55 protein-coding genes (2 of these 55 only partly in view) are annotated in these 55,663 nt (G+C 71.3%); 23 read left to right on the top strand and 32 right to left on the bottom strand.

Annotation, left to right across the window (positions count from 1 at the left end; genetic code table 11):
* A protein-coding gene (locus ABD256_RS14845; protein WP_344417983.1) for a TetR/AcrR family transcriptional regulator crosses the window boundary here: on the bottom strand, positions 1 to 569 show its 5' portion. The gene continues 175 nt to the left of window position 1, outside the view; the window shows 569 of its 744 coding nt (coding positions 1-569); its start codon is at positions 567 to 569; its stop codon lies off the left edge, out of view.
* A gap of 152 nt (positions 570 to 721) precedes the next feature.
* On the opposite strand from ABD256_RS14845, the gene ABD256_RS14840 reads away from it, so the two are divergent.
* The 3 genes from ABD256_RS14840 (at position 722) to ABD256_RS14830 (ending at position 4,066) form a co-directional block, all read left to right on the top strand.
* Positions 722 to 1,513, top strand: coding sequence for an RNA polymerase sigma factor (locus ABD256_RS14840; RefSeq protein ID WP_344418166.1), 792 nt, complete (start codon positions 722 to 724; stop codon positions 1,511 to 1,513).
* 117 nt (positions 1,514 to 1,630) lie between these two features.
* Positions 1,631 to 2,548: an AurF N-oxygenase family protein gene (locus ABD256_RS14835; RefSeq protein ID WP_344417981.1), complete on the top strand. Its 918-nt coding sequence runs from the start codon at positions 1,631 to 1,633 to the stop codon at positions 2,546 to 2,548.
* A 6-nt stretch (positions 2,549 to 2,554) separates the two neighbouring features.
* Complete coding sequence (locus ABD256_RS14830) at positions 2,555 to 4,066, top strand: FAD-dependent oxidoreductase (protein WP_344417979.1); 1,512 nt, start codon at positions 2,555 to 2,557, stop codon at positions 4,064 to 4,066.
* 6 nt (positions 4,067 to 4,072) lie between these two features.
* On the opposite strand, the gene ABD256_RS14825 is transcribed toward ABD256_RS14830, so the two are convergent.
* Both ABD256_RS14825 and ABD256_RS14820 read right to left on the bottom strand, forming a co-directional pair.
* On the bottom strand, positions 4,073 to 4,483 hold the full coding sequence (locus ABD256_RS14825) for a hypothetical protein (protein ID WP_344417977.1): 411 nt from the start codon (positions 4,481 to 4,483) through the stop codon (positions 4,073 to 4,075).
* Between the two features lie 205 nt (positions 4,484 to 4,688).
* On the bottom strand, positions 4,689 to 5,918 hold the full coding sequence (locus ABD256_RS14820; RefSeq protein ID WP_344417975.1) for an alpha/beta hydrolase fold domain-containing protein: 1,230 nt from the start codon (positions 5,916 to 5,918) through the stop codon (positions 4,689 to 4,691).
* 137 nt (positions 5,919 to 6,055) lie between these two features.
* On the opposite strand from ABD256_RS14820, the gene ABD256_RS14815 reads away from it, so the two are divergent.
* The 4 genes from ABD256_RS14815 to hypF all read left to right on the top strand — a co-directional run bounded on the left by ABD256_RS14815 (position 6,056) and on the right by hypF (position 10,272).
* Positions 6,056 to 6,763, top strand: coding sequence for an SRPBCC domain-containing protein (locus ABD256_RS14815; protein ID WP_344417973.1), 708 nt, complete (start codon positions 6,056 to 6,058; stop codon positions 6,761 to 6,763).
* A 413-nt stretch (positions 6,764 to 7,176) separates the two neighbouring features.
* Positions 7,177 to 7,419, top strand: coding sequence for a hypothetical protein (locus ABD256_RS14810; RefSeq protein ID WP_344417971.1), 243 nt, complete (start codon positions 7,177 to 7,179; stop codon positions 7,417 to 7,419).
* A 137-nt stretch (positions 7,420 to 7,556) separates the two neighbouring features.
* Positions 7,557 to 7,967, top strand: a complete 411-nt coding sequence (locus ABD256_RS14805) for a lipase family protein (protein WP_344417969.1) — start codon at positions 7,557 to 7,559, stop codon at positions 7,965 to 7,967.
* Positions 7,968 to 8,010: 43 nt separating this feature from the next.
* A complete protein-coding gene (hypF, locus tag ABD256_RS14800) occupies positions 8,011 to 10,272 on the top strand; it encodes a carbamoyltransferase HypF (RefSeq protein ID WP_344417967.1) in 2,262 nt (753 codons plus the stop codon).
* On the opposite strand, the gene hypB is transcribed toward hypF, so the two are convergent.
* The 17 genes from hypB to ABD256_RS14715 form a co-directional block, all read right to left on the bottom strand.
* Positions 10,245 to 11,102: a hydrogenase nickel incorporation protein HypB gene (hypB, locus tag ABD256_RS14795; protein ID WP_344417965.1), complete on the bottom strand. Its 858-nt coding sequence runs from the start codon at positions 11,100 to 11,102 to the stop codon at positions 10,245 to 10,247. The two genes, hypF and hypB, sit on opposite strands and share 28 nt — an antisense overlap.
* Before the next feature lie 2 nt (positions 11,103 to 11,104).
* Positions 11,105 to 11,434, bottom strand: a complete 330-nt coding sequence (locus ABD256_RS14790) for a hydrogenase maturation nickel metallochaperone HypA/HybF (protein WP_344417963.1) — start codon at positions 11,432 to 11,434, stop codon at positions 11,105 to 11,107.
* A 3-nt stretch (positions 11,435 to 11,437) separates the two neighbouring features.
* Positions 11,438 to 12,556 (bottom strand): hydrogenase expression/formation protein HypE, encoded by a 1,119-nt coding sequence (gene hypE / locus ABD256_RS14785; RefSeq protein ID WP_344417961.1) that lies wholly within the window; start codon positions 12,554 to 12,556, stop codon positions 11,438 to 11,440.
* On the bottom strand, positions 12,553 to 13,680 hold the full coding sequence (gene hypD / locus ABD256_RS14780; RefSeq protein ID WP_344418164.1) for a hydrogenase formation protein HypD: 1,128 nt from the start codon (positions 13,678 to 13,680) through the stop codon (positions 12,553 to 12,555). The genes hypE and hypD overlap by 4 nt, the downstream gene beginning before the upstream one ends.
* A 43-nt stretch (positions 13,681 to 13,723) precedes the next feature.
* Positions 13,724 to 13,996 (bottom strand): HypC/HybG/HupF family hydrogenase formation chaperone, encoded by a 273-nt coding sequence (locus ABD256_RS14775; protein ID WP_344417959.1) that lies wholly within the window; start codon positions 13,994 to 13,996, stop codon positions 13,724 to 13,726.
* A gap of 38 nt (positions 13,997 to 14,034) precedes the next feature.
* The gene (locus tag ABD256_RS44395) at positions 14,035 to 14,142 is read right to left on the bottom strand and encodes a DUF6893 family small protein (protein WP_425546451.1); all 108 of its coding nucleotides are present in this window, start codon (positions 14,140 to 14,142) and stop codon (positions 14,035 to 14,037) included.
* Position 14,143: 1 nt separating this feature from the next.
* Positions 14,144 to 14,650 (bottom strand): hydrogenase maturation protease, encoded by a 507-nt coding sequence (locus tag ABD256_RS14770; RefSeq protein ID WP_344417957.1) that lies wholly within the window; start codon positions 14,648 to 14,650, stop codon positions 14,144 to 14,146.
* On the bottom strand, positions 14,647 to 16,038 hold the full coding sequence (locus ABD256_RS14765) for a hypothetical protein (protein WP_344417955.1): 1,392 nt from the start codon (positions 16,036 to 16,038) through the stop codon (positions 14,647 to 14,649). Before ABD256_RS14765 ends, ABD256_RS14770 begins: the two co-directional genes overlap by 4 nt.
* Entirely contained in the window at positions 16,035 to 16,673 is a 639-nt protein-coding gene (locus tag ABD256_RS14760; protein WP_344417953.1) for a DUF6084 family protein, read from the bottom strand. The genes ABD256_RS14765 and ABD256_RS14760 overlap by 4 nt, the downstream gene beginning before the upstream one ends.
* A complete protein-coding gene (locus tag ABD256_RS14755; RefSeq protein ID WP_344417951.1) occupies positions 16,666 to 17,289 on the bottom strand; it encodes a DUF5947 family protein in 624 nt (207 codons plus the stop codon). Before ABD256_RS14755 ends, ABD256_RS14760 begins: the two co-directional genes overlap by 8 nt.
* The gene (locus ABD256_RS14750; protein WP_344417949.1) at positions 17,286 to 17,858 is read right to left on the bottom strand and encodes a NifU family protein; all 573 of its coding nucleotides are present in this window, start codon (positions 17,856 to 17,858) and stop codon (positions 17,286 to 17,288) included. Before ABD256_RS14750 ends, ABD256_RS14755 begins: the two co-directional genes overlap by 4 nt.
* A 36-nt stretch (positions 17,859 to 17,894) precedes the next feature.
* On the bottom strand, positions 17,895 to 19,685 hold the full coding sequence (locus ABD256_RS14745) for a nickel-dependent hydrogenase large subunit (protein WP_344417947.1): 1,791 nt from the start codon (positions 19,683 to 19,685) through the stop codon (positions 17,895 to 17,897).
* 37 nt (positions 19,686 to 19,722) lie between these two features.
* Positions 19,723 to 20,787, bottom strand: a complete 1,065-nt coding sequence (locus ABD256_RS14740; protein WP_344417945.1) for an NADH-quinone oxidoreductase subunit B family protein — start codon at positions 20,785 to 20,787, stop codon at positions 19,723 to 19,725.
* A gap of 86 nt (positions 20,788 to 20,873) precedes the next feature.
* A complete protein-coding gene (locus tag ABD256_RS14735; protein WP_344418162.1) occupies positions 20,874 to 21,509 on the bottom strand; it encodes a D-sedoheptulose-7-phosphate isomerase in 636 nt (211 codons plus the stop codon).
* A gap of 60 nt (positions 21,510 to 21,569) precedes the next feature.
* The gene (locus tag ABD256_RS14730; protein WP_344417943.1) at positions 21,570 to 21,791 is read right to left on the bottom strand and encodes a HypC/HybG/HupF family hydrogenase formation chaperone; all 222 of its coding nucleotides are present in this window, start codon (positions 21,789 to 21,791) and stop codon (positions 21,570 to 21,572) included.
* Complete coding sequence (locus tag ABD256_RS14725; RefSeq protein ID WP_344418160.1) at positions 21,788 to 22,408, bottom strand: D-sedoheptulose-7-phosphate isomerase; 621 nt, start codon at positions 22,406 to 22,408, stop codon at positions 21,788 to 21,790. Before ABD256_RS14725 ends, ABD256_RS14730 begins: the two co-directional genes overlap by 4 nt.
* Before the next feature lie 353 nt (positions 22,409 to 22,761).
* Entirely contained in the window at positions 22,762 to 24,219 is a 1,458-nt protein-coding gene (locus ABD256_RS14715; protein ID WP_344417941.1) for an alpha/beta hydrolase, read from the bottom strand.
* A 245-nt stretch (positions 24,220 to 24,464) separates the two neighbouring features.
* On the opposite strand from ABD256_RS14715, the gene ABD256_RS14710 reads away from it, so the two are divergent.
* Positions 24,465 to 25,898 (top strand): alpha/beta hydrolase, encoded by a 1,434-nt coding sequence (locus ABD256_RS14710; protein WP_344417939.1) that lies wholly within the window; start codon positions 24,465 to 24,467, stop codon positions 25,896 to 25,898.
* Between the two features lie 63 nt (positions 25,899 to 25,961).
* Here ABD256_RS14710 and ABD256_RS14705 read toward each other — a convergent pair whose 3' ends face one another.
* From ABD256_RS14705 to ABD256_RS14695, 3 genes are all read right to left on the bottom strand, one after another.
* Entirely contained in the window at positions 25,962 to 26,843 is an 882-nt protein-coding gene (locus ABD256_RS14705) for a hypothetical protein (protein WP_344417937.1), read from the bottom strand.
* A 150-nt stretch (positions 26,844 to 26,993) separates the two neighbouring features.
* Positions 26,994 to 28,301: a cytochrome P450 gene (locus ABD256_RS14700; RefSeq protein WP_344417935.1), complete on the bottom strand. Its 1,308-nt coding sequence runs from the start codon at positions 28,299 to 28,301 to the stop codon at positions 26,994 to 26,996.
* 6 nt (positions 28,302 to 28,307) lie between these two features.
* Positions 28,308 to 29,549 carry a glycosyltransferase gene (locus ABD256_RS14695; RefSeq protein WP_344417933.1) on the bottom strand — a complete coding sequence of 414 codons (1,242 nt, stop codon included), beginning with the start codon at positions 29,547 to 29,549 and terminating at the stop codon, positions 28,308 to 28,310.
* A 414-nt stretch (positions 29,550 to 29,963) separates the two neighbouring features.
* Here ABD256_RS14695 and ABD256_RS14690 point away from each other — a divergent pair, with 414 nt between their 5' ends.
* From ABD256_RS14690 to ABD256_RS14620, 15 genes are all read left to right on the top strand, one after another.
* Positions 29,964 to 32,648: a phosphoenolpyruvate synthase gene (locus ABD256_RS14690; protein WP_344417931.1), complete on the top strand. Its 2,685-nt coding sequence runs from the start codon at positions 29,964 to 29,966 to the stop codon at positions 32,646 to 32,648.
* Positions 32,645 to 33,796, top strand: a complete 1,152-nt coding sequence (locus tag ABD256_RS14685; protein WP_344417929.1) for a hypothetical protein — start codon at positions 32,645 to 32,647, stop codon at positions 33,794 to 33,796. The genes ABD256_RS14690 and ABD256_RS14685 overlap by 4 nt, the downstream gene beginning before the upstream one ends.
* Positions 33,691 to 34,242: a hypothetical protein gene (locus ABD256_RS14680; RefSeq protein WP_344417927.1), complete on the top strand. Its 552-nt coding sequence runs from the start codon at positions 33,691 to 33,693 to the stop codon at positions 34,240 to 34,242. The genes ABD256_RS14685 and ABD256_RS14680 overlap by 106 nt, the downstream gene beginning before the upstream one ends.
* A 14-nt stretch (positions 34,243 to 34,256) precedes the next feature.
* Positions 34,257 to 34,499 (top strand): acyl carrier protein, encoded by a 243-nt coding sequence (locus ABD256_RS14675; RefSeq protein ID WP_344417925.1) that lies wholly within the window; start codon positions 34,257 to 34,259, stop codon positions 34,497 to 34,499.
* A gap of 1 nt (position 34,500) precedes the next feature.
* Positions 34,501 to 35,553: an SDR family oxidoreductase gene (locus tag ABD256_RS14670; RefSeq protein WP_344417923.1), complete on the top strand. Its 1,053-nt coding sequence runs from the start codon at positions 34,501 to 34,503 to the stop codon at positions 35,551 to 35,553.
* Positions 35,550 to 36,443 (top strand): nucleoside-diphosphate kinase, encoded by an 894-nt coding sequence (locus ABD256_RS14665; protein ID WP_344417921.1) that lies wholly within the window; start codon positions 35,550 to 35,552, stop codon positions 36,441 to 36,443. The genes ABD256_RS14670 and ABD256_RS14665 overlap by 4 nt, the downstream gene beginning before the upstream one ends.
* Positions 36,444 to 36,453: 10 nt before the next feature.
* On the top strand, positions 36,454 to 37,428 hold the full coding sequence (locus ABD256_RS14660) for a ScbA/BarX family gamma-butyrolactone biosynthesis protein (RefSeq protein ID WP_344417919.1): 975 nt from the start codon (positions 36,454 to 36,456) through the stop codon (positions 37,426 to 37,428).
* Entirely contained in the window at positions 37,425 to 39,032 is a 1,608-nt protein-coding gene (locus tag ABD256_RS14655; RefSeq protein ID WP_344417917.1) for an AMP-binding protein, read from the top strand. The genes ABD256_RS14660 and ABD256_RS14655 overlap by 4 nt, the downstream gene beginning before the upstream one ends.
* Positions 39,029 to 39,880 (top strand): hypothetical protein, encoded by an 852-nt coding sequence (locus ABD256_RS14650; RefSeq protein WP_344417914.1) that lies wholly within the window; start codon positions 39,029 to 39,031, stop codon positions 39,878 to 39,880. Before ABD256_RS14655 ends, ABD256_RS14650 begins: the two co-directional genes overlap by 4 nt.
* Before the next feature lie 18 nt (positions 39,881 to 39,898).
* Positions 39,899 to 41,116 (top strand): macrolide family glycosyltransferase, encoded by a 1,218-nt coding sequence (locus tag ABD256_RS14645; protein ID WP_344417912.1) that lies wholly within the window; start codon positions 39,899 to 39,901, stop codon positions 41,114 to 41,116.
* Positions 41,113 to 42,327: an amidohydrolase family protein gene (locus ABD256_RS14640; RefSeq protein ID WP_344417910.1), complete on the top strand. Its 1,215-nt coding sequence runs from the start codon at positions 41,113 to 41,115 to the stop codon at positions 42,325 to 42,327. The genes ABD256_RS14645 and ABD256_RS14640 overlap by 4 nt, the downstream gene beginning before the upstream one ends.
* Positions 42,324 to 43,184, top strand: coding sequence for an SAM-dependent methyltransferase (locus ABD256_RS14635; protein WP_344417908.1), 861 nt, complete (start codon positions 42,324 to 42,326; stop codon positions 43,182 to 43,184). The genes ABD256_RS14640 and ABD256_RS14635 overlap by 4 nt, the downstream gene beginning before the upstream one ends.
* A complete protein-coding gene (locus ABD256_RS14630) occupies positions 43,181 to 44,356 on the top strand; it encodes a cytochrome P450 (protein WP_344417906.1) in 1,176 nt (391 codons plus the stop codon). The genes ABD256_RS14635 and ABD256_RS14630 overlap by 4 nt, the downstream gene beginning before the upstream one ends.
* 102 nt (positions 44,357 to 44,458) lie before the next feature.
* Complete coding sequence (locus tag ABD256_RS14625) at positions 44,459 to 45,211, top strand: SDR family NAD(P)-dependent oxidoreductase (protein WP_344417904.1); 753 nt, start codon at positions 44,459 to 44,461, stop codon at positions 45,209 to 45,211.
* A gap of 31 nt (positions 45,212 to 45,242) precedes the next feature.
* A complete protein-coding gene (locus tag ABD256_RS14620; RefSeq protein WP_344417902.1) occupies positions 45,243 to 45,995 on the top strand; it encodes an SDR family NAD(P)-dependent oxidoreductase in 753 nt (250 codons plus the stop codon).
* A 79-nt stretch (positions 45,996 to 46,074) separates the two neighbouring features.
* On the opposite strand, the gene ABD256_RS14615 is transcribed toward ABD256_RS14620, so the two are convergent.
* The 9 genes in view from ABD256_RS14615 to ABD256_RS14575 are tightly spaced (at most 56 nt apart) and all read right to left on the bottom strand, a layout consistent with a single transcriptional unit that may run on beyond the window.
* Positions 46,075 to 46,773, bottom strand: coding sequence for an HNH endonuclease signature motif containing protein (locus ABD256_RS14615; RefSeq protein WP_344417900.1), 699 nt, complete (start codon positions 46,771 to 46,773; stop codon positions 46,075 to 46,077).
* A 56-nt stretch (positions 46,774 to 46,829) separates the two neighbouring features.
* Positions 46,830 to 47,663 (bottom strand): N-formylglutamate amidohydrolase, encoded by an 834-nt coding sequence (locus tag ABD256_RS14610; protein ID WP_344417898.1) that lies wholly within the window; start codon positions 47,661 to 47,663, stop codon positions 46,830 to 46,832.
* A 9-nt stretch (positions 47,664 to 47,672) separates the two neighbouring features.
* Complete coding sequence (locus ABD256_RS14605; RefSeq protein ID WP_344417896.1) at positions 47,673 to 49,709, bottom strand: iron ABC transporter permease; 2,037 nt, start codon at positions 49,707 to 49,709, stop codon at positions 47,673 to 47,675.
* Complete coding sequence (locus tag ABD256_RS14600; RefSeq protein ID WP_344417894.1) at positions 49,709 to 50,674, bottom strand: ABC transporter substrate-binding protein; 966 nt, start codon at positions 50,672 to 50,674, stop codon at positions 49,709 to 49,711. The genes ABD256_RS14605 and ABD256_RS14600 overlap by 1 nt, the downstream gene beginning before the upstream one ends.
* A gap of 17 nt (positions 50,675 to 50,691) precedes the next feature.
* Complete coding sequence (locus ABD256_RS14595) at positions 50,692 to 51,507, bottom strand: ABC transporter ATP-binding protein (protein ID WP_344417892.1); 816 nt, start codon at positions 51,505 to 51,507, stop codon at positions 50,692 to 50,694.
* Between the two features lie 44 nt (positions 51,508 to 51,551).
* Positions 51,552 to 52,967, bottom strand: coding sequence for an ABC transporter ATP-binding protein (locus ABD256_RS14590; RefSeq protein WP_344417890.1), 1,416 nt, complete (start codon positions 52,965 to 52,967; stop codon positions 51,552 to 51,554).
* Positions 52,964 to 53,776: an ABC transporter permease gene (locus ABD256_RS14585; protein ID WP_344417888.1), complete on the bottom strand. Its 813-nt coding sequence runs from the start codon at positions 53,774 to 53,776 to the stop codon at positions 52,964 to 52,966. Before ABD256_RS14585 ends, ABD256_RS14590 begins: the two co-directional genes overlap by 4 nt.
* The gene (locus tag ABD256_RS14580) at positions 53,773 to 54,702 is read right to left on the bottom strand and encodes an ABC transporter permease (RefSeq protein ID WP_344417886.1); all 930 of its coding nucleotides are present in this window, start codon (positions 54,700 to 54,702) and stop codon (positions 53,773 to 53,775) included. Before ABD256_RS14580 ends, ABD256_RS14585 begins: the two co-directional genes overlap by 4 nt.
* On the bottom strand, positions 54,699 to 55,663 hold the 3' portion of the coding sequence (locus tag ABD256_RS14575; protein WP_344417884.1) for an ABC transporter substrate-binding protein. Its footprint extends 565 nt past the window's final position; only the last 965 of its 1,530 coding nucleotides appear in the window; the start codon falls outside the window, past its right edge; the stop codon is at positions 54,699 to 54,701. Before ABD256_RS14575 ends, ABD256_RS14580 begins: the two co-directional genes overlap by 4 nt.

Raw genomic sequence — 55,663 nt, 5'->3', positions numbered from 1 at the left:
TCGATCTCCTGGGGATTTTCCAGCCAGCGCCCGGTGGTGGAGTCGACGAGCCCGACGAGGCCGAAGGCGAGCGCGTCCGCGATCCGGGAGTCCAGTTCGAAGGCGGTCAGGTAGTACTCGAGCAGCAGGGTGAGCTGCCGCGCGATGGTCGTCTTGACGTCGGTGACGGCGTCGCGGCCGTCGCGCCTGCCCGACTGGGAGTGCCGGGTCAGGTAGCGGTAGAGGTTGCCGTGCTCGGCGAGCCAGCCGGTGTGCGCGCCGACCGCCGTGGTGATCATCTGCATCGGGGTCGCGCCCGGGTCCCACAGCGGGGTGAGCTCGGCGGTGATCAGGTCCGCCGCGCGGTCGGCGATGGTGCGTTGCAGGTCGGCGGTGTCGTCGAAGTGCTTGTACACCCTCGTGCGGACCACGCCCGCTTCGTCGGCGATCTGCTCGGTGGTCACTTCGGGGCCGTACCTGGCGATCGCGCGCAGCGCGGCATCGACGAACTCGCGGCGGCGGCGGTCGCGCTGCCCCGCCCAGCGTGCCGCGCGGCCGTCCGTCCTGCGCGTGCTGCCTGAGGACGTCATCACCGGGAAGTGTATCGGGAGCCAAGTAACGGGTACACTACTGTGCTCGTTACTCTGGGTCTTGCCCTGTCACGGAAAGTGCTCTCCTTGTTCCGTTGCCGGACCGGTGGGCCGGGGTGACCGGAACCGAGTGCCCGATCCTGGAGTGCGCGATGTGGGATTCCGTCAAGGACGGTTCGTCGGAGGCGGTGCTGCTCGACGCCGTCCGCGCCGGGGACCTCGGCGCGTGGGACGTGTTGTTCCGCAAGCACGCCGAGCCGCTTCGGCGGGTGGCCGCGGGGTGGCTGAGCCAGCCTGCCGATCGCGAGGACCTGACGGCGGAGGCGTTCGTGCGCGTGCTGGACGTCGTGCGCGGCGGCGGCGGTCCGCGGGAGAGCCTCCGGCCGTACCTGGTGGTCACGATGCGGAACCTGGCGGCAACCTGGGGCCGAGGCAGGCGCCGGGTCGAGCTGTGCGGGGAGGTGCCGGAACCGGACGGGCACGCGCAGGTCGCCGGGGGAGAGGAACTCGCGCTCCGGCGGTGGAACGAGCAGCTTGCGTGGGCCGCCTACTGCGCGCTGCCGGGGCGCTGGCGGACGGTGCTGTGGCGGACCGTCGCCGAGGGCGATTCGCCGCGAGAGGTGGCGCCGTTGCTGGGCATCTCGCCGAACGGGGTCGCCGTGCTGGCTCTGCGGGCGCGCGAAGGGCTCCGTCAGGCGTACTTGCAGGCGCAGGTGCCTCCGGCCGCGACGCCCTGCTGCCTCGAGCCGCGGCGGCGGATGGGCTCGTGGGCGCGCGGGGCGGTGCCGCGGCGGCAGGCCGGGCTGATCGCCGCCCATATCGCGGCGTGCGGGCCCTGCTGGGCCGTCGCGGCGCGGCTGGCCGAAGCCAACCGCGAGCTGCCGCCCGTGCCCTGCTCGACGACCGCTCGCCGCGCTTCGCCCAGTGTGCGGGTGAGTGAGTGAAATGTGCCCTGGGTCACATCTCGCCCTTCAGGATTCGCCACCTCGGCTCTGGGTGTTACCTTAGGTAACAGTAAATCCTGGTAACAGGAACAGGTCTACGTCTCCAGGGAGCATTCCATGGCCGGCACCGACACCCGGATCCCGGTGGACGCCGAGCAGTCCGACCGCGACGTGATGGCGCGGAGGCTGCTGGATTCATCGGAGACGCTGTCGTACGACCCCGTCGAAGAAGTCGACTGGGAGACGCCGCTCGACACCGGCGATCACGGCGCCAGCCCCGAGTGGAGCACCCTCTACGGCACGTCCTACTGGGGCGACATGACCTTGGACCAGCAACGCGAGCTGACCCGCCAGGAAGCCGCTTCGGTGGCGAGCACTGGCATCTGGTTCGAGATGATCCTGCAGCAGATGGTGCTCCGCGACTTCTACGCGAAGGACCCGACCGATCCCGCCTTCCAGTGGGCGCTGACCGAGATCGCCGACGAATGCCGGCATTCCATCATGTTCGCCCGCGGCGCCGCGAAGCTGCGCGCACCCGCCTACCGCCCGCGGCGCGTGGTCGTCGAACTCGGCCGCGTGTTCAAGACGGTGGCCTTCGGCGAAGCCGCCTACGCGGCGATCCTCGTCGCCGAAGAGGTCCTCGACGTGATGCAGCGGGACTGGATGCGGGACGAGCGGGTGGCCCCGTTCGTGCGGACCATCAACAACATCCACGTCGTCGAAGAGTCGCGGCACATGAAGTTCGCCCGCGAGGAGACCAAGGAGCGGCTCGCCGGTGCGGGCTGGCTCCGCAAGCAGATCAACGCGCTGGTGGTGTCCATCGCGTCCTACGCGATCGTCACCAGCATGGTGAACCGGAGCGTCTACGCCAACGCGGGGCTCGACAAGAAGCGCGCGCTGCGCGAGGCGAAGCGCAACGAGCACCACAAGTCGATGCTGAGGTCGAGCTGCGCGGGACTGATGGAGTTCCTCGACTCGGTCGGGCTGCTCACGAAGGTTTCGGCCCGCGTGTACAAGCGCGCCAACCTGATCTGAGCACCGATGGCGTTCGCGATCACCCAAACCTGTTGCAACGACGCGTCCTGCGTCGCGGTCTGCCCGGTCAACTGCATCCACCCCACACCGGGTGAGCCGGGTTTCGACACCGCCGAAATGCTCTACGTCGATCCCGGCGCCTGCATCGACTGCGGCGCCTGCGCGGACGCGTGCCCCGTCGACGCGATCTTCCCGGTGGACGAGCTGACCGGGCAGCTCAAGGCGTACGCCGGGATCAACGCGGACTACTACCAGGACCGGGAGCCCGCGAAAGCCGAAGTGGCGCCGAACTTCCACGCGTGGGACCAGCCGGTGTTCACCCGCGTCATCCCGAGCGACTTCGCGCCGCTGGACATCGCGGTGGTGGGGACCGGCCCCGCCGGGATGTACGCGGTGAAGGACCTGTTGCTGCACACCAACGCGAACCTCACCCTCGTCGACCGCCTGCCGGTCGCCGGCGGCCTGGTCCGGTACGGCGTGGCGCCCGATCACCCGTCCACCAAGAAGATCAGCGAGACGTTCGCGCGCTTCTACAGCCATCCCCGGCTCCGCATGCGCCTCGGCGTCGAGATCGGTGAGGACCTCACCGCAGACGAGCTGGGCGCGCGGCACGACGCCGTCATCTACGCCGTCGGCGCCTCGTCGGCGCGGCGGCTCGGCATTCCCGGCGAGGACCTGGCAGGCAGCGTCGCGGCCACGACCGTGGTGGCCTGGTACAACGGCCACCCCGACGTCGCGGCGGACGCGGTCGACCTGTCCGCCGAGCGCGTCGTGGTGGTGGGCAACGGAAACGTCGCGCTGGACGTGGCCAGGATCCTGACCGCGGACCCGGACTCGCTGGCGGACACCTCGATCTCGTCGCACGCGCTGGCCGGGCTCCGTGCCGGCAAGGTCCGCGAGGTCGTCGTGCTCGGCCGCCGCGGGCCGGAATCCGCCGCCTACACCAGCCCGGAACTGCTCGCGCTGACCGCGCGGGATGGCGTCGAACTGGTGGTGGACGCGCACGACGGGACGCGGGCCGAGGACGCGGGCGGCAAGGCGGAGCTGCTCCGCGACGTACGGCACGAGGCCGTCGACTGGTCCGCGCCGCCCGCGCACGGATCACGGCGCATCGTGCTCCGGTTCCACTCCTCGCCGCTGGAAGTCCTCGGTGACGGCCAGGTTCGCGGGCTGCGGGTCAGCGGGCCCGGCGGGGAAACCGAGATCGCGGCGGGGCTCCTCGTCCGCGCGGTGGGGTACCGCGGCACACCGGTGCCCGGCCTTCCCTTCGACGAAGGGACCGGGACCATCCCGAACTCCGGCGGACGCGTCGAAGGACGGCAGGGGACCTATGTCGTCGGCTGGATCAAGCGCGGGCCTTCCGGGGGCATCGGCGCGAACCAGGCGTGCGCGGAGGAGACCGTCGGCACGCTGATCGAGGACGCCGTCGCGGGCCTGCTGCCCACGCCGAGCCGGAAGCCGTCCGGTCTCGGTTCCGTCGTGCGGCGCCTTCGCGGGCGCACCACCGCCCGGGCCTGACCGGCGTCATTTCCCGCGGTGGCCGAGGTTCAGCGCCGCCCAGGTGGTGGTCGTGTCCCGGTAGGTCTGGGTGCCCCACGCGGTCGCGATCTCCTCGACGACGAACCGGCCGTCGGCGCTCTCCGGGGTCAGTGCCGCCCCGGTCGCCGTGCCCGTCTCGGTACGCTGGACGAGCACGCGCAGGCACGGCGGGCTCGTGGCGCGGGCCAGTTCGACCGATCGCAGCGTCGCGCCGCCGCGCCGTGCGTCGGTGATCAGCTCTTCGACCAGCATCGTGGCCGCGCGCACGTCTCCCGGCGCGGCGCCGGTGAGCACGGCTTTGACCGCGGTGCGGGCCGCGGAGGACGCGAACCGGCCCGACAGGTGAGCCGACGCGGTCACGGGCGAAGTGCCGGTGGTGCTTGAAACAGGTGCCATGGCGGCCTCGCTTCGGGTCGGTGGGGGACCAGCTCCGATACCGTCTGTACCCGGATGAGTACCCGCTGAAACAGGGCCATTGGGGTTGCGGTGCCGGTTTTTTCCTCACCGTTCGCCGGGTTGGGTGTACCCGGCCTCGCGATCCCGCGGCCGTGCGGCGCAGAAGTCGTTACGCCGCATGCGAATTCGCCGTCAGCGGCTCGATTCAGGCCTCCGCCGCGCGGTCGGTCGCGGCCGTCGCCGAGATGCGGTCCCTGATGAACTGGCCGATCTGGTCCACCGCGGCCGCCGCCTCGGGCAGGAACGACCAGAAGAGGTGGAAGGTGTGGGTGGCGACGGGGTAGACCGTGGTGGCCACCTCGACCCCGCAGGCGCCGGCGTGCTCGGCGAGCAGTTGCGCTTCGTGCCGGACGGAGTCGCCGGACGCGGCGTGGATGAGCAGCGGGGGAAGGCCGGACAGGCCGGTGTGCAAGGGATCCACGAGCGGGTCGTCCTCGGGGTGGCCGTCGAGGTAGGCCTCGGCGTAGCGCCGGGCGGCTTCCGGCCGGAACAGGATCGGCGACTCCGATGGCGGCTGTTGTGCTTTCCCGGTGAGGTCGACCCACGGGCACATCAGTGCGGCGCCCGCGGGCTGCGGCAGGTCCTCCGCGCGCAGCGCGAGCAACAGCGACAGGACCAGCCCCGCCCCCGAGGAGTCCCCGGTGACGGTGATCCGGTCCGGTGCGGTACCGGTGCCGAGCAGCCACCGGTAGGCGGCGAGCACGTCGTGCAGGCCGGTGGGGTAGGGGTGCTCCGGCGCCAGCCGGTAGTCCACGACGAGCGCGGGTGTCCGTGCGGCGGCGGCGATCGCACCCGCGAGGTGCCGGTAGCCGAAGGCGGACCCGGCGACGTGACCGCCCCCGTGCACGTACAGGATCGCGGCGGGTGGCCCGTCCTGGACAGTCGCGGGCGTCAACCGGAGCGCGGGCGTCCCGCCGGCGAGTACCGGGGCCGTCACGACCCCGTCCGGCGGGGCGAACCGGCCGTGCAGCTCCTCGGTGGCGGCGCGGACGGTCTCGAGGTCGCCGGTGTGCTCGGAGGCGTTCGTCCACGGTGCCCACAGGCGGGCCATGCGGCCGTCCAGCTCGCCCCCGACGGACCGGGTGGTCGTGATCGCGTTGTCCAGGTCGGCGAGCAGCGGCCTGGCGCGGGCCAGCAGCGACTCGCCGGCGAGGGTGAGTTCCACGCGCTGGGTGGACCGGCGGAACAGATCGCACCCGATGAGCCGTTCGAGGTGCCGGATCTGGCGGCTCAACGCCGGCTGCGAAAGGAACAGGCCTTGCGCGGCGCGGCTGAAGTTGAGCTCACCGGCGACCGCGACGAACGCGCGCAGGTGCCGCAGCTCGATCGCGTCCGGCGCCTGCGCGAGGGGCACTACCGTCCCGTCGTCACTCATGCGCCCAGTCTGGCGCACCACCGGCCGGAAGGTGATGCGCGGCGCGCATCGCGGTCATGCACGACCGGCCTTTCCGTTTCGCCTCGCGGACCGCGAGGCTCGTTCCCGTCAGGTCGCGAACGAGACAGGAGCACGAAATGAGCAAGGAATTCGAAGTCGGCTTCGAGGGCGTCCTGCCCGCGACGCCCGCACAGGCGTGGACCGCGATCACCACGGCCACGGCGGCGTGGTCGTGGCCGATCGCCTACGAGCCCCGGCTCGGCGGGACCGAGAAGGGCCTGACCCACTACGGCGGCACCGTCACCGCGTGGGAGCCCGGCAGGCATTTCGCCACCCGGTGCGAAGCGCCGGACGGGTGGTTCAACAACCTCGACTACGCACTCGAAGAACGCGACGACGGCACGTTCCTCCGGTTCACCCACAACGGGGTCTTCTTCGAGAACTGGGAGAACAGCTACGACGCGTGCCGGCAGCACACCGCGCTCTACTACCACTCGCTCGGTGAATACCTGGCGCACTTCCGGGGTCGCGAAGCGGTTTACGCGAGCACCGACGCGCCCGCCGCTTCGTCACGGCCCGGCGGTTTCGCGAAGCTCAAGGCGGCGCTGGGCGTTCCCGGGAACGTGGCGGTCGGTGATGCCGTCCACCTGGCACGGGGTGTCACCGGCACCGTCGACTACTGCACGCCGAACTTCCTCGGCGTCCGGACCGAGGACGCCCTGTACCGGTTCTTCGGGCGCAACGCGTTCGGGTGGCCGATCGCCGTCGGCCGCCACCTCTTCGCGCCGGGCGCGAACGCCGCGGAGGAGCCGTGGCGGGACTGGCTGACCGAGGTGTACGCCTGACGGCGACCTCGGTGCGTTCCGGCGACGGGAGGACGACGGGTGTAGAAGAGCTGACCTGTTTCGTCGGCTGGTGCCGATGGCCGTCGCGGGCGCGCGGTGTCGCGAGGCTGATGCCCTGATGCCCTGATGGACGCCTTGGGGGCGTGTGCGGCGGATCCGCGGCCTCCGGCTCGTCGCGACGGACGGGGCCCTTCACGATCGGGTCCGGCGCGCTCGTCTCCGGGGCCACCCTGGCGCTGACGACGGCGATGACCGGTCGCGTGGCCCGCTGCGACGACCCCGACGGTGCCGGTGTCGCGATCCTGCGTGACCGAAGCGCCGGACACTCGTTTATGATGATGCTGTCCAGTACATGAGGGTGACGCGCCTTCGGGTCAGCCCGTGTGAACCACCTCGAGCCCCTTGGGGAGTCGATGTTCAAGAACGCCCGTCGCGCGCTGACCGCGGTCTTCGCCGCCACCCTTGTCCTCGCCGGTGCCCCTGCCGCCACGGCGGCCACGCGGTCCGCCCCCGACCCCTTCTACAGCTACTACGCGCCCGAGGTCGACAAGAACCTGGTCGGGTTCGCCGAGGGCGGTGTCCTCGTCGCCCCCGCGCACAACCTCAAGTACGGCAGCGGCAGCGGGGTCTGGGCGGGCATCATGCCGATGGCGTGATCGGCGTCGCCCGCTCCTACGGCATCGACTTTTCGCGGTACCTCAACGACTACGGCCTCAAACTGGTCGAGAAGCTGAAGAAGGCCTCGATCGTCAACGTGCTGGCCTAGTACCCCGGGCTGACCTGGAAGCAGGTCGTGAAGCCCGAGTACGCCGACCCGAACTCGGTGCCGGAGTTCGTCGACGCGGTGAACCGGATCAACATCGGCCAGGCGGCCACGCCGACCGCGCCCGGCTACCTCGCGCAGGGCAACGGCGGCGTGCTGGAAGGCACCTTCGCCAACCCGCCCGGCATCGGGACCGGTGACGGGGTGATGGTCGCGGGTGACGTGCGGGCGCTGGCAAGGCAGTACTGCGCCGAGGGCAACAAGTCCATCAAGTACACCCAGTACGACCTGCTCAGCCACGTCGGCGCGGCCGTGCCGTGGGTGCCCACCGCGATCGGCTGGCTCGGCGACCGGTTCGCCGGGAAGGCGGCCCCGTCCGACTGCGGGCGGATCCCGGCAGGCAACTCGCTCGCGCCGGAGAAGCCGGTGCCCGCCGCCTGATCGGCGCGTTCCGGTTTCGCCGTGACGGGCGGATACTGGGACGATGAGCGGCCACGTGCGCAAAGAGGTACGGGTCGAAGGGGTTGTGCAGGGCGTGGGGTTCCGGCCGTTCGTCCACGGTCTCGCGAACCGCTTCGGGCTCGGCGGGCGGGTCGGCAACGACGCCGCGGGCGTGTTCGTCGAAGTGGAGGGCGCGTCCGCGCGTGTCGACGACTTCCTCGTCGCGCTGAGGGAGCAGGCGCCACCGCTCGCCGGAATCGAGCGGCTGGTGGTGACCGTGGCCGCGCCGCGTGGCGTGCGCGAGTTCGTGATCGCGCGCAGCGACGGTTCCGGCAGGCCCGACACCCTCGTCCCCGCCGACAGCGCGACGTGCGCGGACTGCCTGCGGGAGCTGTTCGACCCCGCCGACCGCCGCTACCGCTACGCGTTCCTCAACTGCACGAACTGCGGCCCGCGGTTCACGATCGTCACCGGCGTGCCCTACGACAGGGCGGCCACCACGATGGCCGGGTTCGCGATGTGCGTGGACTGCGCCGCCGAGTACCGCGACCCCGCCGATCGCCGGTTCCACGCGCAGCCGGTGTGCTGCCCCCGGTGCGGTCCCCGGCTGTCGCTGCGGACCGCGGACGGCACCGCGGTTCCCGGTGACGTCGTGGCCGAGGCGGCCGAGCTGGTGGCGGCGGGCGCGGTGCTGGCGGTGAAGGGGCTCGGCGGATACCACCTCGCCGCCGATGCCACCTCGGACACCGCGACGGCGGCACTGCGGGCGCGCAAGCACCGCGAGGACAAGCCGTTCGCGGTCCTGGTGTCCACTGTGGAGCAGGCGGCCGAGCTGGTGCGCCTCGACGACGTCGGCGCGGGACTGCTCACCGGCACGCGTCGGCCCATCGTGCTGCTCGACCGGCTGCCGGGCGCCGCCGTGGCTGCCGCGGTCGCCCCCGGCGCCGACCGGCTCGGCATCCTGTTGCCCTACACGCCGTTGCACCACCTGCTCTCCCGCGCGTGCGCGAAACCGCTGGTGCTCACCAGCGGCAACGTCTCCGATGAACCGATCGCCTACCGCGACGAGGACGCGATGGCGCGCCTGAGCGGGATCGCGGACGCGTTCCTGACCCACGACCGCCCGATCCGCACGCGCACCGACGACTCGGTGGTGACGGTGTCGCTCGGCAGGCCTTCGCTCGTGCGCCGGTCGCGCGGGTACGTGCCGGAACCGGTGTCCCTCGCGAAGGGCGTGCCGGTGCCGGTGCTCGGCTGCGGCGCCGAGCTGAAGAACACGTTCTGCCTTGCCAAGGGGCGCCACGCGTTCGTCTCGCACCACATCGGCGACCTGGAGAACTACGAGACCCTGAGGTCGTTCACCGAGGGCATCGACCACTTCGGACGGTTGTTCGACATCACGCCCGCGATCGTCGCGCACGATCTGCACCCCGAGTACCTCTCGACCAAGTACGCGCTGGAGCGGACCGGGGTCGCGCTCGTCGGCGTGCAGCACCACCACGCGCACATCGCGGCCTGCCTCGCCGACAACGGCGTCGCCGGGCCGGTGCTCGGGGTCGCCTTCGACGGGCTCGGCTACGGCACCGACGGCACGATCTGGGGTGGCGAGTTCCTGGTGGCCGATCTCGCCGGGTTCCACCGCGCCGCGTACCTGGAACCCGTCCGGATGCCCGGCGGCACCGCGGCGATCCGGCAGCCGTGGCGGATGGCGGCGTCCTATGTGGACGTTGTGTTCGACGGTGACGTGCCGATGGGCCTCGGAGTTCGCGAGCGGCACGCGAAGGACTGGGATCCGGTGGTGGCCATGGCGCGGGGCGCGGTGAACGCGCCGAGGACCTCCAGCGCGGGCAGGCTGTTCGACGCCGTGTCGGCGCTGCTCGGCGTGCGGGACCTCGCGAACTACGAGGGGCAGGCCGCGATCGAGCTCCAGCGGTGCGCCGAAGTCACCGAGCGTGGTGCGTACCGCGCTCGGATCGAGGGTGCCGACCCGCTCGTGGTGCGGGGAACCGACCTGGTCCGCGAAGCGGTCGAGGACCTGCGCCGCGGGATCGCCGCCGGGGTGATCGCGGCGCGGTTCCACAATGGACTGGCCGCGGTGGTGGCCGAGGTGTGCGGGCGGCTGCGCGAGCGCACCGGGCTCGCCGAGGTGGCGTTGTCCGGTGGCGTGTTCCAGAACGACCTGCTGCTGCGGCGCACGGTCGATCTGCTTTCCCGCACCGGGTTCGACGTGCTCACGCATTCGCGGGTGCCCACCAACGACGGCGGGGTCAGCCTCGGTCAGGTCGCCGTGGCCGGTTGTTCCTGACCGGCGCCGGTTCGCGGCAGGCGCGCGGAGAGCCAGCCGTACCAGGCCGCCATACCGTCCCCTCGGGTGGCGGAGACCCGCAGGACCTCGACCGCGGGGTTGACCGAGCGGGCGTCGCGCAGGAACCGATCGACGTCGAAGTCCACGTGCGGCAGCAGGTCGATCTTGTTCAGCAGCACCAGATCCGCGGTGCGGAACATGTGCGGGTACTTCAGCGGCTTTCGATCGCCCTCGGTCACCGACATCACCACCGCGCGCTGTCCCTCACCGAGGTCGAACAGCGCGGGGCACACCAGGTTGCCGACGTTCTCGACGAACACGAGCGAGCCGGGGGCCGGGTCGAGCGCGGTCAGCGCGCGGGCGAGCATGGCGGCGTCGAGGTGGCACCCGGCGCCGGTGTTGACCTGCACCGCGCGGGCGCCCGCGGCGCGGATCCGGTCCGCGTCGTAACGGGTTTCCTGATCGCCTTCGACCACCGAGACGGTGTGCTCGGCGCCCAACTCGGCGATCGTGCGCTCCAGCAGCGTCGTCTTCCCCGAGCCGGGTGAGCTCATCACGTTCACCGCGAGCGTGTTCCGGCCGCCGAGCCAGCCGCGGTTGCGCTCGGCAAGGAGGTCGTTCTTCGCCAGCACGTCCTGTTCGAGCGCGACCGTCCGCCCGGTCTGCTCATCGCCGTGCCCGTGGCCATGCCCGTGGCCGTGCCCCTGCCTGTGCCCGTGGCCATGGCCGTGCCCGTGTTCGTGGTCGTGTTCGTGTTCGTGGGGGACCGCGCCGGGGCCGGTCACCCGCACGCCGTCACCGTCCTCCGAACAGCCGCAAGTCGCACACATGCTCACGCCACCTCCACGGACTTGATCTTCAGCTGACGGCCGCCGACGACCTCGACGTCGGCGGAACCGCACGGGCACAACGGAAACGCGTCGGGGAGTTCGGACACCCGCGCGCAGTCGCGGCAGCGGATCACCCCCGGCGGCTCGACGATGTCCAGGTCCGCACCGGCCAGCGCGGTCCCGGCGCAGACGAGTTCGAAGCAGAACCGGACCGAGTCCGGTACCACGCCGGAGAGCCTGCCGATCTCCAGGCGGACCTCGAGCACGGTCGCGCCACCGGTCGCCTCGGCGATCGTGTCGACGACGCTCTGGGTGATCGACAGTTCGTGCACGGCTCAGCAGATCCGGGGCAGCGGGTCGCCGACGAGCAGGTCGACGATCCGGGTGCCGCCGAACGTGGTGTTCAGCAGGACCAGTCCCGGCGGGTCCTCGGTGATCCTGCCGATCACCGCGGCCTGCTCGCCGAGGGGATGCCGGTGCAGCGCGGCCAGCGCGGCCGCCACCTCGGCCGGGTCGACGATCACCACGATCCGGCCCTCGCACGCGACGTAGAGCGGGTCGATGCCGAGCAGTTCGGACGCGCCGCGCACCTCCGTCTTCACCGGGACCGCCTTCTCGTCGACCACGACGGCGACGTCGGCGGCCTTGGCGACCTCGTTGAGGATCGTGGCCACCCCGCCCCTGGTCGCGTCCCGCATCGCCCGCACACCCGGCGCCGCGGCGCGCAGGTCCGCGACCATGCCGTGCACCGCGGCCGTGTCCGATTCCAGCTCGGCGTCGATGTCGAGTTCGCCGCGCGCCAGCATGATCGTCACACCGTGCTCGCCGATCGGCCCGGACACCAGCACCGCGTCGCCGGGACGCGCGGTGGCGACGCCGAGCGCGGGCGCGTCGGCGTCGATGACACCGATCCCGGCCGTGTTGATGTAGCAGCCGTCCGCCTTGCCGCGCTGGACGACCTTGGTGTCCCCGGTGACGATCTCGACCCCGGCGGTCTCGGCCGCGGCGCGCATCGACGCCACCACGCGTTCGAGGTCGGCGACCGGGAAGCCCTCCTCCAGGATGAACCCCGCGGTCAGGTACAGCGGGGTCGCGCCGGAGACCGCGAGATCGTTGACCGTGCCGTTGACCGCCAGGTCGCCGATGTCGCCGCCGGGGAAGAACAGCGGCGACACCACGAACGAGTCCGTGGTCAGCGCGAGCCTGGTGCTGCCGACGCACAGCGTCGCGGCGTCTTCGAGCGGTTCGAGGCGCGGGTTGCGGAACGCGTCCAGGAAGATCGCTTCGACCAGGCTCTGCGTGGCCTTGCCGCCGGCGCCGTGCGAAAGCGTGATCCGCTCGTCGGTGACCTTCGCCCGCCGCCGCCTCGCCTTGTCGATCCGGTCGAGCACCTGCTGCTCGCGCTCACCCGGCGTCGGATCGGGCCGTCGCGCGCGGTGTCCGAGTGCGCTCATGCCGTGCTCGCTTCCCGCACCCGGTTCCGGGAGAACCGGCCGAAGTTGTAGTACGCCGCGCAGGCGCCTTCCGGCGAGACCATGCAGGTGCCGATCGGCGTCTCCGGGGTGCACGCCGTGCCGAACACCTTGCACTCCCACGGTTTCAGCACGCCCTTGAGCACCTCACCGCACTGGCACGCCTTGGGGTCGGCCACCCGGACGCCGGGCACGGAGTAGATCTTCTCGGCGTCGAACGCCTCGTACTTCGCCTTCATCCGCATCGCCGAATGGGAAATGAACCCGAGCCCGCGCCATTCGAAGTACGGCCGCAGCTCCATCACCTCGGTGATGGTGCGCAGCGCGACGAGGTTGCCGTCCCACGGCACCACCCGCGAGTACTGGTTCTCCACCGCGCAGCGCCCTTCGTGGAGCTGCAGCATCAGCAGGTAGATCGACTGCAGGATGTCCAGCGGCTCGAACCCGGCCACCACGACGGGTTTGCGGTAGTCGCGCGCGATGAACTCGTACGGGTCGCAGCCGATCACGGTCGAGACGTGCCCCGGCCCGATGAACCCGTCGAGGCGGAGGTCGGGGGAGTCGAGGATGGCCTTGATGGCGGGCAGGATCGTCACGTGGTTGCAGAAGACGGAGAAGTTCGTCAGGCCCTCCTGCGCCGCGCGCAGGACGGTCATCGCGGTCGACGGGGTCGTGGTTTCGAACCCGATCGCCATGAACACCACGTTCAGCCCGGGGTTCTGCTTGGCGATCTTGAGCGAGTCCAGCGGGGAGTACACCATGCGGATGTTCGTGCCCTCGGCGTTGGAGTCGAAGAAGTTCCCGCCGCTGCCCGGCACCCGCATCATGTCGCCGAAGGAGGTCATCAGCACGTCCGGGCGCCGCGCGATGTGGATCGCGTCGTCGACCCTGCCCATCGGGATCACGCACACCGGGCAGCCGGGGCCGTGCACCAGCGTGATGTTCTCCGGCAGGTAGTCCTCGAGGCCGTGCTTGTAGATGGTGTGCGTGTGCCCGCCGCACACCTCCATGAACTTGTACTGCCTGCCGGGCTCGCACAGGCCGGTGATCTTCGCCGACAGCGCGCGCGCCTTCTCGGCATCTCGGAATTCGTCGACGAACCGCATGGGATCGCTCACTCCTGTCCTGTTGGCCGCCACGGGGGCGGGGTCACTCGATCCGCGAGTCGAGCAGTGCCGCCATCTCGTCCTCGTACGCCTTGCCGATGCTCTCCAGGAAGTCGAGTGCCGCCTTGGCCTCCGCTTCGTCTATTTTGGACAGGGCGAAGCCGACGTGGATCAGGATCCAGTCGCCTGGCACGACCGGGTCGTCTTCCAGCAGGCCGATGTTGATGTTGCGCTTCACCCCGCTCACGTCCACTTTGGCCAGATCGGGGCGGTCCTCGAGCACTTCGATGACCTCACCGGGAATTCCGAGACACATCCGCGCACCTCCTCGTGCCGCACATCGCCTTCGCCGGGTCACATCCGGCTGATCCTGAGGTAGCGGTCCACGTCGGGCTTGACGGTCTTGACCACGAGCGCGGCCAGCCAGGCCAGCCCCACGAGCACCAGGAACCGTTTGACCACCTCACACCTCCGTTCCGATCGGTCCGACGGGTTCGCGCCCGGCGCGCCGCGCCGCGACGAGATCGGTCACCGCGCGCACCGCAGTTTCGACGGCGCGGTGGACGGGCGGGCTCAGGCCGATGCGGTCGTCCAGCTCGGCCGGTTCGCAGCCGACGAGCAGCACCCGCCCGGCGTCGCCGCCGAGCACGCGCAGCAGCGCCAGCACGGTGTCGGGCCGCATCCCGTGCGCGTCGAGCGGGCCGCCCCCGCGGGTGTCCTGCTCGCCGGGGTCGAGTTCGATGACGTACACCGTCCCCGGCTCGCCGCCGCGGCTGGCGGCGTCGACCAGTATCGTCAGGTCGTAGCCCGCCTCCGTGAGGTCGTAGGCGAGGTGCATGCCGGATATCCCGTAGTCGGCCACCTCGACGTCGTCGCCGAGGTCCACTTCGGACAGGCGGCGCACGACCGCGGCGCCGAACCCGTCGTCGCCGAGGAAGATGTTGCCGACACCGGCCACCAGGACGGTCATGTCCGATCACCGGGCACCGGCTCGACCTCGTCGGGGGAGAAGTAGGCGAACCGGCCCTGCGCGTCCTGCAGATCGGCGCCGGGGTCGTCGTCGACGGTCACCGCGACATGCGTTTCACCATCCACATCGGACAGTACCGCCCGTACGGTGGCCGTCTTCCCGTCGAGGAACATGTCCTGCGCGTCCGATCGGCGCCGCCCCGGCCTGAGCACGACCTTGGCGCCCGCGGCCACCTCGATCCCGCCGACCGTGACGTGATCGGTGCCGGGGTCCACCGAGGCGTCGGCGCCCGGATCCCACCACGGCGCCTCCGGCTTGGGCTCGGTGCAGGTCGGCGGTTCCTTCGCGGTCACCCCGCGCAGGTAGCGGACGGTGCCGTGGAGGCGCTCCAGCAGCTCGGGCGGCAGGTGGTCGACGCGGTCGATCAGCTCGCTCGCGCGCGGGTCGGTCGCACGGGCCTGGCGCTTCTCCTCGTCGGTCATCGCCATGGTGCGCAGGGTGAGTATTTCGTCGATCTCCGTCCCGTCGAACAGCTCGCCCGCGCTTTCCGGCGCGATGACCGGGTAGTCGCCGAGGATGATCGGCGTCACCAGCACCGTGTCGGCCCGGTCGGGGGAGCCGACGAGCACCGGCCACCCCCGGTCGTTCCGGCACGCCTTCGCCGCGGCGGCGGCCCATTCGGGCGGGTCGGTCATGGACAGGAACCGGCCCTCGCTGAGGTGGCACAGCGTGTGGGTCGCGACGAACGCGTGCCGCAACGCCTCGGCCCTGCCGTGGTCCCCTGCCGCCCAGTCCGTGGTGTTCTCCACCCGCAGGGTCAGCCGCAGCCCGCCGTACGGCCCGTCCAGCGCGTCGGCGCGCATCCGGAGGACGCCCCGCAGCGGCCAGGTCCGGCGCACGGTGCGGACACCGGGCTCGTCGCGATGGCGGGGGTGTTCCTCGGTGCTGACGGCACCGGGCACCGAGAACGGCACGGCGGCCTCCCCGGCGAGCAGGCCGGTGACCGGCAGGTCCGCGTCGATCTCGCGTTCCACCGCTTCGTCCCAAGTGGACAGGTAAATCCCGTCGACGGTCGCGGACGGGACCTCCTGGTAGACACCCTGGGTGTCGGCGACCTCGACGACGCGCGCCTGCACCTGCAGGAACCGCACCCGCGCGTGCAGGGTGGCCCGGTGGCCCGGCTCCAGGAGGAATTCGCTGTGCGCGCAGTCCTGCTCCCCGGTCGCCCGCCCGGCGAACGCGGGCGGCACCAGCACGCCGAACTGCCAGCGCACCTGGTTCTTGCGCGCCGAGGCCCGGTACGGGTAGAGCAGGTAGCCCTCGTACAGCACGGCGTCCGCGATCGCGCGCACCTGGTCGAGCGCGTCCTGGTGCGGTGCCGCGGTCATGACGGCCCACCGGCGTTCGCGAGCAGCTTCCGCACCGTGGCGTCCAAAGTGGGCAGTGCGTTCGCCGACTTGTACCGCAGCACCGCGTCCACGGTCTCCCTGCCGAGCATGAGCCAGGCGGATTCGGGGAAGTGCTGGTCCATCAGCGCACGCCACACCGAGACCGGCAGGCGGTACGGGGCTTCGAGGTGCCACGGCACCTGTTCGACCCAGAAGCCCCGCGCGCCCTTGCCGAACACGGTTCCGCTGAACAGCAGCAGGAGGGGCACCTCGCCGCCTTCGAGCGCGTGGAAGTACTTGCCGGTGCCCACTTCGAGGTCGTAGCCGCACCGGACCGGCACGTCGATCTCGGTGGTGCCGGTGAAACTGGGCACCATCACGTCCACGTGCGCGAACTGCATCGGCCGGAGCGTCTCGCCCCAGCGGCCGGGGTCGCCGAAGACGTCGCCGAGCAGTTCGGACTCGGCCGCCTCGTACTGCCTGCGGCCCGGCTCGATGCGGATCTGGCAGCGCAGCGCGATCGCGTGCACCGGTGTGGCGCCCGCCTCGGTGATCCGCAGCCGGAACAGCAGGGTCGGCTCGGCGGCGTACCGTTCGGGACGGACGTCGGCGCATTCGACCGTGAGGTCAGCCATGCCCGCCCCCGCTGCCGCCGCGGTCGCGCAGCTCGGCGAAGAACCGGTCGATGTGCCCCCACGCCGTGGTGCCGCCGTCGAAGCCCCGCCAGTGCAGTTTGACCAGTCCGGCCAGTTCGTAGCACCGGTCGATCGGGACCAGGAAGCCCTCGAACGCCTCGTCCCGCTTGTTGATCAGCAGGGCTTCGACGTCGTCGCGCAGGTCGGCGAACGCGGGATTGGCCTCGAGCAGTTCGTCCCAGTCCGCCAAGGTGAGCAGGCTTTCGGTCGCGCCCGCCGGGCTCGGGTAGAACGCGACCGTCTGCCCGAGCGTGGAGTTCGTGAAGAAGAACGCCATGCGGACCGGGATGCTGGTGGATTCCCACAACCGGGCCGCGCCGGCCAGATCGGCCTGGTGCAGGTAGCGGTCCGGCACGGTGAGGAACTTCCCGCCCGCCGCCCCGCGCCGCGTGAACAGCAGCGCGCACCCGCGGCAGGCGCACAGGATGCCGCGGTCGGCCAGGTTCGCGACGTGCGAGTGCTCGTCGCCGATCGGCTCCGCGCACATCTCGCACCGCTCGCCCGGCCGGTACTCCGGTGCGGGCCTGGTCAGGAACCGGGGGAGGCCCGTGGTCATGACACGGCCTCCTCGGGAACCGGGCAGGTGAGCGATTGCAGCGGCAGCAGCGGCCGCCCGCCCGGTCCCGCGTCCGGTTCGGCGACACCGGCCACCGCCATCCCGGTCAGCTCGGGTGCGGCGCGCTGGACCGCCTTCTCGATGGCGTCGCGCACGGTGATCGTCGACGAGGGACAGCCGTCGCACGTTCCGGCCAGGCTCAGGTGCAGGACGCCCTCGTCGTCGATCCCGTGGTACTCGACGTCACCGGCATGGCTGCCGAGGTACGGGCGTATCCGGTCCAGCGCGGCCCGCACCCGCTCCTCGGTGCCGAGCGGGTGCAGATCGTGCAGGACCAGCAGGCCGCCGACGACATCGTCATCGGTCAGCGCCGTGACGAGATCGTCGCGGTTCGCCGCCTTGTCCACGATTCCCATCACCCTGGCGAGACCGGCGCCGTAGAACTCGACCATCGTGTGCACGAGGTCCTCGGCCAGCTCGACGGTCGCCGGATCGGCCTTCTCGGCCAGTTCGGTCAGCAGCACCTCGATCCGTTCGCCCACAGTGGACACATCATCGCGTTTCGGCATGGCTCACCCCGGCTTTCCGCCTCGGCTGGTCGTTATTCAGAGGTTCGACCCGAACGCGTGCGGGGTGTGCAGCCGTTCCAGCACCTTGCCGCCCGCGATGTTCATGTGCACGCCGCACGGCAGGCACGGGTCGAAGCTGCGCACCGCGCGCATGATGTCGATGCCCTTGAAGTTCTCCTGCTTGTTCTCCTCGAAGATCGGCGTGTTCTGCACGGCGTCCTCGTACGGCCCCGGGGTGCCGAAGGAGTCGCGCACGCTGCCGTTCCACGGCGTCGGCGGGTACGGGTGGTAGTTCGCGATCTTGCCGCCCTTGATCACCATGTGGTGCGAGAGCACACCGCGGACCGCCTCGGTGAACCCGCAGCTGACCGCCTCGTCGGGCACCTTGAAGCTTTCCCAGGTCTTCGTGTTGCCCGAGCGCACTTCGGCCAGCGCCTTGTCCACGAAGTGCAGCGCGGCCGCGGCGCAGTAGGCCTGGAAGTAGGTCCGCGCCCGGTTCCGCTCGATCGCGTTGCTCCACTGTGGAATCTTCCACTCGTAGGTCTTCTCGGGTTTCGTCGCCGTGCGCGGCAGGTTGATCACCACGCTGTGCCCGGTGGAGCGGACGTAGCCGCCGATGTCGACCAGCCCGGCGAGCGCGGTGGTCCACAGCCGGGCGATCGGGCCGCCGCCGGTGTCCAGCGCGAGGTGGTCGGTGCCGTCGAACCACCGCGGCGACATCGTCCACGAGTACTGCTTGTCGAAGTCGCGCTTGGCCGGGCGCGGGATGGTGTGCTGGTTCCACGGGTGGCGCTGGTCCACCGGGTTGCCGAGCGGATCGTGGGTGACGAACTTCGGCTGGTCCTCCCAGTCCTCGTAGTAGGAGGAGCCGAGCAGGATCCGGATGCCGAGGTTGATGTCGAGCAGGCTCGTGGTGACGAGCTTGCCGTCCACGACGATGCCCGGGGTGACGAACATCTTGCGGCCCCAGGACTCCATGTTCTGGTAGCTGAAGTCGCAGTGCTCGGGGTCGTTGAGGCTGCCCCAGCAGTTGAGCAGCACCCGGCGCCTGCCGACCTCCTCGTAGCCCGGGATCGCTTCGTAGAAGAAGTCGAACAGGTCGTCGTGCATCGGCAGGCAGCGCTTCATGAACTCGCAGTAGCGCATGAGGCGGGTGAGGTAGTCGGTGAACAGCTGGATGGTGGCCACCGTGCCGACCCCGCCGGGGTACAGCGTCGACGGGTGCACGTGCCTGCCTTCCATCAGGCAGAACATCTCCCTGGTGGATCTGCTGACTTGCAGCGCCTCCCGGTAGAAATCGCCTTCCAGCGGGTTGAGCGACCGCATGATGTCGCCGATGGTCCGGTACCCGTGGTCCTCGGCGTGCGGTGCCTCGGTGCGGTTCGCGAGGTCGAGCACGCCGGGATTGGTTTCGGCGACCATCTTCTCGCAGTAGTCGACCCCGACCAGGTTCTCCTGGAAGATGTTGTGGTCGAACATGTACTCGGCCGCTTCGCCGAGGTTGATGATCCACTCGGCGAGGTGCGGCGGGCGGACGCCGTAGGCCATGTTCTGGTTGTAGACCGAGCAGGTCGCGTGGTTGTCACCGCAGATACCGCAGATGCGGCTGGTGATGAAATGGGCGTCTCGCGGGTCCTTCCCCTTCATGAAGATGCTGTAGCCGCGAAAGACCGAGGACGTGCTGTGGCATTCCACGACCTGTTTCCTGGCCCAGTCGATCTTCGTGTAGATGCCGAGGCTGCCGACGATCCTGGTGATCGGGTCCCAGGACATTTCGACGAGGTTGCTGCTGTCGGACTTCGTGGACCGGCGTGCGGTGGAGGTCATCGTTCTCGGGTACCTTTCCTGCTCTGGTCGGGCGGATTCACCACGGAGTGCGGTAGCCGGTCTTCAGTTCGCGGCCCTTCTCGCGCCACTTGGGTTCCTTGTCCAGTTTCCGCGCGGTGATGCCGCGGAGTTTGCGGATGACCGAGCCGTAGACGCCGATGGCGAGCGAAGAGACGTGCGCGCCGGGCGGCTCGTCCATGAACGGCATGAACTTGTCGGGGAAACCGGGCATCGTGCAGCCGATGCAGATACCGCCGACGTTCGGGCAGCCGCCGACGCCGTTGATCCAGCCGCGTTTCGGCACGTTGCAGCGGACGACGGGACCCCAGCAGCCGAGCTTGACGATGCACTTGGGCGAGCCGTACTCCTTGGCGAAGTCGCCCTGTTCGTAGTACCCCGCGCGATCGCATCCTTCGTGGACGGTCTGGCCGAAGAGCCATTTCGGGCGAAGCTGGTCGTCGAGCGGGATCATCGGTGCCTGCCCCGCCGCCTGGTACAGCAGGTAGGTGAGCGTCTCGGCGAAGTTGTCCGGGTGCGTCGGGCAGCCGGGGATGCACACGATCGGCAGCCCGGCGTAGGACTTCCAGTCCCAGCCGAGGTGATCGGGCACCCCCATCGCGCCGGTCGGGTTGCCCTCCATGGCGTGGATGCCGCCGTAGGCCGCGCAGGTCCCCGCCGCGACGACGGCCAATGCCTTGGGCGCCAAGCGGTCCAGCCATTCGCTCGTGGTCATCGGCTGCCCGGTGGCCGGGTCGTTGCCGAACCCGCACCAGTAGCCCTCTTCCTTGATCGACTCGTTCGGGATGGAGCCCTCCACCACGAGCACGAACGGTTCCAGCTCACCGCGATCGGCCTTGTAGAACCATTCGATGAAGGTGTCCGCGCCGACGTCCGGACCGCATTCGAAGTCGATCAGCGGCCAGTGGACCGCGATCTTCGGCAACCCCGGCAGCGCCCCGAGCACGATCTCCTCGATGCTCGGCTGGGTGGCCGCGGTCAGCGCCACCGAGTCGCCGTCGCAGGAAAGCCCCGCGTTGATCCAGAGCAGGTGGATCGGTGCCTCTTCCGCGTCCGCGTGCTTGTTGCCCGTGGCTGAGGTCATAGGTCATCACTCCTGGAGGATCCTGCTGCGGCGGCGGGAATCTGGGCGATGGGATCGCGCCCGCCTTGGATGACGAGAAAGTCCTGCTAGCGGAGCAGCGCGGCGAGCGTGAGCTCCCACAGCGCGTGGTACACCGTCGTCTGGGCTTCTTGGACGCGGTGCACCGACGGGGAAGGAATGGTGAAGAGGTAGCCGATTCCGTCGTGTTCGGCCATTTTGCCGCCGTCGTACCCGGCGATGCCGACGGTCAGCATCCCGCGGCCGTGCGCTTCGTCGAACGCGCGCAGCAGGTTGGCGGAGTTGTCGCTCGTGGACAGGCCGACAGCGACGTCTTCGGGCCTGCCGAACGCCGCGATCTGGCGGGAGAACACGACATCGAACCCGATGTCGTTGCTCAGCGCCGTGATCACCGCGATGTCGTTGGTCAGCCCGAACGCGGGCAGCGGGCGGTGCGCCCCGCCGGGGCAGAGGAACAGGCTGGCCATGTCCTGCGCGTCGGTGGAGCTGCCGCCGTTGCCGAAGGCGAGCAGCCGCCCGCCGCGGGCGAACCGGCCGGCCATCTCGCCCGCGCACCGGGTGATCCGGGCACCGTCGCGCTCCACTACCGCGGCCCGCAGCGCGATGATCTCCGCGACCTTGGCCGCGGTGGACTCGCGCACCTCCGCCAGCACGGCGTCCAGGTCCGCGTCCGCGTTCCGCAGGAACGGGTACAACGCGGACATTTCCGCCGAGCCGGGCGGCTCTTGCCGTGTCACTGGAGTCACGCTCCCCGGTGGAGGGATTCAGTGCTGGACGATGGTCAGTGCTTCCTTGGCGTGGACGAGAACGGTGTCGCCGACCTGCGCGGAGACGAGCGCGACGCTCACCTCTTCGCGACCCGAACCGCTCTCGACGACGGCGAGCCCGTCTTCGAGCAGTTCGACGATCCGTACCTGGACGGCGAAGTCGGAGCAGGTGACGCAGACGCCGTCGTGTCCGCAGTCGTCGGCACCGGGCGCTCTCATCGCACCACTCCTGGCGCGAGCACCCCTGGTTGGCCGAAGAACACGTGCACCAGCTCCCACAGGACGTGGTACGTGGTCACGTGCACCTCCTTGACCACCCTCGGATCGGAGGAACCGGCGCGGAGGAGGTGGTCGGTCTCGCCGGACGCCGCGATCGCGCCGCCCCGCCCACCGGCCATCGCCACCGTGAGCATTCCCTTGCCGCGCGCGAACCGCAGCCCCCGCAGGACGTTCGCGCAGTTCCCGTCCACGGACAGGCCGAGCGCGATGTCACCGGCCTCCCCGAGGTAGGCGAGCTGGTGTGCGAAGACCTCGGAAAGCCCGTCGGCGTTGGCCACCCCGGTTATCGCCGCGACGTCCGAAGTGAGCGAAATGGCGGGTAACGCCCGCTTGCCGACGATGACGGGGTGGACGAACTCGACCGCGATGTGCTGTGCGTCGGTGCTCGATTCACCGTTGCCGAAGACCACGAGTTTGCCGCCGCGATAAAAGCGCGCCGCCATCGCGTGGCAGGTTCGCGCGACATCGCCTGCCTGTTCGGACAAGTCTTTCAGCGGTGCGACACGGCGCTGGAAAACGTCGTCGATCAGCGTTGGGCTCGTCGGCGGTGACGCCATTCCGGTCACGTCCTCGGTGGTGGGAGCAGCCTCCCACGCTACGACTGCGACGTGAATCACACAACAGCCGGAACCACTCGTGATCCAAATGGATTATCGTGGATCGCGATTTCCGGCGGTAAAACACTCCCTTTCTTGATCCAATTCACCGGATGCGCAGATGAGCAGGTTTTCGTCACTCGCCTTCGGTCGCGCCGTGCGGGCGGACGCGGTGGATCAGTTCGGGCACCCGCTCGTCCGCGAGGCGGTAACGAACCGCGCGGCCATCTCGTTCCGCGGTGACGAGCCCCCGTGCGAGGCGAGGCAGGACGGGTCCGCGAGCACCCGCGCGGGGGCGGCCGCCTCGTCTTTTCCTAGGGGTGTTGCCGCGCGCAGAACGTCGTCGGCCACGTCCCCTCGGCCAGGTAGCCCGCGATCGCGGCGTTCGCGCATTCGTTGGCCTTGCGGAAGACGCCGTGCCCGCCCTGGTCGACGAGGGTGAGCTGCGCCCGGTGCCCGAGCGCGGCGCTCATCCGGCGCGCGCCGTCCAGCGGGGTCGCGGGATCGCGGAGGTTCTGTGCCAGCAGCACGTTCCGGGGGCCTGCACCGGTGATGCGCACCCCTTCTTCGTGCTCGGGCCAGTACGCGCAGGGCGTGATGTTCGACGCGGCGGGGCCGTACGCGGGATGGCTCAACCGCGCCGTTTCGACTCTGCGCTGGTAGCCCGCGAGTGATCGCGGCCACCGGGAGTCGTTGCACTCCAACGTGAGCTGCGCGGCTGCGCGGTTCTCCGCGAGCCAGTCCGGTAGCGCCGGTGGCGCGGCGCGAGGCGCGGGTTTTCCTTGTGCGGCAAGCCAGGTCTCCGCGATCGCCGGGAACCTCTCGTCCTGGTAAAGACCTTCGTAGGTGCCGAAGCGGAACCCCTTCCCGTCGATGCCGTTCACCGGGGCCAGGTCGAGTTGCGCGGCGAGCCGGAAGTAGGTCGCACCGACCCCTTCCGGTGTCGATCCGAAGTGGTACACCGAATCCCTGGCGGCAGCCCATGCGGCGAAGTCGGGGAAGCGGTCGTCGAACCCCTGTGCGGTCTGGATCCGGTGCTCGGCCCCGACGCCGCTCGGATCGGTCACCGAGTCGAGCACGACCCGGTCGGTCCGTTGTGGATGGAGCGAAGCGTAGACCGCGCCGAGGTAGGAACCGTAGGAGTTGCCGTAGTAGGAGATCCGCCGCGCACCGAGTGCCGACCGGATCGCGTCGAGATCCCGTGCGGTGTTCGCGGTGGTGATGTGCGGCATCAGGTCCTTCGTGCGCGCCGTCGCGCACTTGCGCGCGACGGCGGCGGCCGTGCCGGCGTAGGTGGCCACGTCCTCGGGGCCCCTCGCGTACCCCGGCCACATGGCGTTGCGGTCGGCGCTGGTGAAACCGCAGGTCGTCGGCGTGCTGTAGCCGACCCCGCGCGGGTCGAACCCGATCAGGTCGTAGCGGTCCGCGAGCGCGGCCGCCGGTCCGGTCTTCGGGAGCAGCGCGGGCATGGCCAGGCCCGCACCGCCGGGCCCGCCGGGGTTCATCAGGAGCACACCGCGCCGCTTGGCCGGGTTCTTGCTGGGCAGGCGGGAAATCGTCAGCTCGATCTGCCGCCGTTCCGGGGCGGCGTAGTCGAGCGGGACGGTCAGCTTCGCGCACTCGAGCCCGGCGGTGGGACTCGGCGTGCTGTCGTAGTCAGGGCACGGGCCCCAGCTCAACCGTGTTTGCCCGGCCGCGGCCGCGGGAACCGCGGAGGCACCGAGCACGGTGATCGCCGCGAGCGCGAGAATGCTTTTCCTGCTTCGTTTCATGCCGTTCACGATCGCGGCCACGGGGTGGAACGGCATCGGAGCACGGCAGGATCTTCGCGCTCATCCCCTCGGCCGAGGGGCGTTTCCCGTACAGCCACGATCGGGTGCACGTTCGCACTCATTCCGAACCTGGTCGCGCGTGGTGCGTCCTGCGGTACGAGTTGCCCACGACTGTCTCCGCGCGAAGCGGGGGAGGGAAGATCCGGATTACCCCACGGAACCGGTCGTGACCGAGGCACCTGCTGGTGCTGGTGGCCGTGGTCTCGCTCGGCGCGGTGCTGCCGTCGGCGGCGGCAGGCGCGGCGACGAGAGCGTCGTCGGTGAAGTGGACACCGTGCGCGGACACGGTCGGCGCGCCACGCGACACCGCTTGCGCGACGCTGGAGGTGCCGCTGGACTACGCCGATCCGGACGGCCGCGAGATCACGCTGATGCTGTACGCGGCAGGCAACGGCGCCGCGCCGCGCGGCCTGGTGGTGAATCCCGGTGGCCCGGGGGAATCGGGTGCCGGGATGCCCAAGCTGATCACGGCTGGGCTGCCGAGGGGAGTGTCCGATCAGTACATGGTGGTCAGCTTCGATCCGAGAGGGGTCGGCGCCAGCTCCCCGGTCGACTGCGGTGACACGGATTCGGTGCTGCCGCCCCCGGCTCCCGCCTACCGGCCGTCGAACGAGCAGAGCGAACAGCAGCGGCTGGACGCGGCGAAGCGGGTGGCTGACCAGTGCGCGGAAGAGTCGCGCGACCTGCTTCCGCACATCACCACGCAGAACGCGGCGAAGGACATGGACCGCATTCGCGCCGCACTGGGACAGGAGAAGCTGGACTACCTCGGCTATTCCTACGGAAGCATGCTCGGCGCGACCTACGCGAGCCTGTTCCCGGCCACTACCGGGCGGATGATCCTCGACAGCGTCGTCGACCCCACCGTCCCCACCTACCAGACGCAGTTCCAGCAGGACCCGGCGCTGCAGCAGCGGTCCGAAGCGTTCTTCGCCTGGGTCGCCGGAAAGGACGCGCGGTACCACCTCGGCACGACGGAGAAGGCGGTGAGCGATACCTGGAACGCCGTCCGGGACCAGCTCGCGAAGCAGCCTGCCGCCGGGAAGGTCGGCGTCGCCGAACTGGACGATCTGCTCTCCTCGTCGATCTACTCGGACACCGGCTGGGACAGCCTCGCGAAGCCGGTGGGGGAGTACCACGGGGGCAGGCCCGACGCGCTGGTCGCCGCCCACACCTCGCACGGTGGCAACGTCAACGGGGCGCAGCTCGCCTACAACTGCGTCGACAGGAGCTGGCCGAAGGACTGGGCCACCTGGCATCGCGATACCGAGCAGGCGGCGCGACGGTCGCCGCTGTTCGCCTGGCTCAACAGCTGGTACAGCGCACCGTGCGCGTTCTGGAAGGTACCCACCGCCGAGCCGGTTCCGATCGGGGGTGCGAAAGTGCCGCCGATCCTGTTGCTGCAGGCGAAGAACGACGCGGCCACCCCGGTGATCGGTGCGCAGCGCATGCACACCGCGCTCCCCGGATCGAAACTGGTCGTCGCGGACAGCGGCAACCACGGCCAGTACCTCCAGGACAACAATCCCTGCGTGGACGGGTACGGGACTGCCTACCTCGAATCCGGGGAGCTTCCCGACGCCGGCAAGACCTGCGCCGCGCCTCCGCCACGGCCGTAGTCCACTTCGGACTGACGGGCGGGCCCCGGTTCCGCCCGTTACGCCGCGAAGAGCTGGCAGACCTCAGGTCCGAACGCCCCGCTCCGCGAGCAGTTCCAGCCCGCCGGGTCCGAGCCGCAGCACGGACGGGACGAGTTCCGTGGTGTCGTACGGAGAGTCGAGCACCTGCTCCCGGACGGTGTCCGCGAGGCCGGAGTCCTCCCTGACCACGAACATCTGGTCGGGGCAGGGCAGACCGGCGATCAGATCACCCGTCCCGAGGTGCGCGGAGAGCTGGGCGTACAGGCCGGGCAGGGCGATCGCGGAGGCCGCCAGCAGGTTCTCCCTGGTGATCGAGACCAGCACGTTCTCGCCGGACCGGCGGACCTCGGACTTCAGCCCGCGCGCGAGGGAGCTGTACCCGGCGTCGAACATGGCCTCGATCGGCGCGCCCATCTCCTCGTGCTGGTGCCGGGTGATGTGGTGCATCCCGACCTTGCCGTGCGGGGTCCGTGCCACCACCGCGAGCGCGACCGACAGCCTGCCGGGCACGACCGGCAGATGCGGCAGTGCGTCGAGCAGCCCGGCGCGCGGTGAGGACGCGCTCCACAGCACGGGCAGCACCTCCTCGGTGCTCTCCTGCTGCCTGGCTTCGTGGGCTTCGGCCAGCACCGAGCGCGCTTCGGCGAACGCGCGTTCCCATTCGCCGGGGACGGGCCTGGTGAAACTGTAGGTGCACTCGGCCTTCCGGAAGTGCTTGGCCACGAATTTCTGGTCGGCCGCGGACGGCTGCCATTCGCTGAAAACCGCCGAGACCGCGGACGCGCGCACCTTGTGCCGCCGCCGGATCTGCGCCCACGCTTGTTCGACGGCGTCATCGGCTCGGGTGGGCGCACTGGCCAGTACCGGCTCGTCGACGCCCTTGAGCTGGAACACGACGAGGTTCTGGGTGACGTCGTCGTTCACGGGATTTCCCGGAAGAAGGAGGATCTCGGCACGCGGTCTGTCTAGCACATCCGGTGCGCGCAGCGCGGCGAGTTCGCACGCCTCGCTCTTCCTGCTCGGAAACGGAACACCCCGAGTCCGTTGGGGAAATTTCCAACAGACCTTCGCCCATCACGAAGTCTTGCCGGCGCACCCGATCGAGGTGCTCGCCCGTGCGCCGGTGTGCAGGGGAACGCTGAGCGGGCCGCGGATGTTGCGCGCGCGGCGGTAGGCGACCGGGCCCGCGAGGCGAAGCACGGGAAAGCGGCGGAACAGCGCGGCCAGCGCGATTTCCGTTTCGAGTTTGGCGAGCCCGGCGCCGAGGCAGTAGTGGATTCCGGACGAGAACGCCAGATGCTCGCGCGCGTTGCCGCGGCGGAGGTCGAACCGGTGCGGGTCGGTGAAGACCGCCGGGTCGCGGTTCGCGGCGGCGAGCAGGACGGCCACCATCGCCCCCGCGGGAAGCGTGGTTCCCGCGATTTCGACGGGTTCGGCGGGGAGGCGGAGGGTGAACTGGACCGGGGTGGTGAAGCGGAGCACTTCGTCGGCGACGGCGGCCGGGTCCCCGGCCAGCACCTCGCGCTGCTCCGGCGCGGCCAGCAGGGCGAGCGCGCCACCGCTGATCAGGTTCACCGTGGTTTCGAACCCGGCGACCAGGACCAGCCCGGCCAGCGCCACCAGATCGCGTTCGCGCACCGGTTCGCCGTCGATCTCCGCCGCCAGCAGGCCGCTCACCAGGTCGTCGCCGGGCTCGCGGCGGCGGCGGGCCAGCAGGGCGGTGAAGAAACCCGTCATATCGGCGGTGACGGCGTGCACGGCCCGGCGTTCACCCGGTGTCCTGATCCCGTCGAGGGTGCCGGCGAGGGTGGCGCCCCAGTGCGCGAACCGGCGGTGCTCCCGGTCGGAAAGGTCGAACAGGTCGCAGATCACCGCGATCGGTACGCGCGCGGCGAAGTCGGCGACCAGGTCGAACCGCGTTCCCGCGGCGTCGAGGTGCTCTTCGACGACCGTTTCGATCCGGGTGCGCCGCTCGCGCAAGGCTTTCGGGGTGAACCAGGGTGCGACGAGGCGGCGCAGGCGCGTGTGCTCCGGCGGGTTCATGGTCAGGATCGACTGCTCCATCGGGTGCACGAGCGCGTGCTCGTCGCCGGGGCGGATGTTCCAGTCGACGCCGACGTGCGCGGCGGAAGGTTCCACCCGGAACCGGGAGTCGCGCAGGATCGCACTCGCGGTCGCGTGCGACGCGGTGAGGTACAGGCCGACGGGATGCCGCGTGAGCGTGCCGCGGGCGCGGATCCGTTCGTACGCCGGATAGGGGTCCCGCAACGCGGTACGGCCGAGCACGCGGGCGACCGGGTCGCCGTAGGCGGCCATCGTGCCGACGAGCGCGCGCATCGCGAGCATCTTCGCGCCGAGCCGGAATTCCTTGCCGATGCCCATCTTCGCTCACTCCGTCCCGGCCGCGATCTTGGCGGCGGCGAGCCCGGCGCCGTCCTCGGCACGCACCACGCGCCCGAGTGCCTCGGCGCGTTCGCGGTACCGCGGATCGTGCACCGCGGCGCGCACCGAGGCGGCGAGCCTGTCGGCAGTGAGCGCTTTCAACGGCAGCGGAGCGGTTCCGGCTCCGGCGCGCGCGAGCCGCGCGGCCCAGAACGGCTGATCCGCCAGCACCGGCACCGGTACGGCCGGTACCCCCGCGCGCAGCCCGGCGGCCGTCGTCCCGGCACCGGCGTGGTGCACCAGCGCCGCCGTCCGGGGGAACAGCCATTCGTGCGGCACCTCGCCGACGGTGAGCATGTCGTCGTCGGTCGTGTTGAGGTTCGCCCAGCCCGCCTGGATGATCCCGCGCCGCCCGGCGCGGCGGAGCGCGGCGCACACGGTGGCGGTCAGCCCGGCCGCGTCCGGGAGTGCGCGGCTGCCGAAGCCGACGAACACCGGGGGCGGCCCCGCGGCGAGGAAATCGGCCAGCTCGCCCGGCGGTGTCCATTCCGGAGCGGACACCGGCCACCAGAACCCGGTGACGTCGAGCCCGTCCCGCCAGTCCGGTGGCCGGGGTACCAGCGCCGGGCTGTACCCGTGCAGCACCGGCCAGCGCGCCATTTTCGCCCGGAGCCCTCGCGTGGTGAGTGGGGAAAGGCCGAGATCGTGCCGCAGTTCCCTGATGAGCCCGCGGAACACCCAGCCCATCGCGCCGAGCGTCGCGTGCCCCGCGAGCAGATTGCCCCAGCCGCCCAGGTTCCGCCCGGCGGCGATCACCGACGGCGGGAACGCGCGGGTCGGGAAGGTCGGCTGCAGGAACACGCCCATGCTCGGCACACCGAGCCCCTCGGCCACGTGCACGCCGAGCACGGCGGGCATGGACAGCAGCAGCAGATCGGCGCCGCGCGCCGCGGTGTGCAGGCCGTCGAGCAGTTCCCTGGTCTCCGCGGCGAGCGAGCGCAGCAGGCGGGGAAAGTCCAGTGGTGAAGCCGTTGTGCGCCGTGACGCGCCCTGTTGCGTCCACGAGCCGGTGTCGGCCGGATCGCCCGGCAGTGGCCGGAACTCCAGCCCGCAGCCGGTGACGAGCCCTTCGAACGGCTTGTAGGCGGCGATCGACACCGCGTGGCCGTCGTCGCGCAGCCGGAGGCCGAGCCCGGTGTAGGGCGCGACATCCCCACGGGTGCCGACGGCGGCGATCAGAATTCGCATGTCTTCGCATTCCCCCTTCGCCGATCAACGGCGTCCCCTTATCCGTTTCGATTAGCTCGTATACCGGGTGTTGTTGTCAACGGCCGATTGCGTGAACGCGGGTGCGCGTCGATGATTTCGTTGTGTCGTGCTGATTTTCGTTCGCCGTAGGGGTGCTGCGCTGCCGCGCGGAATGTTCCGCAGCCGCGGGCGTTCTTCGCAGGTCCGGGGTTGGCGGGACCGCTCGTTCCGGCGTGTGACACCGCGCCGGGCGCCGGATAGGGGTTACCCGTCCCAGTTCAGCGGTCGTAGTATGACGGGACGCCACAGGCCCTGAACGCCGTGGTGGTTACACGTTTCCGGTACGGGCCATGGGCTGACCGGGGTTTCCGCCGGAGCTGGGGCCGGTATTCCTTCGCGAGGGGAAAAACACGCATGCGAATACGCACTGGGGAAAGCGCGATTGCGGATGTCGAGTCGTATGCGGGCTCGAAGGCGCGATCCCTGTTCGTACTGGCCCGCGCCGGGATTCCGGTGCCGAGATGGGCGGTGCTCGGGACGGACGTGTACACCGCGGTGCTGGCCGAATGCGGTGTGGACGACCGGATTTCGGACGTGCTGGGAGAGGTGACGACGGACGGGGTGGACGCGGCGGCGGCGGAGATCGCGGGGCTGATCGGCGAGGTCGCGTTCTCGGCGCCGGTGCGATCGGCGATCGAGGATGCCTACGCGGCCGCCGGTGCCGACCGGGTCGCGGTGCGTTCCTCGGGGCGGGAAGAGGACGGCGAAACCCATTCGTTCGCGGGCCAGTTCGCCAGCTTCCTCAACGTGTCCGGTGTGGACGAGGTGTGCGCGCGGGTACGGGACTGCTGGGCGTCGGTGTTTTCCGCGCGATCGCTGCACTACCGGCTGCGGCACGGGCTGCCGCTGGAAACGGCGGGAATGGCGGTGCTCGTCCAGGAACTGGTGACCGCCGACCGCAGTGGCGTGCTGTTCACGGCGAACCCGGTGACGGGCGACCGGGAGCAGTGCGTGATCAGCTCGGTGTACGGCCTCGGCGAGGGGCTGGTGTCGGGCGCGGTGGACGCCGACACCGTCGTGCTGGACTCCCGGGGTGATGTCGTCGACCGGATCGTGGGGGAGAAACGCGACCGGATCGAGGCGGTCGCGGCGGGGGACGGCTGCCGGTCCGTCGAGGTCCCGGAGCACGAGCGCGCCGCTTTTTCGTTGCGGGACAAGGATATCGTCGCATTGCACGAACTGGGCAGCCTGATCACCGCGCTGTCCGGGGCGCCGCAGGACATCGAGTGGGCGATCGCGGGCGAGACCGTGTGGATCCTGCAGGCGCGGCCGGTGACCACGCCGGTGCCGCCGTCACCGGTGGCGGCGGAGCCGGTCGGCGACGGCGACTTCCGGGTGTGGGACAACGCGAACATCATCGAGAGCTTCAGCGGGATCACCTCACCGCTCACGTTCAGCTTCGCCGCGGACGCCTACGCCAGGATCTACCGGCACTACGCGCGGTCGTTGCGCGTTCCAGGGCGGTGGCTGTCCGATATGGACGAATGGCTCCCGCACCTGCTCGGGCAGTTCCACGGGCGGGTGTACTACAACCTCCTGCACTGGTACCGGATGGTCCGGCTGGCACCCCTGTACCCGGTGAACCGCAAGGTGCTGGAGGCTTCGCTCGGTGTCGAGGAGCCGCTGGACGACGCGCTGGCGAAGACGCTGCGGCCGCATCGCGCACCGTCCGGGATCGCGGACAGGGTGGCGAGGCTGGTGACGGTCGCCGAGTTCGTCCGCCGGTTCTTCCGCACCTCCGCGCTGGTCGACGAGTTCGCGCGGGAGTTCTACCTGGCGTACCGGGTCTTCGATCGCGTCGACTACGACGCGTTGCCCGGCGCGGAAACCTACCGCCGGTTCCAGGCACTGGAGCGCGAGCTGATCGCGAAGTGGGGGTCGATGATGGTCCTCGACGCCACCTTGCTGATTTCGTTCGGGGCGTTGCACGTGCTGACGAAACGGTGGCTGCCGGACGCGCCGGAGTGGTTCACCCCCGCGGTCGCGGGCCCCGGCCCGGAGGTGGAGTCGGCGGAGCCGGTGCACGCGCTGACCGAGCTGGCGTCGAAGCTCCACGCGGACGAGGGCCTGCGGAGCCTCGTGTTCCGGACGGAACCAGGTGCGGTGCGGAACGCGCTCGCCGCACAGGGGTACGACGAGTTCCTCGCCGACGTCGACGACTACATCGACCGGTTCGGGTACCGCAGCGTCGACGAGCTGAAGCTCGAGGTACCGGACCTTCGGGAGGATCCGTCCAGCCTGTTCGTCCTGCTGCGCGGCGCGGTACCGGGCAAGGCCGAGCGCACGGCCGTCGATGCCGAGTCCTATCTGGACGAAAACCTGCGCGGGGTCCGCCGTGCGGTCTACGAGGTGGTGCGCCGCAAGGTCCGCGGTGGCCTGCGCGACCGCGAACGGCTGCGGTTCTGCCGCACCCGCGCGTTTGGCAGCGCGAAGCGCATGCTGCGCGCGATGGGCCGCGACCTGGCCGCTTCGGGGGTGCTCGCGGACTGGTCCGACGTGTTCTTCCTGCGGCTGGCGGAGGTGCGGGCGCTGTTCACCGCCGAAGGTGACCGCCCGGACGCCGCCAGGCTGGTGGCCCAGCGGAAGCGGCAGCGCGCCGGGGACGAGGGGGTGCACGCGCCGTCCCGGTTCCGCACCACCGGATCCGGCTATTCGATGGCCGAGCTCGTCGAAGCGGGATGGCGCCACGGCGAGGCCGAGCGGACCGGTGCCCTCGTCTTCCACGGCGTTCCGTCCTGTCCTGGTACCGCGGAGGGACGGGCCGTGGTCACGGAGGCGCCGGAGGACGTCGACGGCGGGATCCTGGTCGCCTACCGCACGGATCCCGGCTGGGTGTCGGCACTGCGGTCGGCTTCGGCGCTGGTGATCGAGCGCGGCAGCCCGCTGACCCACGTCGCGATCGTGGCGCGCGAACTCGGCCTGCCGACCGTGGTGCAGGTGCCCGGTGTGGTCCGCGAGCTGCGCACCGGCATGCGCGTGCGGGTCGACGGCGCGGCGGGTGTGCTCACCGTGCTCGACGCGGGCGAGGTGCTTGCGTGATCCTCGGCGAGGACTACCTGCGGGAGCTGCTGGCGCGCGTGCTGCCGGACATCGACGCGCCACCGGGTTCGGCGGTGCTGCTGGAAGGGTCGATCGCCGAGGGGTTCGGCAACTCTTCGTCCGATGTGGACTTCCTCTTCGTGGCGCCGGGAAGCGGTGACCTGCCGACGATGCCGTCGGTGCTGTTCGCCGACGGCAGGCGGGTCGAGGTGCGCACGCGCTCGGCGCGGCAGGTCGCGGACCAGTTCGCGGTCGTGACGGCCGCCGCCGCGCGGGGCACCGCGCGGGTGGTGCGGCTGCCGGAGGACCTGCTGAACCGGTGCCAGCGGCTGCTGCACGGGTTCGTGCTCGAAGACCCCGGCGCACTGCCGGAGCTGCCGTCGAAGCGCGAGTTCGCCGCGATCATGACGGCCTGGTGGGCGCACCGTGCCAGGCAGGCGATGCGGTACGCGCTCGCCCTGTCCGAAGTGGACGCCGTGGAGGACGCCGCGGTGTGGGCGCACGCCGCGCTCGTGCAGGGGGCGAAGTCGTGGGTCGCGGCGCTCGGCGAGACCTACCTGGAACCCAAGTGGCTGTCGTTGCAGGTGGACCGGGCGGGCGCGAGTGAGCCCGCGACGAGGTACCGCGAGCTGGAATCCGGCGCGGGGCTGCCCGCGCGGGCCTATGTCGCCGCGTGCGGCCGCTTGCTCGCGGACTTCGGGATCGGCGGATGCGTGCCGAAGCCCGGCAGGATCACCCTGGCCAGGGTCCCCGGCGTCACGACGTGGCCGGTGGGCGACCGGGTGCATGTGGTGCGGGACCGCCGCGACGTGTTCGTGCTCGGCGACGAGGTGGCCAGGACGTGGCGGTCGGTGGTGTTCGGCCGTGCGCCAGGCCGCGACGCGGCGATCGCCCGGTTCGTGCGGCTCGGCCTCGTCCGGTTCTCCTGGGGGCGCGCCCCGATCACCCCGAGCATGCCCCTCGCGGCGGCGTCGGGGCCGGTCGCGCCACCGCCCAGCCCAGCACGGCCGGTGTGCGGCTTTCCGGTGCCGCGGTGTCCGATGTGGACGCCGTCGACCTGGTCGCGCTGCCCGCGTCCCGGTTCGGCGCGGCGGCGATGGCGCTGGTCTGGTCCAACATCCTGGTGGAGAACGCGCGCGAGGACCTGACGGGCGCCCTCGACCGCGGACAGTGGCGGGTGGCGGAGCTGATCGCGCGGCGGATGACCCAGGTCAGCCTGCGGGCGCTGCTGAGCGCGCACGGGGTGAGCCCGTTGCCGCCCGACTCCGAGCTGGTGCGCGGGCTGGGCCTGCTCGGCGCCGACGGCCGCGAATTCGAGGCCACCGCGCGAGGTCTCGAACGGCCGCACCTCGAATCCGAAGCCGCGGGCCGGGCCGCGCTGGCGGAGCTGGACGCGTTCGTCGCCGCGGTGCGGGCCAGGATCGGCGCGAGCGCGTTCCCCGATTCGTTCGCCACGGCCGAGGCGTGGCGGGCCACTTTGGACATCGGATACGACTGGCTCCGCCTCGGCGGCTACCTGGACGCGGAACTGCCCATCGACGAGGCGCGGGACCTGCTCGCCAGCGGCGGCAGCCAACCACATCTGGCCGGATGACGGAGGGGGACGGTATGCGTGAGGAAGCGTGCGCGCTCGTGACGGCGATGGCGCCGGGCGAGCCGGCGGCGGGCGCGGTCGACGACGGGACGCGGTTGACCGCCGACCTCGGCTACGACTCGGTGCGGCTGGTCGAGCTGGCCATGGCGCTGGAGCAGCGGTTCGCGCTGCCCGCGATGGATTTCGACGAGCTGGCCGAGGTGCGCACCGTCGGCGATCTGCTGGGCCTGCTCGCCGAGCACGGCGGGGAGGGCTGAGATGGCGAAGGTGCTGGTGACGGGTGCGGCCGGGCTGGTCGGGGCCGAGGTGACCGCGCGGCTGGCCGCGTCCGGGCACGAAGTGCTGGCGCTGGTGCACCGCGCCACCGCGCTGGTGCGCAACGACGGCACCGCGGTCACCGGCGCGGTTTCCCCGGTGCGCGGCGATGTCACGCGTGTCCGGTTCGGACTGTCCGAAGCGGACTGGACGGCGCTGCGGTCGAGCGCGGACCTGGTCGTGCACTGTGCGGCGATCACGGACTTCGGCAGGCAGGCGCGGCGGTACGAGGACGTGAACGTCACCGGGACCGCGCACGCGCTCGAACTCGGGGTGCCGATGGTGCACGTGAGCACCGCCTACGTGTGCGGTGAGCGGCACGGGGTGATCGCGGAGCACGAGCTGGAAACGGGGCAGCGGTTCGCCAACGCCTACGAGGACAGCAAGTTCCGCGCCGAACAGCTCGTGCGGAAGGCGCGGGCGGACGGCGTGCGGGTCGCGGTGGTGCGGCCCAGCATCGTCACCGGGGCCTCGCGCACCGGGGTGGTCCGCGACTTCAAGAACCTCTACGTGGTGCTGAAGCTGGCCGTCGAGGGCAAGGTGAACTCCATTCCAGGGCACTACGACGCGTGCCTCGACCTGGTGCCGGTGGACTACGTCGCGGCGGTGGTCACCGAGGCGGTGAACCGGTTCGACGAGGCGGCGGGGCGCACCTTCCACGCCGTCGGCGGGCCGATGGCATTGCGGGAGGTCTCCGACGTGCTCGCCGAGTACCCGTCGTGCCGGGTGCCGCGGTTCGTGCCGCCCTCGACCTTCACCGCGGGCGGCCTGCCCGCGGCGGAGCGGATCTACCACGAGCGGATCGTTTCGCTGTACGGCAGCTACTTCCAGCGCAAGATCCGGTTCGACGACAGCGAAACGGTGGCGTTCCTGCCTCGGCACCGCCGGGCCACCGGGGCGGCGTACCTGCGCAGGGTGCTCGACCACTGCTTCGCCGCCGGCTACCTCGGCACGCCGCTGCCGGGTGTCGCGGAAGTGCTGGCGGGTGCCCGATGACCCGCCACGCACCCCCGTTGCCCGCCGCGCTGAGCTGCCTGCCGGACAAGCGCGCCGCGTTCGCCGCCGACACCTACTACCAGGAGAGCGCCGAGCAGCTCGCCGCGCTCACCGCCGACGTCACCGGGTTCGCGACCACCCACGGGGTGCTGCTGCTGAAACCGGACGCGGTCGTCACGCGCTCGCTGCTGCCCGCGCTCGACTGGGTGCGCGAAACCGGGTTCCGGGTGGTCGCGGCCGCGCCGGTGAGGCTGACCAGGACGACCGTGCGGGCGTTGTGGTACTTCCAGTGGAACCTGGCGACGGAGTACCGCCGCAGGCTCGCCGATCTCTTCGCGGCGAGCACCGATTCGCTGGTCGTGGTGGTGCGCCCGGAACGCGCCACCGAGGTCCCGGTGCCGGTCCTGCTGACCGAGCTGAAGGGGCCGACCGATCCCGCCGCGCGCGAACCCGGCCAGCTTCGGCACCTGCTCGGCGACCACGGCTACCTGCTCAACCTCGCGCACACCGCGGACGAGCCCGCGGACGTGCTGCGCGAGCTGGGCGTCTACTTCGGACAGTCCGAACGGGAGCGCGTGTTCACCGCCGCGCTGGCGGGCGACGACGAACAGGACAGAGCGCGGAAGCTGGCGCACGAGCTGTACGCACAGGCGCCGAGGCACGATCTCGGCTACGGCGCCGCCGTCGAGCGGCTGCGCCGTGCCGCGCCAGGGTACGGCAGCGTGCGCGAGCTGATCGAAGAGGCGTGGCGGACGGGTGCCGCGCTCGACCCGTGGGACACCGTGGTGGCGGGCGCGTCGGTGTTCCCGATGCGCCGCAAGGGATTCGAGCCACTGCTCGGCGGGGTGACGGTGGCGCAGTGGCGCCGGTGCGCAGCCGAAGGCCAATGACCGGAAGGAAATGGGGGAGACCATGGAGTTCTGCCAGACCGTGCCGCGCACCTGGGTGCACCGCGCCGCCGTCGCGGAGGTGCTGCTGACCTCGGCGGTGGAAGCGGGCGAGGACGTCTTCACGATCGCGGGCCAGCTACCGCGGTACCACGCGTTCTACGGCGAGAGCCGCGAACCGCGGTCCGAATACGACCCGGTCCTGCTGCTGGAGGCCAGCAGGCAGGCGTGCATCCTGATCGCGCACCGGTTCTGCTCGGTCTCGACCGGGGAGCGGTTCGTCATGCGCGATCTCGAACTGACCGTGACCGACCGGCGCGGGCTCGCGCTGCGGCCGGCACCGTCGGACTTCGTCCTGCGGTGCCGGATCCTGCGCCGGTTCCGCGGCCGCACCGGGCTCAGCGGCCTGCGGGTGGCGTGCACGGCCAAAGTGGACGGTGTCGAGACCACGGTCGCGCAGTTCACCTTCTCCTGGGTGAGCGCGGAGAAGTGGGCTTCGATGCGCGCGGCCAACCGGTCCGAGCTCGGCCTGCCCGCGGTGCCGTCGCTGTGCGCGCAGCCGCCGAGGCTCGCGGCGCACCGGGTGGACCGCCGTGAGCCGTTCAACGTGGTGATCTCGCCGCTGAAGGTGGACGGCGGCGGTGCGGTGGCCACGGAGGTCGTCGTGGACACCGCGCACCCCGTCCTGTTCGACCACCCGCTCGACCACCTCCCCGGCATGCTCCAGCTCGAAGCGTTCCGGCAGCTCGCGATCGCCGCCGTGGGCGCCAACCGGATCACCGGGTTCGCCATGCGGTTCCTCGGGTTCGGCGAGTTCGACCTCGCCAACGAATGCGAGGCCGCGGTCGAGGTAGACGACGACGGGCCGCTGGTGCGCGGCGTGCTGACCCAGGGGGAGCGCCGCATCGCCGAAGCGCGGCTACGGTTCGACAAGCAGGGCGCACCGGTGGTCGTCGTCGCGGCGGGGGCGATGGCGGTGCCCCGATGAAGGTCCGCGACTGGCTGGGCGACCCTCGCGGCGATCGCGGTGTGCTGTTCGCGGAGGACGACGGGTCGTGGACGCGGCGGAACTACGACGAACTCGCCGACGCCGCGCACCGGGTCGCCGGTGCGCTGATCGACGACGGCGTGCGTCACGGCGACGTGGTCGCGGTGCTGATGCCGACCGGGTTCGAGTGCCTCGCGGCGCTGTTCGGGACCTGGGTGGCCGGTGCGACGGTGTGCCTGCTCGTCCCGCCCGCGTTCACCGCGAACGAAGACTACGTGGCGCACGCCGCCGCGATCGTCATCGACGCGGCGCCGCGGCTGCTGGTCACCTCGGCCGGTCTCGCGCCGGTCGCTGGACGCGTGCTGGCCGGGGCCGGACGCGACGACCGGCCGTGGCTGTGGCGCGCCGGCGACCGCGCGGCCCCCCGTGAGCCGGCCGAACTCGCGCTGCTCCAGTTCACCTCCGGATCCAGCGGCAGGGCCAGGGGCGTGCGGGTCGGCTGGGACAACCTCGCCGCGAACATCGACGTCATCCACTCGTGGCTGCGCTGGCGCGACGGGGACGGCACCGCGTCGTGGCTGCCGCTCCACCACGACATGGGCCTGATCGGCTGCCTGCTCACCACCGTCGCGGGACAGGGCGACCTGTGGCTGATGCGGCCCGCCCAGTTCCTGCGCGATCCCGCCCGCTGGCTGCGCTGCTTCGAAACCGCCGCGCACACCGCCTCGCCGCCGTTCGGCTTCGAGTACGCGGCGAAACGGGTCCGCCCCGACCAGCTGTCCGATGTGGACCTCACCGGCTGGCGCGGCGCGATCGTCGGCGCTGAGCCGATCGACCCGGCCGCGCTGGAGGCGTTCGCCGGGCTCGCGGGGCGGGCCGGGTTCTCCAGTTCGGTCTACCTGCCCGCGTACGGGCTCGCCGAGGCCACCCTCGCGGTCACCTCCGACGCGCGGCCCGGACCGCCCACCGTCGTGCGCCCGGCGTCGTCCAGCCTGCGCTTCGGCGCACCCGTCGGCATCGAGGCCGAGCGAGTGCTCGGTTCCCCGGCGGACGCCGCGTCCGGCTGGCTCGTCGGCTGCGGCGGTCCCGCGCACGGCGTCGGCGTCGATATCGTCGACGAGGCAGGAATCCCGCTCCCGCAAGGGAATCTCGGTGAGGTGGTGGTGTCGGGGCCGTCGGTCGCGCGGGGCTACCACGCGGGCCGGACCGGGTCGTCGACCAGTTTCGCCGGCGGCGCGGTCCGCACCGGCGACGCCGGGTTCCTGCACCGGGGCGCGCTGTACGTGCTGGGACGCATGGGCGAAAGCCTGAAGGTGCGCGGACGCAGCGTGTACGTCGAGGATCTCGAATCGCTCGTCGTGGCCGAGACCGGGCTGTCCCGCTCCCGGTGCACCGTGGTCAGCACCGGCACCGGCGTCGCCCTGTTCGTCGAGGCGCCGGAGGGGCCTTGGCGCGCGGACGCGACGCGCGCGCTGCGGGGCGCGCTCGGTCCGGAGGCCGGGATCAGGGTGATCGCGGGCGGGCGCGGCCTCATCCGCCGGACCACGAGCGGGAAGCCACGGCGCCGCCACCTGTGGGAGCAGCTCGCCGGGAGTGGCGGATGACCGGGGTCGAAGCCACCCCGCGCAGGCTGTGGCGGTTCGTGCTGGCGCGGTTCCCGCTCCCGGTCTACGCCGGGTACGGCGTGCTGTGGGCACTCGCCTTCGAAGGAGCGGCCACCACGGGACCGTGGCTCCCGTCGTCCGGCTCCGCGGTCCGCGCCGGCACCGTGGTCGCCACCCTGCTGTTCCTCCGCATGCTCGACGAGCAGAAGGACCTCGCCTACGACCGCGTGCACAACCCGGACCGGCCACTGGTCGCCGGCGCCGTCACCGGGGGTGAGCTGCGGGCCGCGATGGCCGTGCTCGCCCTCGCGGCAGTCGGCATGAACACCGTGCTGTCGGCCACCGCCGCGGCACTCGCCGCCGCCCCGCTCGCCTACGGCCTCTTCCTCGCCGCGCTGGAGCGCTGGTCGGCCACCGTGCGGGACGACCTGCTGGTCAACCTCGTCGTCACCTACCCGGTGCAGATCGTGATCGGGGTCTACCTGTGCTGCTCGCTCGACGGCACCGGCCCGCTCGCCGCGCTGCTCGCCCTGTTCGCCGGGGTGTTCCTGCACTTCGAGATCGCCAGGAAGACCGCGTGGCACCCGGGACCGGGGGAGCGCTCGTACTCCGCGGTGCTGGGTCCCCGCGCCAGCACCGTGCTGGCGCTGGCGTTCGCCGCGCTCGCGACCGTGTTCGCGGCCGTGGTGTGCGGCCCGCGCTGGTGGCTGCCGCTGCCCGCGGTCTTCGCCGTCGCGGGCGGATCGCTCTTCCTGGTGCGCCGCAAGGAGAACTGGCCGGTCCCGTGCGCCATGGCGTTCGTGCTCGCCATGCTCGGCTGCCTGATCGTGCACGCGCTCACCCGCTGAGACCCGGAGGAGGTCACCGTGCCGCGGCACGTCGCGTTCTTCTGCATCCCCGCCTACGGCCACCTGAACCCCATCCTGTCGGTGGTGGAAGAACTGGTGCGCCGCGGCCACCGCGTCACCTGCGCGGCGACCGGCGAGTACGCCGATCTCGTCGCCGCGACCGGCGCGGAGGTGCTCCGCTACGACTCGATCCTCACCCCGCACCTCGCACCCGGCACGTTCACCACGCTCGACGCGGACGCGGCGGCGTGGTCGCGGGTGCTGTTCCTGATGGAATGCGCCGCCGTGACCCCGGTCTTCGAGCGCCACTTCGCCGGTGACGTCCCCGATCTCGTCGTCTACGACCTGCTGATGAACGGCTGCGGCCGTGCGCTCGCCGCGAAATGGGACCGGCCCTCCGTCCAGTCGACGCCCGTCCTCGCGAGCAACGACCGGTTTTCCCTGCACGACTCGATTCTCGAGCTGAGCGGAGTGCCCGCCGAACATCCCGCGAACGCGGAGTTCGCGGCAAGGGCCGCCGAGTTCCTCGCCGCGCACGGCCTGTCCGGTCGCGGCGCCGACTGGGCGTTCGGGTGGGAGCCGGAGTCGAGCATGGTCTTCGTGTCGAGGAGCTTCCAGCCCTTCGGGGACACCTTCGGCGACGGGCACGCGTTCGTCGGGCTGTGCTCGGCCGATCGCGACCTCGGAACCGCGGGTGCTCCGGCGGCTGCACCGGCCACCGGAAAGTTCGCACTGGTGACGCTGGGCACGATGCTCAACGGGCGCCCGGAGCTGTTCCGCGCGGCGGCCGACGCCTTCGGCGGCACCGATTGGCACGCGGTGCTCGCGCTGGGAAGCGGCGTGCGCGCGGGCGATCTCGGTGCGGTGGCCCCGAATGTCGAGGTGCGGCACTGGGTTCCCCAGCTGGAGGTGCTGGCAGGCGCTTCGGTGTCGGTGTGCCACGGCGGGGTGGCGAGCGTGCAGCAGGCGCTGTCGTGCGGGACGCGGCTCGTGCTGGTGCCCAGCCACCCGGAGAACCGGATCACCGCCGCGCGGGTCGCGGAACTGGGACTGGGTTCGGTGATCCAGCCGGAGGAGGCCACCGGCGAGCGGATCAGGGCGGCGGCCGAAGAGGTGTCCGAAGACGCCGCGCTGCTCGGGAGGGTCGAACGGATGCGGGACGACATCCTCGCCGCGGGCGGGGCGGTACGGGCCGCCGACGAACTGGAAGCCGCGGAACTGGCGGTGCCCCGATGAGCCCGGTGGTGCGCATCGAAAACGCGACGGTCTTCGACGGCGAACGGGTGCTCGGGACCGTCACCGTGGACATCGCGGGCGGGCTGCTTCTCCCGCCTGGGCACGGCGCCGAACCGTCCACAGTGGTCGACGGCACCGGGCGGACGCTGCTGCCGGGATTCGTCGACGCGCACACGCACGTCTGCCACGCCGGGGAAAACCTCGCGCTCGCACTGTCCTTCGGGGTCACCACCGAGCTGGACATGTTCGACTTCCCGCCGGAGACGGTCGCCGAGCTGTGGGCGTCGGCGGATCGCGACGGCCGCGCGGACCTGCGCAGCGCGGGCACGCTCGCGTCGGCGGCAGGCGGCACGACGGTGAGGTCGATCCCGTGGATCCCGACGCTGTCCGGGCCGGCGGAGGCCGAAGCGTTCGTCGCGGCACGGCACGCGGAGGGATCGGACTACCTCAAGATCGCGCTCGACGACGGTGCCGAGCACGGCCTCGCGCTGCCCTCGCTCGACTTGGCGACGGTGACCGCGCTCGTCGCCGCGGCCCGGCGGCGGGCCATGGTGTCGGTCGCGCACCTGTCCGGTCCGTGGTCGGTCGCCCTCGCGCTGGACGCCGGGGTCGATGTGCTGACCCATCTCCCGCTCACCGAAGTGGTTCCGCCGGCGCAGGCACGCCGCGCCGCCGCCGCCGGGGTGACCGCGGTCCCGACCCTGGCCGTCCTGGAAATGCGCGCGGGGGACGAGGGCCGGGTACTCGCCGACGACCCGCTGGTCGGACCGCGTCTGCCGGGGGAAGTCCGTGCCGCGATCGAGACCGGCACCGACGGACTTCCCGTCGTGCGCCGCGGCACGTTCGCGACCGCGCTCGCCAGCGCGGGCGAACTGCACCGCGCCGGGGTGCCGCTGCTCGCCGGCACCGACGCCCACCAGGCGCCGGGACGAGACGCTCCGGTCGTCCACGGCGCGACCCTGCACCGCGAACTGGAGCTGCTGGTGCGCGCCGGGCTCAGCACCGCCGAGGCGCTGACCGCGGCGACCTCGGCTCCGGCGCGCCGGTTCGGCCTGCCCGACCGCGGTCGCATCGCACCGGGGCTGCGCGCCGACCTCGTCCTCGTCGACGGGGACCCGATCGCGGACATCCGCGCCACCAGGGCGATCGCGGCCGTGTGGCGGCGGGGCGAGTTGCTCACCCCGCGATTCATCACTGGAGGGAATCGATGACCGGAACCGAAGCGCCCGGCGGGGTCGGGTGGACCGCGCTCGGTGTCGCCGCCGCGCGGGCGCTGGAAAGCGCAAGGGCGGATCGCCTGTTCGACGACCCGTACGCGGCGTCGTTCGTCGGCGATCCCGCAGCCTTCCGCGACGCCGACGGGCAGAGCAGGGCCGTGTTCGACCGGCTGGGCGACTACCTCGCCCTGCGCACCCGGTTCTTCGACACCTGGCTACGGGACGTCTGCGCGGCCGGCTGCCGTCAGGTGGTGCTCGTCGCGTCCGGTTTGGACACCAGGGCGTTCCGCCTTTCCTGGCCGCCTGGCACTCGACTGTTCGAAATGGACACCGTGGAAGTGCTGGCGTACAAGGACTCGCTGCTGGCCGCGCCGCCCGCGTGCGAGCGGTCCGCGATCGGGGTCGACCTGCGCACGGACTGGTCGCCGGAACTGACGCGCCGGGGATTCCGGCCAGACGAGCCGACCGCGTGGCTGGTCGAGGGGCTGCTGGTCTACCTCACCGAAGCGGAGAACGACCTGCTGCTGAGCCGGATCGGCGCGCTGTCCGCGCCGGGCAGCGCGCTCGCCGTCGAGTACGTCACCCGCACCCGGCTCGTCACGGACGAGGTGCGCGACGCGCTGGCCGCCACCGAGGACGGGTTCGTGCACCGGCTGTCCACGTTGTGGCGCAACACCGCGTCGGAGTCCCCGGCGCGCTGGCTCGACGCGCACGGCTGGCACGCCACCGGGCACCGCCTCGAAGATCTCGCCGCGAGCTGCGCGCGGCCCATGCCACCCGCGTTCGACCCCGCGCACCTCGATTCGTCCACTGTGGACCTGCTGCTCGCCGACCGGAAGGACGCACCGTGACCACGCTCGCCGCACTGCAGGATCCCGGACTCCGCGCCGATCCGTACCCGCTCTACCACCTGTTGCGCGAGCAGACGCCGATGCCCATCAACGACGGCGCGGCCGTGGTGGTCGGGCGGTACGCCGATGCCCAGCGCGTGCTGAAGGACACCACCCTGAGCAGCCGGCTGCAGGACGTGCTGCCGGAGGAGGCCGATCGGAACCACTCGTTCCTGCTCCTCGACCCGCCGGACCACACCCGCCTGCGGCGGCTGGTGGCGAAGGCGTTCACGCCGCGCGCGATCGCGAGCCTTGAGCAGAGGATCGAGCGGCTCGTCCGCGAGGCGTTCACCACCGCCGCGGAACGGGGCAGCATCGACTTCGCCGAGGACCTCGCCTACCCGCTGCCGGTGACCGTCATCAGCGAATGGCTCGGCGTGCCCACCGGGGACGGCGCACGCCTGCGGCAGTGGTCGCAGTACCTGACCAGGGCGTTCGACTTCGGTGTCGAACCGGAGGAACGCGCCGCGATCGACGTGGCGTACCGGGAGCTCGACGCCTACTTCCGCGAGCTCGTCGCCCATCGACGCCGTCACCGGTCCGACGACCTCCTTTCCCGGCTCATCGAAGCCGAGGAACAGGGTGACCGCCTCACGCCGGACGAGCTGGTGGCCACCCTCGGGCTGCTGCTGAACGCCGGGCACGAGACCACCAGCAACCTGCTGTCCAACGGCGTGCTCGCGCTGCTGCGCCATCCCGGCGAACTGGCCAGGCTGCGCGCCGATCCCGGCCTGGCGCCCGCCACCGTGGAGGAGGTGCTGCGGTTCGACCCGCCGGTGCAGCTCCTCGGCAGGGTGACGAGGGAGCCGCGCACGGTCGCCGGCGTGGAACTGCCCGCGCGCGCCTGGGTCATCGTGCTGATCGGCGCGGCCAACCGCGATCCCGTGCACTTCCCCGATCCCGACCGGTTCTCCGTCGACCGCGCGGGCGCGCCGCACCTGGCGTTCTCACTCGGCCCGCACTTCTGCCTCGGCTCCAGCCTGGCCAGGCTGGAGGCCCGCGTCCTGTTCCGGGAGTTCGCGACCAGGGTCCGCAATCCCGAACTGGACCCCGAATCGGTCCGGTACCGGCGGCACGTCAACCTCCGCGGCCCGGAAAGCATGGTCGTCGGCTTCGATTCCTTCGACGGCTGAGCCGGTTTCCTGGGTGTGCCACACCCAGGAAAGACGCACCCTGGTTGGCCGCCGCTCGTTCGCCGATCCTGAGGACGGACACGGCGAACAAGGGAGAACGGTATGAGCGAGCCGCACGACGGGCTCGAGGGCGCGGTCGCATTGGTGACGGGTGCGTCCCGCGGTGTGGGCCGCGCGACGGTGGCGTGGCTGCGAGCGCGGGGTGCCAGGGTGGTGGCTTCGGATCTCCGGCCGGAGGTCAGGGAGCTCGCCGAGCCGGACGCGGTCGCCTGCCTCGTCGGAGATGTCGCAGACGAGGAGACCGCCGTGCGGAGCGTCGCGCTGGCGGGTGAACGGTTCGGCAGGCTGGACATCCTGGTCAACAACGCGGGCCGGACCGTGAACAAGCCGCTGACCGAGACCACGGTGCGGGACTGGGACGGGCTGATGGGCGTCAACGCCCGCGGCGCGTTCCTGCACGCGCGAGAGGCGTTCCGGGCGATGCGTGCGCGGGGCGAGGGCGGGGCGATCGTCAACGTCGGTTCGTACACCTGCACCGTCGCACTGCCGGAGGGATCGGCCTACAGCGCGTCGAAGGGGGCGCTGGCGCAGCTCACCAAGGTGATCGCGCTGGAAGGCGGCCCGCACGGGATCCGGGCGAACGTGGTCGCGCCCGGGGTTGTCGAGACCGACCTGCTCGACGACATCCGCGACGACAGCCGCGCCTACCTCCGCTCGTTCGCCGGTGCGCACCCGCTCGGCCGGGTCGCGCAGCCCGCGGAGATCGCCGAGGTGATCGGCTTCCTGGCCTCGCCGCGGTCGAGCTTCATGACCGGCGCCGTCGTCGCCGCCGACGGCGGCTTCACCGCGGCCTGACCACGAACCCCTTGTACAGATCGGAATTCCCATGACAAGACTCGACGGCAAGGTCGCGCTCATCACCGGTGCCACCGGCGGAATCGGCACGGCCACCGCCGACCTGTTCGCCGAGGAGGGCGCCCGGCTCGTCCTCACCGACCGGGACGGTGCCGCGCTGGAGGAACTCGCCACCCGCCTGGCGAGCAGCGGCGCCGACGTGCTCCCCGTCCGGCTCGACGTGTCCTCGGCCGAGGACTGGTCCGCTGCCGTCGAGGCGGTGCGCGAGCGGTTCGGTGTGCTGCACGTCCTGGTCACGCTCGCCGGGGTGGTCGACTGGCCGGGTATCGAAGGCACCACCGAGGAGGGCTGGGACCGTGTCATAGCGGTGAACCAGAAGGGCACCTGGCTCGCCATGCGGGCGGTCATGCCGCTGCTGCGGGCGAGCGGAAACGGTTCGGTGGTCACCACTTCGTCGGTGCTGGGTCTCGTCGGCAGCGGCGCCGCGGCCGCCTACCAAGCGAGCAAGGGCGCGGTCCGCCTGCTCACGAAGACCGCGGCGGTGGAGTACGCGACCCAGGGCGTACGGGTCAACTCGGTGCACCCCGGCGTCGTGGCGACACCGATGATCCAGGAGATCCTCGACGAGCAGGGCGACCAGCAGCCCGATATCGTCCGCACTCCGATGCGCAGGGCCGCACTGCCGCACGAGATCGCCCCGGCCTACCTGTTCCTGGCGTCCGACGAATCCTCGTACGTCACCGGCTCCGAACTGGTGGTGGACGGCGGGCTGACCGCGCACTGAGCCGCTACCCGAATCCGGTGAGCGGGGGTTCGTCGGTGTGGCTGCGGCCGTTGGGCGCGGTGACGGTGAGTGCGCCGGTTTACTCGTCGGTGGTGAAGGTCCAGCCGGGTTCGCCGCGCAGCACGTGGTGGACCCGGCACAGCGGCCGGAAGTTCGCTTGGTCGGCTCCGCCGCCGTCTTTCCATGCCCGCTTGTGGTCGAGGTCGGTGTACTGGGCGGGTCGGTTGCGGCCGGTCATGGGTTCGTCGACGATGCGGTTCCAGACCGAGTCGGCGTCGAAGGCGATCGCCCGTGCCATCTCGGGTGAGATGTCACCGCACCCGGCCAGTTCGGCGGGGTTGTCGCGTGGGCCGAGCAGGGTTGGCAGGTCGATGTGCACGAAGATCTGCGCCTTGGGCTTGCCCGCACATCCGTGGCTACCCAGGCAGCGTTCGACCAGTGCATCCAAGCGCAATTGGTCCATGGTGAACAGGGTGGACGATCCGTGCTCCCCATGCCGGATTTCCAACCGGCGCGCCGCCACTTTCTCCTGACGCCGCCGCTCATACCCTTCAGGGTCAACCCGCATCAGCAGCGAGTTGACCAATCTCCGCAGTGCGGGCGGATTCCGATCATCGGACCTCCCTGCCCACAACGAATCAACCTCAGCAGCCACATCTTCGGATGCACATGCGGTCGCCTCGAACACCCGAGAAGCCGCATACTCATTGATGACCCCAGCCTCCATCGCGGCCAGCGTGCACGGCAAGTACGAAGTCAACGCGACAGCGAGCGCCACCCCCGCACCGCGAGGCGACAGTTTCCCACGGCGCGCCGCAGGCGCGCTGGAAACCCTCACCGAGCCACCGAAACACGCGAACAGAAATCAACGAGCCCAGCAAGAGAACGAACGACCACCCCAGCACCCCCATGGACGTCACCCCCAGGCTCACCCAGATAAACATCCCGCCGAATCTCAAGCATCAGCGCGCTCACCGAGGCAACCCGCCCGTAATGTCGAAGCGGAACATAAGCCCCACCGAACGGCGTATTCACATCAAGCTCACCCACCGAAGCAAACGCCGACGTCGCAGCATCGCGCAGCCACTCCGGGGTATGAAACGGATCAACGCCGAGACACACAGCAGGCCGGTTACCGCCCGAATGCAACTCATAAGGCAGGGCACGGCTGGGGTAAGAGTGCACATCGAGGATGATCGCGCGACCAGTCGCGCGGACGCGCGCGTCCACCAGTTCGGTCATCGCCGCCGCGTAAGGAAAGTAGTGCCGGTCGAGCAAGTCCCGGACATGCCCGGGGTCGTCTTCCCGCAACGGAAAACCCCGCGAAGTGCGCGTGTAGACCGCGCCCATGCCCACCGCCCGCATCTCTTCGCGCTCATCGGGAAACCGCTCCGGGTCGACGACCAACCGGGACAGCTCGTTGCGGAAGGTCCACGGCACCAGACGTGCGGACGCGGCGGCGCGAGCGGCGATGAGATCGGTGTGCGCGTCGGTCAGGTGATCCAGTTCGACGGACAACGCCGCGTCGTCGAGGAGGATCCGTTCCCTGGCGTGCTTGGTCACCGCGCGCGAACCATGGGGAACGTGCAGGATCACCGCCGACTCCGGGTCGCCGGGGGAGAGGGTGAAGCCCGCACCGGAATCATCCGCACATCGCATGCCCGCCATGGTCCAGGATTATCTGGTGCGCCAGAGGACGAGCACGAAGTACGGCGTGCCGACCAGCGCGATGACGAGTCCGGCGGGGATCTGGGCCGGGGCGATGACCGTCCGGCCGATCGTGTCCGCGACGCTCACCAGCACGGCCCCGAGCGCCGCCGCCACCGGGATCACCCTGGCGTGCCGCCCGCCCACCAGCGAGCGCGCCAGGTGGGGTGCGACGAGGCCGACGAACGCGACCACACCGATCGCGGCCACCGCCGTGGCGGCCAGCACTCCCGCCGCCAGCAGGATCACCAGCCGGGACCGTTCCATCCGCATCCCCAGCACGCGCGGGGTGTCTTCGTCGAGGCTGTGCAGATCGAGGTCCCGGTGCCGGGCCCAGAGCACCGGCACCAGCACCACGAGCGCGAGCGTCACCGGCAGCACCTGGTCCAGCGTGCGGCCGTAGGTCGAACCGGACAGCCAGGTCAGCGCCTTCGCCGAGTCCCACGGGTTCGAGACGACGATCAGCAGCGTGATCAGTGCCATCCCGGCGGACCAGACGGCGATGCCGATGATCACCAGCCGGTCCGAGTCCAGCCCCGACCGCCACGCGAGGCCGTAGACGAGTGCGAACACGACCGCCGCGCCGGCACCGGCCGCGCCCGCGATCTGCCAGGCGCCCGCCAGCGGGACGGCGGTGATCAGCGCGACCGCGCCGAGCCCGGCACCGGCGGTGATCCCCAGCAGGCCCGGTTCGGCGAGCGGGTTGCGGCTGACGGACTGGATCCCGCAGCCCGAGACCGCGAGCGCCGCCCCGGCCGTGATCGCGGCGAGCACCCGGGGAAGGCGCTGGTCGAGCACGAAGGTCAGCGCGGTCCCGGTTCGTCCCGCGATCCAGTTGGCGAGATCGCCGAGCAGCACCAGCCGGTCGCCCACCAGCAGGCCCGTGACCGGAACCACGGCGAGCAGCACCACCAGCCCGGCCGCGGTGGCGAACAGCCTGCGCTTCGACCCGGCGACTCCGACGCGCCCGGCAGGTGCCTGGCGCCGCGTGCCACTGGACCGCCCGCGCCGCGCCAGCCACACCAGGACGACCGCGCCGGCGAGGGTGGTGATCACGCCGGTCGGAACCCGCACGGCGACCGCCGAACCCAGTGCTGCCCGCAGCGCGACGTCCGCGCCGAGCACGGTGACCACGCCGACGAGCCCGGACACCGGCAGCAGCACCCGGTGCTTCGCGATCGGCAGCAGCAACCGTGTGATCACCGGCGCGCTCAGCCCGACGAACCCGACCGGGCCCGCGACCGTGACGGCCGCCGCGGTCAACGCCACGGTCAGCAGTACCGCGCTCACCCGCGTGCGGCGCACCGGCAGGCCGAGCACGGTCGCGTTGTCGTCGCCGAGCGCGAGCACGTCGAGCTTCCGCCCCATCGCGACGAGCGCCGCGGTGGCGAGCACCACGACCGGCGCCATCTGCCCGGTCGCGCGCAGATCGCTGGCGGTCAGCGAACCGCTGCCCCAGGCGAACAGGTCGGCCGTCTCCTGCTCGAACATGAGCAGCAGCAGGATGGTCAGCGATTGCAGCGCCAGCATCACGGCGGAGCCGACGAGCACCAGCCGTGGGCTCGCCGAGCCGCCACCGGCCAGGCCCAGCACCACAACGGCCGCGAAGAGCCCTCCCGTGAACGCCACCCCGCCCACGGGCGGGACGGGCAGCGCGAGGCCGAACGCGGCGACGACCACCACCGCGAAATGCGCGCCGGCGTTGACCGCGAGCGTGTCGGGTGAAGCGAGCGGATTCCGTGCCACGGACTGCATTCCCGCGCCCGCGACGCCGAGCGCGACCCCGACCAGTAGCGCGGCGAGCAGCCGCGGGACGCGCGAACCCGCCAGCACGGCGACGGTTTGCGCGTCGCCGTGGCCGAAGAGCGCCTTCACCACGTCGACCACGTCGGACGAGGAGGTGCCCTGGGTCAGGTGGACGGCCGCGAGCACCGCGATCAGGGCCACCAGCACCGCCGACACCGCGACCGTGCGCACGGCTTGCGGCGCACGCACTTCGGCGCGCATCAGGCGGTGGCGGCCTTCACGATCTGGTCGGCGAGGCCGATGACCGATTTCGGTCCGCCGAAGGTCCACGTGCCCGGCGCGAGCTTGAAGACCTTTTTGGACACCGCGAAGGGCAGCCGCTGCCACACCGGGTTCTGCGCCAGCCCGGTGGTGAACACGTCCTCTTCGGACGCGCTGTAGAACAGCACGGTCTTCGGGTCGGTGAGCGCGGTGAGCCCTTCGACGTCGGTCTGCCCGAGGCCCCACTGCGGGTCGACCTTGCCGGTCCACGCGTTCTTCATGCCGACCGCCTCGGCGACGTCGGAGACCTGCGAACCCTTGCCGAACGGGCGGATGCTGACCGTGCTGCCCTGCTGGTAGCCGTCGGCCATCAGAAACGGCGTGCCGACGGCGCCCCTGGCGGCCATGGCCTTCTTGCCCTCCGCCAGCCCGGTGTCCATTTCGGACAGGATCCGGTCCGCTTCGGACTCCTTCCCGACGGTCTTGGCGACCAGCTTGAAGTCCTCGCGCAACCGGTCGAAGTTGCGGCTCGCGTCGGTGGACTTGGTGACCACGACCGGGACGTACTTCTCGAGCTGTGGCACCAGAGTCGAGTCCCGCTCGTCGGGCATGATGACGACCTCGGGGTTCAGCCCGACGATCGCGTCCACGCTCGGCTCGTTGCGCTTGCCGACGTCTTTGACCTCGGGCGCCAGCGGCGCCGCCTTGTCCCAGGTGCGGTAGCCGGCGGTGTCCGCGGCACCGACCGGCGTGATCCCGAGCGACGAGATCATCTCGGTCTCGCCCCATTCCAGTACGACGACGCGTTTCGCGGCGGCGGGCAGGGTGACGGCCTTGCCGCGCGAGTCGGTGACGGTCACCGGCCCGCCGGTGGGCTCGCCCGGCTTCGCCGCCGGGGACTCGGTGGTGCCGCAGGCGGACAGCAGCAGCGCCGCCGCGAGGAGGGCGGGGGTCAGCACACGCATAATTCTTCCTGGTTTTCTCAGGCAGGCCTCGGCGCATGGCGCCCGAGCGGCCTGCAGTGGATCGCGCCCGTGACCGGGTCGTTCGCGACGTGGACGGTGACGCCGTAGGCAGGGGAAAGGTGCTCGGTGGTGAGCACCCTGCCGACGCCACCGGAGGCCACGATTCTTCCCTCGCTGAGCAGCACGGCCTCGTCGGCGATCATCGCCGCCTGGTCGAGGTCGTGCAGCACCACGCCGACCGCGACGCCTTCGTCGGCGAGGTCGCGGACGACGTCGAGGATCTCGACCTGGTAGCGCAGGTCGAGGTGGTTGGTGGGCTCGTCGAGCAGCAGGACCGCGGTCTGCTGGGCGAGGCAGGAGGCGAGCCACACCCGTTGCAGCTCGCCGCCGGACAGCTCGTCGACACCGCGTTCGGCCATCTCCGCCACGCCGGTCAGGTCCATCGCCCGGCGGATCGCGGCGGAACCGCCGGTGTCCACGCCGCGCCACCCGGAGCGGTACGGGTAGCGGCCGTAGGAGACGACATCGCGCACGGAGACCCCGGCCGGGGTGGGCCGGTGCTGCGTCAGCAAGGTGACCCGGTGGGCGAACTCCTTGCCGGACAACGCGTTCGCTCCCCAGACCGCCCGGTCGCCGAGCTGGACCGCGCCCCCGCGCGGCCGGTGCAGGCGCGCCAGCGAACGCAGGAGCGTCGACTTGCCGGATCCGTTCGGGCCGACCAGCGCGGTCACCGTGCCCGCGCCGAGTGTGAGGGACACGCCGTCCACCACGACCTGTTCGTGGTACGCCAGTACCAGGTCATGGCCGGTGAGCAGCACGTCGTCGCCAGGCATGAGGCAAGCCTAACCTAAGCGAGAATGTGATCCACGTCCGAGCTTCAGCCCCCCGACCGCAGCTCGGCGAGCACGTCCTTCGTGGCCCCGTGCGCGACGACCCGCCCGCCGTCGAGGTGCAGCGCGGTCGTCGTGTGCGCGGCCACCACCTCCAGCTCGTGGCTGATGACGAGCACCGCCAGCCCGCGTTCGGCCCGCAGCCGGTCGACCAGCGCCATGATCGACGCGGAGCTGACCGGGTCGAGTGCCGAGGTGATCTCGTCGCACACCAGCAGGTCCGGTTCCGTGGCGAGCGAGCGCGCGAGGGACACCCGCTGGCGCTGACCGCCGGAAAGCTCGTGCGGGTAGCGGACGGCGAAGTCCGGTGGCAGCCCGACGGTTTCCAGCAGCGCTTCGATCCTGGCGTCGAGCGCGCCACGGCTCGCGGCACGGTCGCGCAGGCGCAGCGGCCTGCGCAGGGTGGCGCCGACGGTCCGGCTCGGGTTGAGCGTGCCGAGCGGGTCCTGGGGCACGAGCTGGATCCGGCCGAGCTGGCCGCGGTCTCGGCGCCGGGCGCGCGACGGCAGTTCGGTGCCGTGCAAGGAAATCCGGCCGGTGGTGCGGCCGGTGAGCCCGGCGACGGCGCGGGCGAGCGTCGTCTTGCCCGCGCCCGACCGCCCGACGATGCCGACCGCTTCGCCGCGGGAGACGGTGAAACCGATGTCGGTCACCAGGTTCGCGCCGGTGTCCGCGCGCACGGACAGACTGTCCACTCGCAACACGATCGGCGCGCCGGAAGCGGTGGGGGAGGGCGGGGTTCGGGTTTCCGCGGCGGCGTCGAGGCTGCCGTCGAGGTCCACCACCTCGTCGGCGATCCGGTCGATCCAGTCGTGGTCGTGGCAGGCGATGACGACGGTGGCGCCGCCTCGCGCCTTGCCGCGCACGAGGTCGCCGAGCCGGTCGCGCAGTCCGGCATCGAGGCCCGCTGTCGGTTCGTCGAGCAGCAGCACCGCGGGATCGCGCACCAGCGCGCGGGCGAGCGCGACGCGGCGCTGCTGGCCGCCGGAGAGCTGGCGGATTCGCTTGCGCAGCAAGGTTTCCGGCAGCTCGACGTCGGCGAGCGCCTGCGCGCCGGAACCTCCCCCGACCTCGGCGAGCAGTGCGCCGACGCGAAGCCGCGGGTTGAGCCTGCTGGCCGGATCCTGGCCGACGTAGGCGACCCGGTGCCTGCGGAACTCCCGCAGTGCCCGTTCGGCCAGCTCCACCGGCGCGGTGTCCGCCACGGTGAGCGTCCCGCGCGCCGACGCCTCCGGCGGCAGCGCGCCCGCCATCGCCCGCAGCAGCGTGGTCTTGCCCGATCCCGACGAGCCGACCAGCCCGATCACCCGGCCGCGCCCGGCGAGCAGACGAGGACAGCGCACCAGGGCCTGACCGCCCGCCGTCGTCACCGTGAAGTCCTGCACCACCACCGCGTCAGTCATCGGCCGCGCACCGCCTTCGGCCGCCACCGCGCGGCGGCGATGTCGCACGCGAGGTTCACGCCGACCGCGAGCAAGGCGATCGCGGCGCTCGGCACCAGCACCGCCAGCGGGTTCAGCAGCACGCCGTCGGAGTTCTCCCCGATCATCAGCGCCCAGTCGGCGGCGGGTGGCTGCGCGCCGATCTGCAGGAACCCCGCGGTGGCCACCACGCCGACCGCGGCGGCGAACCGCAGGCCGAGCAGCGTCAGCAGGGTGGCGCGCAGGTTCGGCAGAATTTCGCGCCAGACAAGGGAAAACAGGCTCTCCCCGGCCGCTTGCGCCGTCTCCACGTACCCGGTCGCGGCGATCGGTGCGGCCGCCGCCGCGGTCACCCTGGCGGCGAACGGGATGCCGAGCACGACGGCCGTGACCACCACCGGAAGACGGCCCGAGCCCGGCACGCTCAGCCCGACCACCAGGACACCGAGCACGGCGGGCAGCAGGATCACCGTGTCCGCCACCCGGTCCAGGACGGCGCCGAACCGGGGGCGCAGCGCGGCGGCCGCGCCCAGTACGGCGGCGGTGCCGGTCACGGCCGCGGCCACCACCAGCGAGGCGAGCACGAGATCGCGCCCACCGACGAGCACCCTGCTGAGCACGTCCCTGCCGATCTGGTCCCCGCCCAGCGGGGTCCCCGGACCGGGGGAGGCGTAGGGCGCGGTGCGCGGCGCGGTGATGTCGTGCGGGGCGAACCAGGGGCCAGCCACGGCCAGCGCCATGATCAGCAGGGCGGGCGCGAGTCGCAGCGCAGTACGCGAACCGGTGCTCACCGGCCGCCGCCCGCCCAGGCGCGGACCGCGTCGCACCCGATGAGCACCACGGTGATGAGGGCACCGGTGAGGGCGACGACGGCGGCGACGAGCGGGGCGTCGCGGTGCTGGACGGCGTCGATGAGCACCGACCCGAGCCCGGGGAAGTTGAAGATCGCTTCGATGGTCACCGCGCCGCCGAGCACCATGCCGACCGAGGTCGCGGCGGCCGCCGCGATCGTCGGGGCCGCGCCCGGCAGCAGGTAGTGGGTGAGGATGCGGCGGCGGGACAGGCCGTCCAGCACGGCAGCGTCCACGTGCGGTGTGCCGAGCTGCTCCCCGAACGCCGCGCGGACCACGCGGGTGTTCCAGCCGATCTGGGGCAGCGCCAGCGCGATCACCGGCAGCACCAGTGCCACCGGGCTCGTCGCGGCGGTGCCGGTCGCGGCGGGCAGCACCCGCAGCCAGATCGCGAACACCACGACCAGCGCGGTGGCGACGGCGAACTCGGGCAGCGCGAGCGCCACCATGGCGGTGCCCGCGATCGCCCTGTCCGCCCGCCCGCCGGGACGCAGTACGCACAGCGACCCGAGCGCCAGCGCCGCGAGCACCGTCACCACCAGTGCGGTGCCGCCGAGCAGCATCGTCTGCGGCAACCGGCCCAGCACGAGATCGGCGATGTGCTGCCCGCGCGCGGTGGTGCCGAGATCACCGCTGAACACCCCGGCGATCCAGTGCCAGAACCGGGCGAGCACGGGCTGGTCGAGACCGAGCGCGGCCCGGCGCGCGGCGAACTCCGCGTCGGAGGCGTCCTGGGACAGCGAGGACACCACGGCGTCGCCGGGCAGCACCTCGACGGCGAAGAAGGTGATCGCGAGCAGCGCGACGAGCGTGACCACCCGCCGCGTGAGCTGCCCGAGGACGCGTGTCGTGCGGTGCGGGATCACCCGCTCAACCAGGCGCGTTCGAGCTGGACCCTGCCGTAGCCCGGCAGGTCCGGCAGCCCGCCCACCTTGTCGCTCGCGAGGTCGATGCCGTCCGCGGCACCCCAGACGAGCAGCCCGGAGCGCTCGTGCTGGACCTGCTGCAGATCGTGCGAGAGCTGAGCGCCGCGCTTGTCGTCGGCGGTGCTCACGACCTGCTGGTAGGCGGCGTCGAAGGCGGGATCGTGCCAAGCCGCTTCGTTGAGCTTCGATTCGGACACCAGCAGTTTGCCCGCGCAGAACACCACCGAATCCTGGGTGCCGTAGAAGGAGGTGTACAGCGGCGCCTTGCCGCGGCTGGCGCCGAGGAAGGTGGCCTGGTCCTGCTTCCGGACGTCGATCTTGACGCCGGCCTCCTGCAGCTGGTTCGCCAGCAGGGTCGCGGACTCGGCCATGCCGGGGATCTCTTCGGTGGTCAGCAGCTGATAGGACCGGGACCGGTCGAATCCCGCCTCGTCCAGCAACTTCCTCGCGCGGTCGATGTTCCGCTCGCGCTGCGGGATGTCCTTGGCGTAGCACGGATCCCCGGTGCCGAGGATGTCGTTGGCCGGTTTCCCGTAGCCGCTGATGGCCTGGTCGACCAGTGCCTTGCGGTCGACGGCCAGCTTCACCGCCTCGCGCACCCTCGGGTCCGCGAACGGCCCGTCGGAGGTGCGCATCACGACGTAGTGCGCGGTGTCGTCGGGGCGGCGCACGACCTGGACGCCGTCCCGTTTCCCCGCGGTCCGCGCGGCCACCGCGCCGGCATTGGAGGCGAGGTCGATTTCGCCGGTGAGCACCGCGTTGACCATCGAGGCGGTCCGGTCGAACATGCGGACCTCGATGGCGTCGAGGTGAACCTCGCCGCCGAACCAGTTGTCGTTGCGCACCAGCCGCGCGTTGCCGTCGCGGAACCAGTCCAGTTCGAACGGGCCGGTGCCCGGCG

The sequence above is a fragment of the Amycolatopsis minnesotensis genome, assembly GCF_039529815.1.
GTDB classification, from domain to species: domain Bacteria; phylum Actinomycetota; class Actinomycetes; order Mycobacteriales; family Pseudonocardiaceae; genus Amycolatopsis; species Amycolatopsis minnesotensis.
Note: the sequence above shows the minus strand (reverse complement) of the source record. Positions and strands in the feature narration are given on the sequence as shown.

Excerpts from the sequence above, each read along its gene's own strand:
- ABD256_RS14655 (WP_344417917.1), top strand. The coding sequence starts at position 37,425 with ATGAAGGTCCGCGACTGGCTGGGCGACCCTCGCGGCGATCGCGGTGTG.
- ABD256_RS14610 (WP_344417898.1), bottom strand. The coding sequence starts at position 47,663 with ATGGCGGGCATGCGATGTGCGGATGATTCCGGTGCGGGCTTCACCCTC.
- ABD256_RS14625 (WP_344417904.1), top strand. The coding sequence starts at position 44,459 with ATGAGCGAGCCGCACGACGGGCTCGAGGGCGCGGTCGCATTGGTGACG.
- ABD256_RS14660 (WP_344417919.1), top strand. The coding sequence starts at position 36,454 with ATGGGGGAGACCATGGAGTTCTGCCAGACCGTGCCGCGCACCTGGGTG.
- ABD256_RS14815 (WP_344417973.1), top strand. The coding sequence starts at position 6,056 with ATGAGCAAGGAATTCGAAGTCGGCTTCGAGGGCGTCCTGCCCGCGACG.
- ABD256_RS14835 (WP_344417981.1), top strand. The coding sequence starts at position 1,631 with ATGGCCGGCACCGACACCCGGATCCCGGTGGACGCCGAGCAGTCCGAC.
- ABD256_RS14620 (WP_344417902.1), top strand. The coding sequence starts at position 45,243 with ATGACAAGACTCGACGGCAAGGTCGCGCTCATCACCGGTGCCACCGGC.
- ABD256_RS14810 (WP_344417971.1), top strand. The coding sequence starts at position 7,177 with ATGTTCAAGAACGCCCGTCGCGCGCTGACCGCGGTCTTCGCCGCCACC.
- ABD256_RS14765 (WP_344417955.1), bottom strand. The coding sequence starts at position 16,038 with ATGACCGCGGCACCGCACCAGGACGCGCTCGACCAGGTGCGCGCGATC.
- ABD256_RS14825 (WP_344417977.1), bottom strand. The coding sequence starts at position 4,483 with ATGGCACCTGTTTCAAGCACCACCGGCACTTCGCCCGTGACCGCGTCG.
- ABD256_RS14820 (WP_344417975.1), bottom strand. The coding sequence starts at position 5,918 with ATGAGTGACGACGGGACGGTAGTGCCCCTCGCGCAGGCGCCGGACGCG.
- ABD256_RS14605 (WP_344417896.1), bottom strand. The coding sequence starts at position 49,709 with ATGCGCGCCGAAGTGCGTGCGCCGCAAGCCGTGCGCACGGTCGCGGTG.
- ABD256_RS14665 (WP_344417921.1), top strand. The coding sequence starts at position 35,550 with ATGACCCGCCACGCACCCCCGTTGCCCGCCGCGCTGAGCTGCCTGCCG.
- ABD256_RS14840 (WP_344418166.1), top strand. The coding sequence starts at position 722 with ATGTGGGATTCCGTCAAGGACGGTTCGTCGGAGGCGGTGCTGCTCGAC.
- ABD256_RS14740 (WP_344417945.1), bottom strand. The coding sequence starts at position 20,787 with ATGACCTCAGCCACGGGCAACAAGCACGCGGACGCGGAAGAGGCACCG.
- ABD256_RS14745 (WP_344417947.1), bottom strand. The coding sequence starts at position 19,685 with ATGACCTCCACCGCACGCCGGTCCACGAAGTCCGACAGCAGCAACCTC.
- ABD256_RS14595 (WP_344417892.1), bottom strand. The coding sequence starts at position 51,507 with ATGCCTGGCGACGACGTGCTGCTCACCGGCCATGACCTGGTACTGGCG.
- hypD (WP_344418164.1), bottom strand. The coding sequence starts at position 13,680 with ATGCGGTTCGTCGACGAATTCCGAGATGCCGAGAAGGCGCGCGCGCTG.
- ABD256_RS14640 (WP_344417910.1), top strand. The coding sequence starts at position 41,113 with ATGAGCCCGGTGGTGCGCATCGAAAACGCGACGGTCTTCGACGGCGAA.
- ABD256_RS14830 (WP_344417979.1), top strand. The coding sequence starts at position 2,555 with ATGGCGTTCGCGATCACCCAAACCTGTTGCAACGACGCGTCCTGCGTC.
- ABD256_RS14635 (WP_344417908.1), top strand. The coding sequence starts at position 42,324 with ATGACCGGAACCGAAGCGCCCGGCGGGGTCGGGTGGACCGCGCTCGGT.
- ABD256_RS14670 (WP_344417923.1), top strand. The coding sequence starts at position 34,501 with ATGGCGAAGGTGCTGGTGACGGGTGCGGCCGGGCTGGTCGGGGCCGAG.
- ABD256_RS14755 (WP_344417951.1), bottom strand. The coding sequence starts at position 17,289 with ATGACCACGGGCCTCCCCCGGTTCCTGACCAGGCCCGCACCGGAGTAC.
- ABD256_RS14735 (WP_344418162.1), bottom strand. The coding sequence starts at position 21,509 with ATGTCCGCGTTGTACCCGTTCCTGCGGAACGCGGACGCGGACCTGGAC.
- ABD256_RS14590 (WP_344417890.1), bottom strand. The coding sequence starts at position 52,967 with ATGACTGACGCGGTGGTGGTGCAGGACTTCACGGTGACGACGGCGGGC.
- ABD256_RS14730 (WP_344417943.1), bottom strand. The coding sequence starts at position 21,791 with ATGAGAGCGCCCGGTGCCGACGACTGCGGACACGACGGCGTCTGCGTC.
- ABD256_RS14715 (WP_344417941.1), bottom strand. The coding sequence starts at position 24,219 with ATGAAACGAAGCAGGAAAAGCATTCTCGCGCTCGCGGCGATCACCGTG.
- ABD256_RS14750 (WP_344417949.1), bottom strand. The coding sequence starts at position 17,858 with ATGCCGAAACGCGATGATGTGTCCACTGTGGGCGAACGGATCGAGGTG.
- ABD256_RS14695 (WP_344417933.1), bottom strand. The coding sequence starts at position 29,549 with ATGCGAATTCTGATCGCCGCCGTCGGCACCCGTGGGGATGTCGCGCCC.
- ABD256_RS14760 (WP_344417953.1), bottom strand. The coding sequence starts at position 16,673 with ATGGCTGACCTCACGGTCGAATGCGCCGACGTCCGTCCCGAACGGTAC.
- hypB (WP_344417965.1), bottom strand. The coding sequence starts at position 11,102 with ATGTGTGCGACTTGCGGCTGTTCGGAGGACGGTGACGGCGTGCGGGTG.
- ABD256_RS14675 (WP_344417925.1), top strand. The coding sequence starts at position 34,257 with ATGCGTGAGGAAGCGTGCGCGCTCGTGACGGCGATGGCGCCGGGCGAG.
- ABD256_RS14725 (WP_344418160.1), bottom strand. The coding sequence starts at position 22,408 with ATGGCGTCACCGCCGACGAGCCCAACGCTGATCGACGACGTTTTCCAG.
- hypE (WP_344417961.1), bottom strand. The coding sequence starts at position 12,556 with ATGAGCGCACTCGGACACCGCGCGCGACGGCCCGATCCGACGCCGGGT.
- ABD256_RS14600 (WP_344417894.1), bottom strand. The coding sequence starts at position 50,674 with ATGCGTGTGCTGACCCCCGCCCTCCTCGCGGCGGCGCTGCTGCTGTCC.
- ABD256_RS14770 (WP_344417957.1), bottom strand. The coding sequence starts at position 14,650 with ATGACCGTCCTGGTGGCCGGTGTCGGCAACATCTTCCTCGGCGACGAC.
- ABD256_RS14690 (WP_344417931.1), top strand. The coding sequence starts at position 29,964 with ATGCGAATACGCACTGGGGAAAGCGCGATTGCGGATGTCGAGTCGTAT.
- ABD256_RS14775 (WP_344417959.1), bottom strand. The coding sequence starts at position 13,996 with ATGTGTCTCGGAATTCCCGGTGAGGTCATCGAAGTGCTCGAGGACCGC.
- hypF (WP_344417967.1), top strand. The coding sequence starts at position 8,011 with ATGAGCGGCCACGTGCGCAAAGAGGTACGGGTCGAAGGGGTTGTGCAG.
- ABD256_RS14700 (WP_344417935.1), bottom strand. The coding sequence starts at position 28,301 with ATGGGCATCGGCAAGGAATTCCGGCTCGGCGCGAAGATGCTCGCGATG.
- ABD256_RS14650 (WP_344417914.1), top strand. The coding sequence starts at position 39,029 with ATGACCGGGGTCGAAGCCACCCCGCGCAGGCTGTGGCGGTTCGTGCTG.